Annotated in this window: 55 protein-coding genes (1 of these 55 running past the window's edge); 24 read left to right on the top strand and 31 right to left on the bottom strand. The window is 38.9% G+C overall.

Annotated elements, in window-relative coordinates; genetic code table 11:
* From ACFE6N_RS19605 to ACFE6N_RS19595, 3 genes are all read right to left on the bottom strand, one after another.
* On the bottom strand, window positions 1-196 hold the beginning of the coding sequence (locus ACFE6N_RS19605; RefSeq protein WP_378939266.1) for a helix-turn-helix domain-containing protein. It extends 629 nt beyond the left edge of the window; the window shows 196 of its 825 coding nt (coding positions 1-196); it begins with the start codon at window positions 194-196; its stop codon lies off the left edge, out of view.
* Between the two features lie 35 nt (window positions 197-231).
* Window positions 232-2091: a M1 family metallopeptidase gene (locus ACFE6N_RS19600; RefSeq protein ID WP_378939263.1), complete on the bottom strand. Its 1860-nt coding sequence runs from the start codon at window positions 2089-2091 to the stop codon at window positions 232-234.
* An 87-nt stretch (window positions 2092-2178) separates the two neighbouring features.
* Window positions 2179-3132: an exonuclease domain-containing protein gene (locus tag ACFE6N_RS19595; protein WP_090987285.1), complete on the bottom strand. Its 954-nt coding sequence runs from the start codon at window positions 3130-3132 to the stop codon at window positions 2179-2181.
* Window positions 3133-3316: 184 nt separating this feature from the next.
* On the opposite strand from ACFE6N_RS19595, the gene ACFE6N_RS19590 reads away from it, so the two are divergent.
* Together ACFE6N_RS19590 and ACFE6N_RS19585 are read left to right on the top strand one after the other, a co-directional pair.
* A complete protein-coding gene (locus ACFE6N_RS19590; protein ID WP_378939261.1) occupies window positions 3317-5290 on the top strand; it encodes a transglutaminase domain-containing protein in 1974 nt (657 codons plus the stop codon).
* Between the two features lies 1 nt (window position 5291).
* A complete protein-coding gene (locus ACFE6N_RS19585; RefSeq protein ID WP_378939259.1) occupies window positions 5292-7199 on the top strand; it encodes a DUF3857 domain-containing protein in 1908 nt (635 codons plus the stop codon).
* On the opposite strand, the gene ACFE6N_RS19580 is transcribed toward ACFE6N_RS19585, so the two are convergent.
* On the bottom strand, window positions 7183-7305 hold the full coding sequence (locus ACFE6N_RS19580; RefSeq protein WP_262987391.1) for a hypothetical protein: 123 nt from the start codon (window positions 7303-7305) through the stop codon (window positions 7183-7185). The two genes, ACFE6N_RS19585 and ACFE6N_RS19580, sit on opposite strands and share 17 nt — an antisense overlap.
* A gap of 243 nt (window positions 7306-7548) precedes the next feature.
* Here ACFE6N_RS19580 and ACFE6N_RS19575 point away from each other — a divergent pair, with 243 nt between their 5' ends.
* Window positions 7549-8334, top strand: coding sequence for a murein L,D-transpeptidase catalytic domain family protein (locus ACFE6N_RS19575; RefSeq protein ID WP_378939257.1), 786 nt, complete (start codon window positions 7549-7551; stop codon window positions 8332-8334).
* On the opposite strand, the gene ACFE6N_RS19570 is transcribed toward ACFE6N_RS19575, so the two are convergent.
* Entirely contained in the window at window positions 8331-8783 is a 453-nt protein-coding gene (locus ACFE6N_RS19570) for a hypothetical protein (protein ID WP_378939255.1), read from the bottom strand. The genes ACFE6N_RS19575 and ACFE6N_RS19570 overlap by 4 nt on opposite strands.
* Window positions 8784-8985: 202 nt before the next feature.
* Between ACFE6N_RS19570 and ACFE6N_RS19565 the strand changes: the two genes are divergently transcribed.
* On the top strand, window positions 8986-10839 hold the full coding sequence (locus ACFE6N_RS19565) for a DNA topoisomerase 3 (protein ID WP_378939253.1): 1854 nt from the start codon (window positions 8986-8988) through the stop codon (window positions 10837-10839).
* Between the two features lies 1 nt (window position 10840).
* Here ACFE6N_RS19565 and ACFE6N_RS19560 read toward each other — a convergent pair whose 3' ends face one another.
* From ACFE6N_RS19560 to ACFE6N_RS19545, 4 genes are all read right to left on the bottom strand, one after another.
* Window positions 10841-12748 carry an AAA domain-containing protein gene (locus ACFE6N_RS19560; protein ID WP_378939250.1) on the bottom strand — a complete coding sequence of 636 codons (1908 nt, stop codon included), beginning with the start codon at window positions 12746-12748 and terminating at the stop codon, window positions 10841-10843.
* A gap of 86 nt (window positions 12749-12834) precedes the next feature.
* Window positions 12835-13218 (bottom strand): DUF3037 domain-containing protein, encoded by a 384-nt coding sequence (locus tag ACFE6N_RS19555; protein WP_378939248.1) that lies wholly within the window; start codon window positions 13216-13218, stop codon window positions 12835-12837.
* Window positions 13196-13987: a HipA family kinase gene (locus ACFE6N_RS19550; protein WP_378939246.1), complete on the bottom strand. Its 792-nt coding sequence runs from the start codon at window positions 13985-13987 to the stop codon at window positions 13196-13198. The genes ACFE6N_RS19555 and ACFE6N_RS19550 overlap by 23 nt, the downstream gene beginning before the upstream one ends.
* A 373-nt stretch (window positions 13988-14360) precedes the next feature.
* On the bottom strand, window positions 14361-14549 hold the full coding sequence (locus ACFE6N_RS19545) for a hypothetical protein (protein WP_090987306.1): 189 nt from the start codon (window positions 14547-14549) through the stop codon (window positions 14361-14363).
* Window positions 14550-14661: 112 nt separating this feature from the next.
* Here ACFE6N_RS19545 and ACFE6N_RS19540 point away from each other — a divergent pair, with 112 nt between their 5' ends.
* Genes ACFE6N_RS19540 through ACFE6N_RS19530 form a run of 3 tightly spaced genes read left to right on the top strand, consistent with a single transcriptional unit; the run spans window position 14662 to window position 16029 of the window.
* Window positions 14662-15042, top strand: a complete 381-nt coding sequence (locus ACFE6N_RS19540; protein ID WP_090987308.1) for a hypothetical protein — start codon at window positions 14662-14664, stop codon at window positions 15040-15042.
* 44 nt (window positions 15043-15086) lie between these two features.
* On the top strand, window positions 15087-15290 hold the full coding sequence (locus ACFE6N_RS19535; protein WP_378939243.1) for a KTSC domain-containing protein: 204 nt from the start codon (window positions 15087-15089) through the stop codon (window positions 15288-15290).
* Between the two features lies 1 nt (window position 15291).
* Complete coding sequence (locus ACFE6N_RS19530; RefSeq protein ID WP_378939241.1) at window positions 15292-16029, top strand: DNA-formamidopyrimidine glycosylase family protein; 738 nt, start codon at window positions 15292-15294, stop codon at window positions 16027-16029.
* Between the two features lie 205 nt (window positions 16030-16234).
* On the opposite strand, the gene idi is transcribed toward ACFE6N_RS19530, so the two are convergent.
* From idi to ACFE6N_RS19515, 3 genes are read right to left on the bottom strand one after another with little or no spacing between them, the layout of a single operon-like run.
* The gene (gene idi / locus ACFE6N_RS19525) at window positions 16235-16777 is read right to left on the bottom strand and encodes an isopentenyl-diphosphate Delta-isomerase (RefSeq protein WP_378939239.1); all 543 of its coding nucleotides are present in this window, start codon (window positions 16775-16777) and stop codon (window positions 16235-16237) included.
* A complete protein-coding gene (locus ACFE6N_RS19520; protein WP_378939236.1) occupies window positions 16778-17614 on the bottom strand; it encodes a phytoene/squalene synthase family protein in 837 nt (278 codons plus the stop codon).
* Window positions 17611-18504, bottom strand: a complete 894-nt coding sequence (locus ACFE6N_RS19515; protein ID WP_378939234.1) for a MerR family transcriptional regulator — start codon at window positions 18502-18504, stop codon at window positions 17611-17613. Before ACFE6N_RS19515 ends, ACFE6N_RS19520 begins: the two co-directional genes overlap by 4 nt.
* 423 nt (window positions 18505-18927) lie before the next feature.
* On the opposite strand from ACFE6N_RS19515, the gene ACFE6N_RS19510 reads away from it, so the two are divergent.
* From ACFE6N_RS19510 to ACFE6N_RS19490, 5 genes are all read left to right on the top strand, one after another.
* Window positions 18928-19686: a LytR/AlgR family response regulator transcription factor gene (locus tag ACFE6N_RS19510; protein ID WP_378939232.1), complete on the top strand. Its 759-nt coding sequence runs from the start codon at window positions 18928-18930 to the stop codon at window positions 19684-19686.
* A gap of 124 nt (window positions 19687-19810) precedes the next feature.
* A complete protein-coding gene (locus ACFE6N_RS19505; protein ID WP_244278888.1) occupies window positions 19811-20164 on the top strand; it encodes a PleD family two-component system response regulator in 354 nt (117 codons plus the stop codon).
* Window positions 20165-20174: 10 nt separating this feature from the next.
* On the top strand, window positions 20175-20804 hold the full coding sequence (locus ACFE6N_RS19500) for a hypothetical protein (protein WP_378939230.1): 630 nt from the start codon (window positions 20175-20177) through the stop codon (window positions 20802-20804).
* Window positions 20805-20929: 125 nt separating this feature from the next.
* Window positions 20930-22303, top strand: coding sequence for an exonuclease domain-containing protein (locus ACFE6N_RS19495; protein WP_378939228.1), 1374 nt, complete (start codon window positions 20930-20932; stop codon window positions 22301-22303).
* Between the two features lie 603 nt (window positions 22304-22906).
* Window positions 22907-23323, top strand: coding sequence for a VOC family protein (locus tag ACFE6N_RS19490; RefSeq protein WP_378939225.1), 417 nt, complete (start codon window positions 22907-22909; stop codon window positions 23321-23323).
* A gap of 78 nt (window positions 23324-23401) precedes the next feature.
* Here the strand turns inward: ACFE6N_RS19490 and bioA are convergent, their stop codons facing one another.
* The 3 genes from bioA to ACFE6N_RS19475 are packed head-to-tail and all read right to left on the bottom strand — an operon-like array spanning window position 23402 to window position 26129.
* Window positions 23402-24703, bottom strand: a complete 1302-nt coding sequence (gene bioA / locus ACFE6N_RS19485) for an adenosylmethionine--8-amino-7-oxononanoate transaminase (RefSeq protein ID WP_378939222.1) — start codon at window positions 24701-24703, stop codon at window positions 23402-23404.
* 6 nt (window positions 24704-24709) lie between these two features.
* Window positions 24710-25156, bottom strand: coding sequence for an NUDIX domain-containing protein (locus ACFE6N_RS19480; protein ID WP_378939220.1), 447 nt, complete (start codon window positions 25154-25156; stop codon window positions 24710-24712).
* Window positions 25143-26129, bottom strand: coding sequence for a cation diffusion facilitator family transporter (locus tag ACFE6N_RS19475; protein WP_378939292.1), 987 nt, complete (start codon window positions 26127-26129; stop codon window positions 25143-25145). The genes ACFE6N_RS19480 and ACFE6N_RS19475 overlap by 14 nt, the downstream gene beginning before the upstream one ends.
* A gap of 114 nt (window positions 26130-26243) precedes the next feature.
* Here ACFE6N_RS19475 and ACFE6N_RS19470 point away from each other — a divergent pair, with 114 nt between their 5' ends.
* From ACFE6N_RS19470 to ACFE6N_RS19440, 7 genes are all read left to right on the top strand, one after another.
* Window positions 26244-27440 (top strand): pyridoxal phosphate-dependent aminotransferase, encoded by a 1197-nt coding sequence (locus ACFE6N_RS19470; protein WP_186462382.1) that lies wholly within the window; start codon window positions 26244-26246, stop codon window positions 27438-27440.
* Between the two features lie 291 nt (window positions 27441-27731).
* Entirely contained in the window at window positions 27732-28445 is a 714-nt protein-coding gene (locus ACFE6N_RS19465) for a 3'-5' exonuclease (protein ID WP_378939217.1), read from the top strand.
* The gene (locus ACFE6N_RS19460) at window positions 28445-28705 is read left to right on the top strand and encodes a hypothetical protein (protein WP_378939215.1); all 261 of its coding nucleotides are present in this window, start codon (window positions 28445-28447) and stop codon (window positions 28703-28705) included. The genes ACFE6N_RS19465 and ACFE6N_RS19460 overlap by 1 nt, the downstream gene beginning before the upstream one ends.
* Window positions 28705-30411 carry an ABC transporter ATP-binding protein gene (locus ACFE6N_RS19455; RefSeq protein ID WP_378939213.1) on the top strand — a complete coding sequence of 569 codons (1707 nt, stop codon included), beginning with the start codon at window positions 28705-28707 and terminating at the stop codon, window positions 30409-30411. The genes ACFE6N_RS19460 and ACFE6N_RS19455 overlap by 1 nt, the downstream gene beginning before the upstream one ends.
* A gap of 3 nt (window positions 30412-30414) precedes the next feature.
* Window positions 30415-31449, top strand: coding sequence for an exo-alpha-sialidase (locus tag ACFE6N_RS19450; RefSeq protein WP_378939211.1), 1035 nt, complete (start codon window positions 30415-30417; stop codon window positions 31447-31449).
* A gap of 167 nt (window positions 31450-31616) precedes the next feature.
* A complete protein-coding gene (rnr, locus tag ACFE6N_RS19445) occupies window positions 31617-33749 on the top strand; it encodes a ribonuclease R (RefSeq protein ID WP_378939209.1) in 2133 nt (710 codons plus the stop codon).
* 29 nt (window positions 33750-33778) lie between these two features.
* Complete coding sequence (locus tag ACFE6N_RS19440; RefSeq protein WP_378939207.1) at window positions 33779-34768, top strand: polyprenyl synthetase family protein; 990 nt, start codon at window positions 33779-33781, stop codon at window positions 34766-34768.
* 200 nt (window positions 34769-34968) lie between these two features.
* Here the strand turns inward: ACFE6N_RS19440 and ACFE6N_RS19435 are convergent, their stop codons facing one another.
* From ACFE6N_RS19435 to rplU, 3 genes are all read right to left on the bottom strand, one after another.
* Window positions 34969-35817, bottom strand: a complete 849-nt coding sequence (locus tag ACFE6N_RS19435) for a hypothetical protein (RefSeq protein ID WP_378939205.1) — start codon at window positions 35815-35817, stop codon at window positions 34969-34971.
* A gap of 322 nt (window positions 35818-36139) precedes the next feature.
* Entirely contained in the window at window positions 36140-36550 is a 411-nt protein-coding gene (gene rpmA / locus ACFE6N_RS19430; protein ID WP_378939203.1) for a 50S ribosomal protein L27, read from the bottom strand.
* A 50-nt stretch (window positions 36551-36600) separates the two neighbouring features.
* A complete protein-coding gene (gene rplU, locus ACFE6N_RS19425; protein ID WP_039476071.1) occupies window positions 36601-36912 on the bottom strand; it encodes a 50S ribosomal protein L21 in 312 nt (103 codons plus the stop codon).
* 669 nt (window positions 36913-37581) lie between these two features.
* On the opposite strand from rplU, the gene ACFE6N_RS19420 reads away from it, so the two are divergent.
* Complete coding sequence (locus tag ACFE6N_RS19420) at window positions 37582-38538, top strand: GLPGLI family protein (RefSeq protein ID WP_378939200.1); 957 nt, start codon at window positions 37582-37584, stop codon at window positions 38536-38538.
* Window positions 38535-41195, top strand: a complete 2661-nt coding sequence (locus ACFE6N_RS19415) for a carboxypeptidase regulatory-like domain-containing protein (RefSeq protein ID WP_378939198.1) — start codon at window positions 38535-38537, stop codon at window positions 41193-41195. The genes ACFE6N_RS19420 and ACFE6N_RS19415 overlap by 4 nt, the downstream gene beginning before the upstream one ends.
* A gap of 54 nt (window positions 41196-41249) precedes the next feature.
* Here the strand turns inward: ACFE6N_RS19415 and ACFE6N_RS19410 are convergent, their stop codons facing one another.
* From ACFE6N_RS19410 to ACFE6N_RS19390, 5 genes are all read right to left on the bottom strand, one after another.
* Window positions 41250-41465 (bottom strand): hypothetical protein, encoded by a 216-nt coding sequence (locus tag ACFE6N_RS19410; RefSeq protein ID WP_378939196.1) that lies wholly within the window; start codon window positions 41463-41465, stop codon window positions 41250-41252.
* A gap of 1060 nt (window positions 41466-42525) precedes the next feature.
* Window positions 42526-44019 (bottom strand): M56 family metallopeptidase, encoded by a 1494-nt coding sequence (locus tag ACFE6N_RS19405; protein WP_378939194.1) that lies wholly within the window; start codon window positions 44017-44019, stop codon window positions 42526-42528.
* 5 nt (window positions 44020-44024) lie between these two features.
* On the bottom strand, window positions 44025-44387 hold the full coding sequence (locus tag ACFE6N_RS19400) for a BlaI/MecI/CopY family transcriptional regulator (protein WP_090987357.1): 363 nt from the start codon (window positions 44385-44387) through the stop codon (window positions 44025-44027).
* A gap of 151 nt (window positions 44388-44538) precedes the next feature.
* Window positions 44539-45039 (bottom strand): hypothetical protein, encoded by a 501-nt coding sequence (locus ACFE6N_RS19395; protein ID WP_378939192.1) that lies wholly within the window; start codon window positions 45037-45039, stop codon window positions 44539-44541.
* A 90-nt stretch (window positions 45040-45129) separates the two neighbouring features.
* A complete protein-coding gene (locus tag ACFE6N_RS19390) occupies window positions 45130-46503 on the bottom strand; it encodes a dicarboxylate/amino acid:cation symporter (protein WP_378939190.1) in 1374 nt (457 codons plus the stop codon).
* Between the two features lie 157 nt (window positions 46504-46660).
* Here ACFE6N_RS19390 and ACFE6N_RS19385 point away from each other — a divergent pair, with 157 nt between their 5' ends.
* From ACFE6N_RS19385 to ACFE6N_RS19375, 3 genes are all read left to right on the top strand, one after another.
* The gene (locus ACFE6N_RS19385; RefSeq protein ID WP_378939188.1) at window positions 46661-47158 is read left to right on the top strand and encodes an RNA polymerase sigma factor; all 498 of its coding nucleotides are present in this window, start codon (window positions 46661-46663) and stop codon (window positions 47156-47158) included.
* Entirely contained in the window at window positions 47145-47744 is a 600-nt protein-coding gene (locus ACFE6N_RS19380; protein WP_145861431.1) for a hypothetical protein, read from the top strand. The genes ACFE6N_RS19385 and ACFE6N_RS19380 overlap by 14 nt, the downstream gene beginning before the upstream one ends.
* A 105-nt stretch (window positions 47745-47849) precedes the next feature.
* On the top strand, window positions 47850-48422 hold the full coding sequence (locus ACFE6N_RS19375; RefSeq protein ID WP_378939185.1) for a DUF922 domain-containing protein: 573 nt from the start codon (window positions 47850-47852) through the stop codon (window positions 48420-48422).
* Here the strand turns inward: ACFE6N_RS19375 and ACFE6N_RS19370 are convergent.
* From ACFE6N_RS19370 to ACFE6N_RS19335, 8 genes are all read right to left on the bottom strand, one after another.
* The gene (locus tag ACFE6N_RS19370) at window positions 48405-48785 is read right to left on the bottom strand and encodes a diacylglycerol kinase family protein (RefSeq protein WP_378939182.1); all 381 of its coding nucleotides are present in this window, start codon (window positions 48783-48785) and stop codon (window positions 48405-48407) included. The two genes, ACFE6N_RS19375 and ACFE6N_RS19370, sit on opposite strands and share 18 nt — an antisense overlap.
* Window positions 48786-49011: 226 nt before the next feature.
* Window positions 49012-49605 carry a hypothetical protein gene (locus ACFE6N_RS19365; RefSeq protein WP_378939180.1) on the bottom strand — a complete coding sequence of 198 codons (594 nt, stop codon included), beginning with the start codon at window positions 49603-49605 and terminating at the stop codon, window positions 49012-49014.
* Between the two features lie 63 nt (window positions 49606-49668).
* Window positions 49669-51579, bottom strand: a complete 1911-nt coding sequence (locus ACFE6N_RS19360) for a beta-N-acetylhexosaminidase (protein ID WP_378939176.1) — start codon at window positions 51577-51579, stop codon at window positions 49669-49671.
* Window positions 51580-52203: 624 nt separating this feature from the next.
* Entirely contained in the window at window positions 52204-53160 is a 957-nt protein-coding gene (gene trxB / locus ACFE6N_RS19355) for a thioredoxin-disulfide reductase (RefSeq protein ID WP_378939174.1), read from the bottom strand.
* A 247-nt stretch (window positions 53161-53407) separates the two neighbouring features.
* Window positions 53408-55036 (bottom strand): acyl-CoA carboxylase subunit beta, encoded by a 1629-nt coding sequence (locus ACFE6N_RS19350; RefSeq protein WP_378939172.1) that lies wholly within the window; start codon window positions 55034-55036, stop codon window positions 53408-53410.
* 500 nt (window positions 55037-55536) lie between these two features.
* On the bottom strand, window positions 55537-56076 hold the full coding sequence (locus ACFE6N_RS19345; protein WP_378939170.1) for a hypothetical protein: 540 nt from the start codon (window positions 56074-56076) through the stop codon (window positions 55537-55539).
* 59 nt (window positions 56077-56135) lie between these two features.
* Window positions 56136-56597, bottom strand: a complete 462-nt coding sequence (locus ACFE6N_RS19340; RefSeq protein WP_090987382.1) for a MaoC family dehydratase — start codon at window positions 56595-56597, stop codon at window positions 56136-56138.
* Window positions 56598-56686: 89 nt separating this feature from the next.
* On the bottom strand, window positions 56687-57280 hold the full coding sequence (locus ACFE6N_RS19335) for a TIGR00730 family Rossman fold protein (RefSeq protein WP_378939167.1): 594 nt from the start codon (window positions 57278-57280) through the stop codon (window positions 56687-56689).
* Window positions 57281-57671: the final 391 nt, after the last annotated feature.

Below are 57671 nucleotides of genomic sequence, written 5' to 3'. Positions count from 1 at the left end.
CATCAAACTGTACAATAGAATGGTCTTGTTCGTATTTAAAACGATGACTCTTATAAAGCGAAATGGTATTGTTATAATGAGGATAGCAAATATACTCGTTTTTCTCACTTTGCTCATCGGAAACGTGTAGATAATAATAGCTTACATATTTTCTTATCAGCTTATTTTCTGGCTTAAAGGTTTCAAATATGTGCATTAAAAAACTTATTAAATATAATTCACTCCATCAAACTAATGTACCGAAAAACTATTGTCACTTTTAACCTTATCTGGTGTGTGTGGATTTCCCATCACTACTTTCGATAATTTTTTGTTAGTCTTCACTTCAATTTTTACCAGTCGGTCGCCTTTTTCCCATACGCCAATCGTGCTGTGATTTTTTTCGGTAGTACCATCTTCAAAGGTCAGCGCTAAATCGACAGGCAATGGTTTAACACTTTTATTTTCGACAGTTACAGTATATCCGGCTGAAGTTTTATCTACCGCTTTAATGGCCATATCGGTTACACCATCTTCAAAAAACCAGGCCTTCCAAAACCAGTTTAAATTTTTCCCACTGCCTGTATTTATGCTGTTAAAGAAATCGTAGGGCATTGGGTGTTTGCCGTTCCAGTTTTGAATGTAAGTGTGCAAAGCTTTGGTAAACAGTTCATCACCCAGATAATCTTTGATATATAAATAAGCTAAACCCGGCTTTGGATACGAATTGGTGAAAGATCCCGATCCTTTTAGGTCGGGTGTTAAAGTCATAATTGGTGTATCATCTTTACCACCAGAAGATGAAGCGGTAGGCTGTACGCCATATTCATCCACAATGGTAGAATCAATCATTGGTGATATTAACCATTCACCAATAGTTGCCCAGCCCTCATCCATCCAACCATACTTGGTTTCGTTTATGCCCATATAAAAGGGAAACATGGTATGGAAGATTTCATGATCAGTTAAAGTAATGGCATCAACCCTGTTATCTACCGGATTGTCATTTACCATCATCGGATATTCCATCTGGTCCAAACCATCAAATATCGTTTCATGGTTGTAGGGAAAAGGCCATTTAGGAAAAGTATAACTCATGGCCTCTACCGTCTTACGCGCAAAATCTATCACCTCATAATAATCCTTATGTCTGGGGTTAAAAACCGCATCTACCCGTGTTCTCCTTTTTGTTTTAGGATCAACCACCAAACTGCACGATTTCCATAAGTAATGGTCGCTCAAAGCAAATACAAAATCAGTTACATGTTTAGCTTCAAACTTAAAGGTATTAAATGCGTTGGGTTTGGTCACTCTTTTATCTGCCAGATCCTTATCGGTAATCACATCAATTACAGCATCATTTTTTTCTGCAGTTAACATCCTCGAAACGATATCTTTCTGAAAAACTTCTGAAGGATTTTTCAGATCGCCGGTTGCCCATACACCATAAGTTCCCGGAACAGTAATAGAAGCATTAAACTGATCAAAGTCGTTATAAAATTCCTCAGCACCGATATACGGGAATTTATTCCAGCCATCAATATCATCGTAAACTGCAATACGAGGGAAAAAATAGGCAATAAAATACGAACCATCATCTACCTGACCTGTACGAACATGTGATCCTTTATTTAGGAAATAACTATAATCAATTGCGAAACTAACGGTTTTGCCTGGTATAACAGCAGGAACATTAACGGTCATATTTGTTCCATCAATCGTAAAATCAGTAACGGTTTTTCCGTTTGCTACCATTTTTTCTATTGCTACACCCTCGCCAAGATCAGAGGCTGCCAGTTTAGATTTTCTTGGCGTTCCCTTTTTATATAAATTTGGATATAATTTAAACCAGATCTCTTTCAGCGTATCCGGACTATTGTTGGTATACGTTACCTGAACCTTTCCTTTCAACAACCTGCTGGCTGGATTAAAATTTATATTTAAATCGTATCTGGCGGTATTTTGCCAGTAATTTTTGCCAGGTTTGCCAATTACATTTCGGGTTTCTTTCTGATAGGCCTTTTGAAAAACGGGCGCTATCGGTAAGGTAGTCTGCGCACTGACATAGATTGCAGTACAGAATAAAAGGCCAAATATTTTTATAGATTTCATCTTTTGAGCTTAGGGCTGAGCGCAGTGCGCATAGCGTTTAACTTCAATTAACCATTTTATACAATTAACCGATTCACGAGCTAATTATTACTTGCCGAACTTCATTTTTAACTGCTCCAGCATATCCGAATTAATTGGTTGAGCAGGTTTTTCGGGCTTTGGTTGAGGTTTCTGTTGATATTGCGGTTTATTTGCGGGTGCATTATGCTGGGGTTTCGCCGGCCTGTTCTCATTTTTCTTTGCATTGAATTTTGCCCACTCCTCGTCTAATTTCTTCTTTGTATATAAAGGGAAATCGCCATTTTTCATCCAGGCATAATAACTAGGTTCTACTGAAAATACCTGCGCAGTGGTTTTACCCTTGTGTTTACCAAAGTTAAAACAAACCTCATCCTTATCATTGTAAACCAAACGACCGGCAAAATCTACAGGTTTATTAATATTGGTAAAAATATGTAGTGCATCTACGTCGTTTACCACCGGAATACATTTTACACCTTGTTTATTCTCAAACTCAGTTTCTTTGTACATTTCAAGCTGGCCGAGCAGAACTTTGTAGGTGGCAATCACATCAGCTTCAGCCGCATGTGCATTAATTAAATCTTCCTGGCAATAAAATTTATAGGCTGCTTTTAAGGTACGTTGCTCCATCTGGTGGAAAATATTCTGTACATCAACAAATTTGCGGTTGCTCATGTCGAAATCTATTTCCGCCCTTAAAAATTCCTCCAAAAGCATGGGGATATCAAATTTATTTGAATTGTATCCGGCCAGGTCACTATCACCAATAAATGCTGCAATTTCTGCTGCCAGGGTTTTAAAGGTAGGTTTGTCTGCAACGTCTTCATCATAAATACCATGTATTAATGAAGTTTGCAAAGGAATGGGCATTTCTGGATTGACGCGCCAGGTTTTAACAATTTCAGAACCATCTGGCATGGCTTTTAAAACCGCTATTTCAACGATTCTGTCAGCTCCAACATTAACTCCAGTAGCTTCTAAATCAAAAAATGCTAAAGGGCGCTTTAAATTTAATTTCATTTCTTAAGATGTGAGATTAGCGACATTAGATTAGGATCGGAATGTCAAAATTCTTTTTTTCAAAAGTGCTAAAAAGGTTTCATTAGTTCTGTAAAACACCTTTATTAATTTATAAATTTAATTGTCAAATTATTTTAGAATATTCGTTACTAACATTAACTTGCGGCAATTTACACACGCTCAAATGAATAAAATCTTCGCCCTGTTACCCCTTTTTTTTCTATCACTAACTACTCAGGCACAAAACTTTACCTTCGGTTCTATTACTTACGACGATTACGAATTCGACAAAAAGAAATTAGACAGTAATGCCAATGCCATCGTTTTAAAAGAATTCGGCACCGCCTCAATCCAGCAAGATGATGCTACAGGAAGTTTAGAACTGGTTTTTGAACACCATGTTAAAATCAAAATCTTTAACAAGGACGGCTTTAAAGAGGCCAATATTGTTATTCCGACCTATAAAGATGAATCCCGCGAGGAAACGATCAGTGAAATAAAGGCATCTACTTTTAATCATATCGGTAATGATTATACCGAAACAATTATGGATAAAAAAGCCATTTTCGTTGAGAACAGGTCTAAATATACCAGACTGACCAAGTTTACACTTCCAAACCTTAAAGAAGGATCGGTTATTGAATACAGTTATAAATTAAAATCGCCCAACTTATTTAATTTCAGAACATGGGAATTTCAGAGCAATATTCCGAAGGTCATAAGTGAATATCTGGTTTATATTCCCGGCATTTATAATTACAACGTATCGTTACGTGGTTTCCAGAAGCTGACGGATCAAAAAGCTGAACTCAGCAGAGAATGTTTAAGGCTATCGGGCGTACCTATTGATTGTTCTAAAATCAATTACACGATGAAGAATATTCCGGCTTTTATCGAAGAAGATAATATGACCGCGCCCAGTAACTTCAAATCGGCGATTTATTTTGAACTTTCTGATGTTCAGAATTTAAACGGCAGTAAAACATCCTATACCAAAACCTGGAAAGATATTGATTTTGAGCTGTCATCTTATAAAACACTGGGCAGCCAGATGAAAAGAAAAGATGTTTTTAAAGATCTTATCCCGGAAATCACAAAAGGAAGTTCATCAGATTTAGATAAAGCGAAGTCCGTTTATAATTATATCAAAAAGCAGATCAAGTGGAATAATTACTACGGAAAGTACTCAGAAGATAACATCAAAAAAGCACTGGATAGCAGATCGGGAAATGTAGCAGATGTTAACCTGAGCTTAATTGCAGCGCTTTCTGCTGCCGGTTTGGATGCTGAAGCCGTAATTCTATCAACCCGTGATAATGGAACGGTAAACAAGCTTTACCCTGTAATGAGTGATTTTAACTATTTGATTGCCAAGGTAAATATTGCCGATAAAAGTTATTTACTGGATGCTACAGAACCACTACTACCTTTCGGTTTACTACCGCTACGCTGCATAAATGACCAGGGACGTGTAATCAACTTAAAAAAACCGTCTTATTGGATCGATTTAATTGCGAGTCAAAAATCGACAACCAGTTACATCATGACCGGAAAGATGACCGTTGATGGAAAAATTATTGGTACTTTAACCACCTATACAACGGGTTATGCGGCATACGGAAAGCGGAAAGAAATCCTTCAACACAGTTCTCCAGATGAATATGTAGAGAAGCTTGATGAGCGATTAACCAGAATAAAAATATTGGATCATCAAATTTCAAATCTGGATAGTGTTGAGAATTCTCTGGAAGAGAAATATGAGGTAGAACTCACCATAAACGATGGCACAAATAAAGATCAGTTTTATTTTAGCCCTTTTTTTATCCATACCATCTCGAAAAATCCATTTAATTTGAACGAGCGTACCTACCCTGTTGATTTAGGTGCAGCGTCTGATGAGCGCATTACCATTAACGTGCTTTTACCCGAAAAATACGTGTTACTGGAAAAACCAAAAGATATGGCCATCGCTTTACCTAATGCGGGCGGAAAGTATTTGTTGCAAACCGCTCTGGATGATAATACCATTTCAATGAACCAGATTTTGCAGTTCAACAATGCTATTTATCAGCCCGAAGAATATCTTTTCCTAAAAGAATTTTACAGCAAAATTATTCAAAACCAAAAAACAGAGTGTTTATTAAAAAAGACAAATTAAAATGAGGTTACTATTTACCATTCTTGCCTTATTTTTAGTTTCTGTTGCAAGTTTTGCACAAGATAACTACGATGTTGATTTAATTCCATCAAATCTCCGTAACCGAGCCAACGCCTGTATCCGTAATGAGGAAACAACTGTCGACATGCGTTCGCCTGATAACGTTTTACTAAATGTGAAAAAGGCCATTACGGTTTTTAACCAAAATGGTGAAGCGCAGGCACGTTTAGTAATCTTCTACGATAAAAATATTTCGATAAAAGGCATCAAGGGAGAAGTTTACAACAGTGTTGGCAAACTGACGCATAAATTCTCTCAAAATGATTTTGCTGACATGAGCGCCGCAGATGGGTTTTCGCTTTTTGTTGATAGCCGTGTTAAACACTATCTGCCATCGGTAACTGAGTATCCTTATACGCTTGTATATAATTATGAGATAAGAAATAAGCAAAATCTAATTATCCCTGATTGGACACCTAAACCCGCAGATGACGTTTCGGTAGAAAAAAGCACTTACACCTTTATCTGCAAGCCAACGGACGACGTTAGAATAAAAACGCAAAATTATACCGGAAAACCAGAAATTATAACAGATGAAAAACAGCGAAAATCTGTTTGGAAAGTGAATAACATTTTAGCTGTTAAACCCGAACCCTACAGTCCGGCACGGGATACCTATTTTACCAACATACAGATTGCCCCAAAAGCGTTTTATTATTACAATCATAAAGGCATTTATACCGATTGGAAAGAGCTGGGCAAATGGATTTATGACGATTTACTGGTAGCCCGTAAAGCTTTGCCCGTATCTACCATTGAGATGATCAAAGACCTGGTAAAAAACGAAAAAACAGACAAAGATAAAGCGCGTAAAATTTATCAGTATTTACAGGATAAAACCAGGTATATCAGCGTCCAGATTGGTATTGGTGGTTTTCAGCCCGTTGCAGCAAGCGAGGTAGACCGACTGGGTTATGGCGACTGTAAAGCGCTGGTCAATTACATGCAAAGTTTACTCCAGGCTGTAAATATAACATCTTATTACTGTGTGGTATCAGCTGGTTCTGAAAAGAAGAGCATGGACCCATCATATGCCAGTATGGATCAGGGCAATCATATTATTCTCTGCATGCCGTTAGATGGTGATACCACCTGGCTGGAATGCACCAGCCAAAAAATTCCATTTGGTTATTTAAGTGATTTTACTGATGACAGAATGGTATTGGCCTGCACAGCAGATGGCGGAAAACTATTGCGTACCCCAAAACTGACTACAGATGAAAACCTGCAGGTACGCAAGGCTGAGTTAACACTACAAGCAGACGGAAGCATAGCCGGCAAAATGCATACCGCTTACACTGGCTCACAATATGAAAACCAGGAACGCCTGATCGATAAACCGATAACAGAACAGCATAAATTATTAAAAGAGACTTATAATATTGATAATATCGATTTTGAAACGGTTTCATTCGTTCAAAAAAAGGACATCAAGCCTAAACTGGTGGAAGATATAACCGTCAGTATCCGAAATTATGCACCTGTAAACGGGAATAAGATGTTTTTACAGCTTAATGCCTTTAACGTAAAACGATCAGTCCCCGAAGTAAAAAACAGGACATTACCTGTTTATATCAACCGTGGTTATACCGATGAGGACACTATTGTTTATACGCTGCCTGATAATGTAGATTCAGAATTAATAACCGGGCAAAATAAAACCTTTAAAAATGCATTTGGCGAGTACATCTGCAAAGCGAATGTAGAAGGAAATAAGTTAACCTATTACCGAAAATTTATTTTAAACGATGGGACATTCCCAGCTGAACGGTATGCTGAATTTTCGAAATTTATAAACGACGTAAATGCTGCCGATTATCTAAAATTAGCCATTAGCTTAAAAAAATAATCCCGAGTCCAATACCGATGATCATGATCAGGTACATCAAAATCTCTGTCGTGGCAAATTTCTTGTACTTCGTCCAGAAAGAATAATCATTTTCGTTGTTTGGCATGCTTATTTATTTTGTGCGGTAAAAATAGGCAAATAGATTTAGAACAAAAGATATATTTTAGTTTCTCGCTATCTCAAAAGCTCCTTTTAAAACCATAAAAAATTCAAAATATTCAAAAAAGCTATCGGGATATGGCCAGTATTGTTTAAAACATCATGTATATTAGCATTACAAACTAAATGCAGGCAATATTTATATAATATCATCGTATAAATAATGCTGAATTAAACTAAACCAAACTGAATGAAGAAGTATGTCATGCGCTTTGCTACGGCTTTTTTAATGGTCATGAGCATTATCGGAACAAGCTGGAAAGCAATAGATCGTCAACAAACACAACACGATGTAATTAAAAATATAGCGGCAGATAGTCTGTACAGCCAACTCGTTTCCAGTATATACCATGAAATTCATTTAGATGCTGTGGGATTGACACAGCAGGTTTTTGAAAAAGCATTAACCGGTTTTTACAACATGAAATATTCCGGCCTGGTAAATGCCAAATCCATTTTAACCATTGCCGATTTTGATCAGGAAAGTACCAGAAAGCGCCTATATATTATTGATTTAGCTGATAGAAAGTTGATTCTAAATACCTGGGTTGCACACGGGCAAAACAGCGGTGGCGATAAACCTTCATCATTCTCAAATAAGATAAATTCAAATCAAAGCAGCCTGGGTTTCTATTTAACAGGTGAGATATATTATGGCAAACATGGCCGTTCGCTTAAATTAGACGGTATGGATCAAGATTTTAACAACAATGCAAGGGAAAGATCGATTGTGGTGCACGGTGCCAGTTATGTGAGTCAGAAAAGCATAGACGAATTGGGAAGACTGGGTAGAAGTCAGGGCTGCCCTGCTGTTCCGGCTAAACTGGCAGATGACATCATTAATACCATTTCAGACCATACAGTGCTTTATATCCATAACTCAAACCAATTATATTATTCTTCTTTTTTAAACGAAACGCTTGCGGCAAGTGTGGCTTTAAACCAACCACAGGTTTTTGCTTCAAAGACAGATTAATGAGGTTTAATGTTTTTGGCGTTTAGCTTTTTAGGAAAAATTTTGATAAAAAGTGATTGGCTGCCTGCAAGCAAATCCCAAACCCAACGGTTCCCATCAACACCTTTTTCGCCGCAATCTACAACCTCAGCGCGTTTGAGTAATTTTTTAACAATCGCCTGGATCCATTTTATCCCTACAATCCGGTTAAAGTGCAATCCCAAATAGTCGCAATATACATGTACAAGAATCTCTACGATAAGCGAGGCATTTGATATTGCGAGTTTCTTTCCAAAATGTTGTTCATAATCATCCTTAATGGTATTGACCAGAACTTCAAACCGTTCAAGCCTGACCACTGCTGTTCCTTCAAGATAAGACCAGAGTTGTGCATTACTGTACACCCGGATTAGTTTTGGCTCAAGTCCCACTTTAATTTGTTTTTCTTTCAGTTGGTAAATTTTATCCATTCATTAAAATAATTGTGAAGGTTAGATATACATATTACCGAATTGTTAATCAATCCGATATAAAAACCGCCGACCCAACTGATGGACAAAGTTATCTGGTAATTGTTTACAAAAAGGTTTATTAAAAGGCATTGTGAGTAATTTTTTTAAGCTATTGCCAATATTTTAATCATCTTTGGGGTTTGAAAAGATAAGCCCATTCATGAAGATTGTAATTGCAGAAAAGCCTTCTGTTGGTCGTGAACTTGCTAAAGTTTTCGGAGCAACCACCAGAAAAGATGGATACATTGAAGGTAAAGGATATTCTTTTACCTGGGCATTCGGGCATTTATTGCAATTGGCTCCTCCTCAGGATTATGGTTTTATTGGCTGGCGGAAGCAACATTTGCCCATGCTTCCGCAGAAGTTTAAACTCGCTGTCAGAAAGATTAAAACAAAAGATGGTTTTGTGGAAGATCCTGCGGTACGCAAACAATTGGACACGATCAAAAAACTTTTTGATGAAGCAAGTGAAATTATCGTAGCAACGGATGCGGGGCGCGAGGGTGAATTGATTTTCAGGTACATTTATTATTACCTAAAATGCAAAAAACCATTTAAACGCCTCTGGATCTCTTCACAAACCGATGAAGCCATAAAAGATGGATTCAGGAATTTAAAACCCGGAACCGATTACGATACCTTATTTAATTCGGCCCATTGCCGTTCGGAGTCTGACTGGCTGGTGGGCATGAATGCCACGCAGGCACTCAGCATATCTGCAGGCAACAGAACAGTTCTTTCCTTAGGAAGAGTACAAACACCTACCCTGGCGATGATCTGTGCGCGTTTTTTAGAGATTAAAAATTTCGTTCCTCAAACCTATTATCAGATCAGTATTTTGCTGGCCAAAGATGAACAGGTTTTTAAAGCCATATCAACCGCTAACTACAAGGAAAAGGAAGAGGCTGAAAAATTATTTGCCTTGGTAGAAGATGTGGCTTCCGGCTTTCCAACTGGTGGAAATATTACGGCTGTAGAAGCGAAACCAAGGAAAGAACCTCCTCCGCTACTGCATGACTTAAGCAGTTTGCAGCAAGAAGCCAATAAGAAAAAAGGATATACCGCCGACCAGACCCTTAGTATTTTACAGAACCTGTATGAGAGTAAACTGGTTTCTTACCCCCGTACCGGCTCGCGCTATATCGGTGATGATATTTTTGCCGGCGTTCCGGATTTGATTGCAAAATTTACCAGTCATCCTGATTTTGGAAAACAAGCGCAGTTTTTACAAACGGTAACCCTGAATAAGCGCAGTGTGAACGCCAAAAAAGTAACCGATCACCATGCAATTCTGCCGACCGGCGAACAGGCCTACGGATTGAGTTCGGATAAACAGGCGATATACGATATGGTTGTTGGCCGTATGATTGAGTCATTTCATCAGGAATGCATGAAGGAATTAACCAAGATAACCATTCAATCAGGCGTTACTTTTGTGGCTAATGGAACGGTAATCCGTTCTGCAGGCTGGCGTGCCGTTTTTAACGACCCTGAAGATGATAAAAAGGATGAAGACAATGCAGCATTGCCAAAGGTGGCGGTTGGCGAACAATTGCCTATCACTGAAAAATCTTTTTTGGAAAAACAAACCAAACCTAAGCCCATGTATAATGAAGCTTCATTATTAAAGGCGCTGGAAACGTGCGGCAAAGAAATTGAAGATGAAGAATTGCGTTATGCCATGAAAGATAGTGGTTTAGGTACACCGGCAACACGTGCATCTATCATAGAAACTTTAATTACCAGAGAATACATTACCAGGGAAAAAAGGAATCTTGTACCCACCAATAAAGGCCTGGCGGTTTACGAAGTAGTAAAAGATAAACAAATTGCACAGGCAGAACTTACAGGACAATGGGAAAAGAGACTGGAAGAAATCCGTTCAGGTTCATCAGTAAAAGATTTTAAATCTGAAATTACTGAATACACCAAAACCATTACACATGAACTTTTAATTGCAGGCGCCAGCATATCAGGCAAGCTCGAGGAAGAAAAGAAGATGGAAAAAGTTTAGCTTATAAGTCCATAAACTCCCACGCACTATGATAAGCATCTAGTTGTTCCGCATACCGGATAAAATCAGCATAAAAAGCAGATTTCGATAAGGTAGCGCTATCGCCAATTACAACCAGTTTTTTCCTCGCCCTGGTCATGGCCACATTCATTCTACGGGTATCCGATAAGAAGCCGATGTTTCCATCGCTGTTACTTCTGGTCAGGCTGATATAAACTACGTCCCGCTCCTGCCCCTGAAAACTGTCAATGGTATTTACCGCAATTTTGTCGCGATAGGGAATCAATGTTTCAGTTTCCTCAATCAGCGCATTCAATAGCTGAACCTGTTGTTTATAAGGCGATACAATGGCAATAGAAGGAAAGCTTTCATTTTTGCTACCTAAATCAGCAACAAGATGTATGAGATGTTTAACCAAAAAACCAGCTTCATCAGGATTGGTCGTGCTGGTTCCGTCTGATTTTTCATCGTAGCTACAACCTGCCGTATCAATAAACTGGATCGGTTCATCGCCCGAAAATAATAAGCGGTCTGCAACAGACTGATGAGCCTTTAGCGCATTTTTGTAAAACACCTGCGATGAATAACCCATGATAGCAGTATTCATTCTGTATTGTGTATTCAATAATACAACGGCTTCTGGATGAAGATTTACTACCTTTTCCAATAAAGTATTGCTTAAGCCGTTTCTGGCAGCTTCATTTGATTTAATCGTTGGCGAAAGCTGAAAATGATCTCCGGCCAAAATAATTTTTTGCGCCTTTAAAATCGGTATCCAGCAAGCCGGTTCCAAAGCCTGCCCGGCCTCATCAATTACGATGGTATTATACTTTAAATTCCGGACGGTATAATGGTTAGCACCTACTAAAGTAGCGGTAATAATCTGTGCTTTGCTAAACAGATTATCCATCATGTATTGCTCCGTTTTTTCTACTTCTCTTCCGATTTTATGTGCTTCATCAAACAAGGCTTTGCGTTGATCGCGTTCTGCTTTACCAAAACTCCGCTTATATTTGTGCGCCATATTTTTGTACTCACTCGCCTGTTTTTTTAAGGCTTTAATGGTTTTCATCTCCGGATGATCGGCCATCTGATGATCAAGTGTAGTTGCCATTAATTTCTCTGACACCCTTGCAGGATTTCCGACCCGGATTACTTTTAGTCCTTCGGCAGCCAACTTCTCTGTAAGTAAATCAACAGCGGTATTACTTGGTGCTACCACGAGCATTTTTTGATCGTGATGTTTCATCAATGATTTTATAGCATGCACCAGCGTAGTTGTTTTTCCCGTACCTGGGGGGCCATGAACTATAGCCAGATGATCCGCAGCAATGATTTTATTCACCGCTAATTGTTGTGAATCGTTTAGTGTATTTGGAATAACAAACTTCTCTTCTCCCTGAAAGGACGGTTTCTCTCCTGCTGTTAAAATACGGATCAGTTTATTTTCTGCATCATTTTCGGCTGAGTTTGAAGCTTGCTTAAGTGCACGCTGCATCTCATCATAGCTGTTGTTATCAAAAAGCAGATCCACACCCAATTTGCCATCTCTCGTCCAATCGGGCAGTTCATCAACACGGAAGCTGATTTTCATCCTGCTGCCACTTTGATGATTGATAATCCCTTCCAGCCGATTTTCTTTGGCATCATGATTTGAAAATAATACCACAGCAGCACCAAAACGGAACTGATGAGAAAAATCCTGATGGGTAGTTCTTTCCAGCTCAACCGTTAAATAATCACCACGGCCTACTTCCGTATTTCTGATGGCAATCGGGTACCAGGTTAAGCCCAAAGCCCTCCTGTCGGCAGGCGAAGTGTTTTCGGTAAGTTTTAAATACGATTGTAAATCTTCTTTACGTTCGGTATCAAGCAGATCCTGAAGATTTTTAAAATATTCTTTCGGCAAGGAGAAGGGGTTAATTGGTTAACTGTTTAAATCGGTTAATTGTTAGATCGCCTGATAACTGAAAACTGCAGATTTTAAACTGCTTATTATAGAACCAGCTCCTGGTGTAACCTTAACAACGTCTCTTCGGGATCATCGCAAAAACCAGGGTGCACTTTTGAGCACTGCACTACTGTACTTCTGGTTGCCGTAAGCCATCTAAAACGGGAAGCCTGATCATATTGACCAATCGGACCAGAACCCTCCGCGCCCAAACTTATTCTTGCGAATGCACACAAGTTTTCGCTAAGTTCGTTTAAATCTGTTTCTGCAGAAAAAGCCTTTATTTTTTTCTCATCCAGAGAAAAAATACTTTTCAGAAACTTTTGCCTGGCACAAAACAAAATAATACCCACATTGATAAATTCCTCACGTTCTACCCTTGGCATTACGCGAATCACAGCGTACTCAAATAAGAATTTCTCTTGCATGCTGTGCTTCTTTTAAAAATATGTCAGAATGTGCCAATCTGTTTGTAAGGAAATTTTTATAGGCTTCGCGATGAGCTGTTTTGCTGTCAAAGCTGGTTTCACCTTCCAGCCAGTCATCAGGGATCAGGTTAATCACTGATGCTATCTTTTCGGGATCAAGTAATTCGCTGAATTCTTTATTTACACTTTCCAGTTCAGATGCCCATGGCAACAATACATGATCTTTTACCAAAAAGAAAGGCTTGATTGCCTGTTCTTCCCAATTTTGCCATGAATGATGAAAATATAAAGCGGCACCATGGTCTATTAACCACAGTTCTTTGTGCCAAAGTAACATATTGGTATTTCGGCAGGTGCGGTCCATATTGGTTAAAAAACAATCGAGCCACACAATTTGCGAGGCAAGTTTGGCATCTACCCTAGTTACGGTTGGATCGAATGTTATCGCTCCAGATAAATAATGCAACGCCAGATTTAACCCTACACTGGCCTTAAGCAGATCCTGAATTTCCTCGTCGGGCTCAGTTCTCCCAAAAGCTTCGTCTAAATTGGCAAAAACCAACTCAGGTACGCGCAATCCTAAGTAGCGGGCTATTTCGCCACCAATCAATTCGGCAATTAAAGCCCGGGGTCCCTGTCCTGCCCCTCTAAATTTCAGTACATATAAAAAATGATCATCAGCCTCTGCAATGGCAGGCAGGGAGCCACCTTCTCGCAATGGCGTAACGTATCTGGTTACATTTACCGTTCTAAGTTGTAAATCGTTCATATCTTCAGCTAGAAAAGCCGTTATGATTTTTTGCGGCACAATCTAAACTTACCGCAAAACTACTAGAATTTCAACAATTAATCGTTTAAAGTTTAATAGGCAAAATCTTCGTAGCAAGTCTGCAGATCAATTGTTAAAATAAAAAGGTTTTGTTGAATGGCAATGCTATTGATCAACGTTGAGAACATTGGGCAATAGAAGCAATTACAATAAGAATGTTATCAAAATAAGATTAAACGGATTCCAGACCACTTTAAGTATATAATAACAAAAGGCTTAAAGACTTTATCTCTTTTATATGGTCAAGAATTTAGCTTAAAACGCCTTCGGCTATAATCAGACTGACAAACGATTTTCGGTATTAAATAGCGCATCAATCATGCCCTAAATAAGCGATGCCTGCAGGCGTTATAGCAGATGACCATTGTACCGATTCGCGATTAATCTTAATTAGCCCCATACTTTCCAATTCTTCATATTCTTCTTCCATCCCACCCAAAACCGAAGAACTAACCTGCTGATTGATTACCTCAAGTAGAGATATGATTTCTGATCTTTCCATAACATTGTCAATTAGTAATATTTCAATTAACATATGGGCAATTAAAATGTTTACTGCTTAATTAAACATTTTCGGGGGATTAAGGTTGTATCTATATCTCGATTTAATTACTATGGAAACACACCTGTATTATCTTTTTTTTATGGCTTTGCCCGTAGCCTGCATCGCCTGGACAGTTACAAAGGAAGAGATTTTCAGAGAAGCCCGTGAATTTTGTGTAGACCGTTCTAAAAACTGCAATAAACTTTTAAAAAGGAAGTTTTTTTATGTATTTACGTGTGAATACTGTTTTAGCCACTATGTAACTTTGATCTTGCTTTTCATTACCAGGTTTACCTTAATTTATCCGGACTGGCGTGGTTATATCATTGCGTTTTTCTCCATCGTATGGATAGCAAATGTTTACATGAGCTTGTATAACATTATCCGCATCGATCTGAAGAAAGAAAAAATAAAAGTTCAGAAAGAGGAATCAACACTAAAAAATGACTGAAACCAATTCTAATTACTGATGTTTTGAAATCATAACCTATTGTTATGCCATCATCAGTAATTAAGTATTTCAGTTATGATGAAGTTACAAAAACCTTAAAAATCATTTTTGTGACCGACATGGTTTATCTATACAAAAATGTTCCTGAAAATATTTACAAGATGTTAAAGGCGTCAGGATCAAAAGGGCAATATTTTAATAGCAATATTAAAGATAAATTTAAATTTCAAAAAATAGAAGAAACGTAATATGCCCGAAGGTCCATCAATCGTAATTTTAAAAGATTTAATACAAGAGTTACATTTGGGCAAGCCCGAGGTGCTTGAAGTAACGGGTAATGCAAACAATTTTGATAAGGATAAATTACTCCATCAAAAGGTTGAGGATTTTAAAAGCTGGGGAAAACACTTTTTGATCTGTTTCAAGGATTTTACCATCCGGATCCATTTCATGCTGTTTGGCAGCTATCTTATTAATGCCCGAAAAAAAACACCTTTAAAACTCGGCATTGTTTTTAAAAAAGATGAATTAAACTTTTATACCTGCAAAGTTGACCTTTTGGAAGGAAACGTCAAAGAACATTACTCCTTGGAAAACGACGTAATGGCTGATGAATGGAATAACAAGGCAGCGATTAAAAAACTGAAAGACAAACCTCAGGCAATGGTTTGCGACGTATTGCTCGACCAGCAAATTTTCAGCGGAGTGGGCAACATCATCAAAAATGAAGTTTTATACCGTACCCGCATACATCCACTAAATAAAGTTGAAGACTTGTCGCCTGTAAAATTACAGGCATTGGTTAACGAGGCCAGGAACTATAGTTTTGATTTTTTAAAATGGAAAAAGGAAAATACGTTAAGTAAACATTGGGAGGTATATAACCAGAAAGTGTGTCCTCTTAAACATAAAATCGATAAAAAAGAATTGGGCAAAACACACCGCCAGACTTACTTTTGCAAAAAATGTCAAAAAATTTATAGTTAGTACAATGAACTATAAATATTCTGTTTTTACGCATCAAAAATTAAAATACTAAATATCAGCGAATTAAATTCAGCTGGCGCCCACTCATAACAATAATTATAATCTTAAAGTAAAAGAAATGTTTTATTTAAAATAATTTTTGGAGTTTTCCAAACTAGCCGTATATTTGTCCTCGAGAGCGTTAATTTAGATACGGGTATATGGCTTAGGCTGTATGCCCGTTTTTTATTTGTGCCGTTGATGCGTGTGCGATTACTTCGTTCAAACAGATCCTCAGCCAGGGGGTGTAAGCGCCGGGATTAAGCGCGATATCCTGCGCTAAGGTATCCAGGTCAACATACTTAAAGGCTTCTACTTCCTCACGATTGATCACCGGTAATTTGTCGCTCATACCAAAAAACACATGATCGATCTCATGTTCAGTTAAGCCGTTTTCGAATGTTGCTCTATAGGCAAATTTAAACAGGTAATTTAATTCGCAATCCATCCCCATTTCTTCCATTAACCTCCTTTTAGCGGCCTGCATATTACTTTCGCCAATTCTCGGATGGCTGCAACAGGTATTCGTCCACAAGCCCCTCGAATGATATTTATTCATAGCTCTTTGTTGCAGTAACAACTCGAGTTTGGAATTAAAAATGAAAACGGAAAAGGCACGGTGCAATAAACCTTTTTCGTGGGCTTCCATTTTATCCATCTGCCCTTTCGGCACATCCTCCTCATCTACGAGAATAACTTGTTCTTCCATTTAAATTACATTTAGCTTATTGCGGATCAGCGAATCAAACATCAACCCAACCTTACGGGTATTCGAAATCCTGATCCGTTCGGTCATAATCTTCTCTGCACTTAAGCGCTTTATCTTCGCGAATAACTTTTTATAGTAGATATAAGATAAATAGACCCCGTTTCTGGAAGAGGCAGGCAGCAGTTTGATACCTGTTAGTGCAATGGCAAATTCCTTTTCAATATCTTCTTCAATTTCCTGTTTTTGTTGATCGCAGAATAAAGCTAAGTTCACATTAGGAAAATAATTCCGGCTAAGTGTTTGATGATCAGCCTTAACATCCCTCAAAAAATTAACTTTTTGAAATGCAGAACCCAGCTTCATGGCATACGGTTTAAGATATTCGTAATCTACATCACTGCCATGCGTAAAAACTTTTAAGCACATCAACCCAACTACCTCTGCCGAACCTAAAATGTAATCGTTGTAAAGTTCGGGTGTATATTTTTGTGTGGACAGGTCCATTTCCATACTTCTGAGGAAAAGAATGATCAGCTCCTCATCTATCTGATACTGATTGACAACCTTTTGAAATGAATTCAGGATAGGATTTAAGCTAATGCCCAGGTTAATGGCTTCAAAAGTATCATCCTTAAATTTTTCCAGTAAAAATTTCTTGTCATATTGATGAAAGCTGTCTACAATTTCATCTGCCAAACGTACGAAGCCGTAGATAGCATGTATGGGTTGGCGAATTTCTTTGCCGAGAAAATAAATACCATAAGAAAAGCTTGTGCTATATAACTTAGTGGTAAGCCGGCTGCAATTGCCAGATAATTGATCGAAGATTTCTTTCATGTATGTGAGGGTAATTCTATTGTTTTTTCAAATTCATCAAGCGTTTTAATCCAATTGATGTGATCGATACGGTCAAGCTTACCAATCACCTCACTATTCCCGGCGAGATGGATTTTTGTGTCCGAGCATATTTCAGACAATTGATCGATGTATTGTTGTGCCGCTGGCGCTAACCTCGATTTGATCATAAAAAGCATAACGTGACCTACATTTAACGTAGAAAATATGCGCTTAATCGAATCCAGCGGAACTCTGCAACCTAAAAAAATTACGTGATGATGTTGCATCCTCAGCATGTAGCTGGCAAAAAGCAGTCCGATATCGTGGTCCTCATCTTCAGGTAAAAAAAGCAGCCAGCTTTGCCCGGAATTTTCCATTAACGGAAGATTGTTAATATGAGTAAATATTTTTTGGCGGATAATATTGGATAAAAAGTGTTCATGTGCAGGGCAGATATCATCTTTTCGCCACATCAACCCTAAGCGTAACAATAAAGGATAGATTATTTTCCGGTAGCAGTTAGAAAGTCCAAATTGATTAATGCTTTGGTCCATTAGCTCATTAAAAGCGTGTTCATCAAAAGCCAGTCCATATTTAATCAATTGAGCAACATAATAATCGTCTTGTTTATCGCCAAGAGAATAATTGAACTGTTCATCAAGCAATTTATCCATTTCGCTATCCGAAAGGCTGCATATTTTTGAAATTTTTAAACCGCTTTTATTTAAACTTACAATATTTAACAGTTTCCGAAGCTGCTGATCATCGTATAAACGCGTATTGCCTTGAGATCTCAACGGACTCAGTGCATGGTAACGTTGCTCCCAGATCCTGATGGTATGAGAATGGATGCCGGACAGCTGTTCAAGATCTGCTATAGAGTAGGTCATTTTTGTTTAAATATATGCAATAAAAACTTAAACAAAAAGCAGGTAAAAAAGTTTTTGATTAAATGTACAGTAAATTAGCCTTAAACTTAAGGTCCCGCAGATGACCTATTTAAAAAATTACATTTGCAGCATCCTGAATTCTGGAATTTCATACGTTAATAAGTAAGCTTATTATCTGTTGTATACCTGGCGGTACCATTTGTAACCTGAAGAAATCACAGCGAGAAGATCGAATTAAAAAGTTGATGAAATTCAAAAGTAAATATGAATGCTAGATAATGGCAAGTCATGAGTCCCTATAACAGGTATATACGATTTAAAAGAATATCAACTTTTCAAATACATAAAAAAATACTTCCGCAACGTGTTTTTCTTTTGTTTTATTTAATGAAATTGTAATTTGCACCAACTAACCTATAAAAAATGTCGATAAGTTGCATTGCGATTGATGATGACCCTCATTCCTTGGAGAGCTTGGTGACATATATGGAAAAACTTCCTGACTTAAAGCTCATCAAAACTTTTACCGAACCGCTTCAAGCCCTTTCAGAAATAACGGCGTCCAACCCGGTCGATATTATTTTTATGGACGTTGAAATGCCTTCGCTTTCCGGAATCGAACTGGCCGGCTTATTAAGGCAAAAAACAAATTATCTGGTTTTTACCACAGCACATACCAGGTATGCACTCGACGCCTTTAAGGTACAGGCAGATGCTTATTTGCTTAAGCCCTACTCTATTATACATCTGGCCAAAACGATAAACAACCTTTATCCCACCGGGACAAGAACCAGACATCCTTTTTCCATTTTAGATGAACATTTTTTCTATATACCCCTAAAGGGAGAAAATGGCGACCTGGTAAGGATAGATTTGAATGAGCTAATTGCTATTGAAGAAATAGGTGAAGACATTCAATTTAAAACCACAAAAAATACTTTCCTGAGTTCGAAATATAACTTCACGAAAACGCTTAAGATGCTGAAGGAGAATCCTGCTTTTATTCAGATCACCCCAACGGTAGTGATTGCAAAGCAATACATTAAAAGTGTTCTTGACGACAAAATACTCCTTTCGGGTGAGACATCTTTTACTGTTTCACAAACTTATATAGAACTTTTTTCGAAATTTATCGAACAGAATTCTTTACAGACAGGTGCTCATCCAAACACCCTGATGTAGCATTTAACCGTCTGCTATCAACACCTGCAACACATTTTGATGCAGGATTGAAACATTACGTTCAAAACTTTGTATTAGGATAAACTATTTTATTATTTAATTGATTTTATCTGTTTTGAAAAGAGTGTTGGTTGTGGATGATGATCCAGATGTATTAGAAGTTTTCCAGGAGGTATTAGAGACTGAACATTATAAGGTTTACCCATTACTTTCTCCAAGATATATTTTTAAAACCATTAAAGATTTCAGACCCGATCTGATTATTCTGGACATCATGTTGAATGGAATGGATGGCCGAGCTGTGTTTAAAGAATTAAGGTTAAACCCTGAAACAGCTGGCATACCTATTATTATGGCATCGGCCAGGTATGATGAAAATTATATCGCATCACAAAAATACCATCCCGATGATTATTTGGAAAAACCCTTCAACATCACAGATTTACTTCGAAAAGTAGGTGCATTAATGGAAAACTAAAAAGACAGATATGAGATTAAAACTTTTAACATTTTTTCTAGGGTTGTTTGGGATGGCTTCGATCAAAGCGCAGGCACAAACGAGACCAGACAAACTCTACTCAATGAGTGGAATCGGATTTGCATTACCCGTGGGCGAGACCTCAGATTATTTTAAACCAAAATTCTCAACATCGTTAGGCCTGAATTTAGGTTTGGGTAATCATGGTTTGTTCCTTTATCCAAAAGTAAGCTTACATGCTTTCACTTTTAATCAGATTACGCCAGATGAAGGTTACAATTATACCTTACAGAAAGGAAGAGCAACTACCTATCTATTAAACGTAGCCTTGGGTTACCGTAAAATCGTTAACAAATGGGCATTTTATGGTTTTGCCGGTGCAGGTGGCGGGTTTATCCTGACTCCTCAGGCAACAGTTAATTCATCAAGTTTACAGGTGATACAAAATAATAAATCTAATGGTTTAGGAATTGCTGAAGGTGGTGCAGGCATAGAGTACAATATTGGAGGTGCCAACTTGTTTGTTGAAGCTGGTTACATGTATGGTTTTAGTAAAATACAGAACAGGGCCTTTAATACTGTACCCATCTCTGTGGGTATTAAACCTAATTTAAGCAAATTGCTTAATAAACTTAAATAAAAGTTATATACAACTACGGAAGCGGTTACGTTAAATAGGTAACCGCTTTTTCTGTGCTAAAGAAATAATCAAAATATTTTTTATACTAATTATTTTAGTATAAATTTGTAATTCAAATTATTTTAATGTTATACGCAATAGTAGATATTGAAACCACTGGTGGTCATGCCTCGGCAAATGGCATTACCGAAGTTGCCATTAACATTCATGATGGTAACGAGATCGTTGAATCTTATACTACGCTGATTAATCCCATGCAGCCAATACCTGCGCACATTACGGCACTTACCGGAATTGATGATGACATGTTGATGAATGCTCCAACATTTGACGAAGTTGCACTACAGATTTATCAACTCTTAAGTAATAAGGTTTTTGTGGCGCACAATGTAAATTTCGACTATTCCTTTTTAAAGCATCACCTGGCAGCTTCAGGATATGATTTACAATGCAAAAAGCTGTGTACCGTAAGATTAAGCAGAAAATTAATTCCGGGTAAATCGTCTTATAGCCTTGGAAAGCTTTGTACAGCCTTACAGATCCCCATTCAAAACCGGCATCGCGCTGCAGGAGATGCAAATGCAACCAGTATCCTGTTCAATCTGTTGCTGGAGTACGACCAGGAGGGCGTCATCGCAGAAATGCTTAAAAAAACATCGAAAGAGCAGGTTTTACCTCCTCATTTAGATAAAGCGTCTATCCTGAAACTGCCCCACCAGCCTGGCGTTTATTATTTCAAGGATAATAAAGGCAAAATTATTTATGTTGGAAAGGCAAAAAATCTTAAGAAACGTGTAACCAGTCACTTTACCGGTAATACCCCCAATCGGCAGCGTCAGGAATTTTTACGTAACATCCATCATGTAGATTATGTAACGTGTGGAACGGAACTGATGGCCCTGATTTTAGAAGCCAATGAAATTAAACGTCTCTGGCCTGAAAACAACCGGGCAATGAAACGTTATGAACATAAATATGACTTATACGTTTTCGAAGACCAAAACGGCTATTTGCGCTTAGCGATAGATAAACACAAAAAGAACAACAATGCCCTGCAAAGTTTTAACAGTTTACTGGAAGGTTATAACTTTTTAAATCATTTGATTGATAAATACCAGCTTTGTGCCAAACTGTGCTATCTGCAGAAAACAGCAACAAAATGTTACGCGCATGAGAATGGACAATGTTTTGGTGCATGCAGTGGAATAGAAACGGTAAGTGTTTACAACAAAAAACTAAATGCGGCCTTAATGGATGTTCAAAACCAGCAACCGAGCTTTGCATTGGTAGATGACGGAAGAAAGGAAGATGAATTCAGTTGTTTGGTAGTAGAAAACGGGAAATTTTATGGCATGGGTTACTTTACGGATAAAAATTATTTATCAGATGGATTATCGCCAATTAGAAATGATTTAGCAACCTATCAATCCAATAGTTACATTTTAAATTTAATTCTAAATTATGCAGAGCAAAACCCGCAGAAATTGTATAAATTGTAAAACTTAATTCCAGTGCTACTCAAGGTTATTTCAATTTTACTATTATCACTAATCTCATCGTGGTGTTTGGGTCAGAGTAACAATAGCCCAAATATTGATTTGAATCAACAAAATATCGGGAAAAGTCTCTTTAAAAAATTTAAAGGAGGCGATTTAAAGTCGACTTATCTTGGAAAAATATCAGATACAAGTGGTAAGGTTAGATTTTATGTTGTTACAGAGTTTATGAGATTCAGGGCTGCTATTGTATACCACAGAAAGAGCAAGCTGATATTTTACAATTCAAGTAAAAAAGTTAACGTGCAATATTACTTTGATATGCCTGAAGAGCTTCCATTTAGATTAGAGTCGAACACGCTCTATTTTCGTGATAGTAACGAAAAATTATCATTATTAACATTACAAATAGGCGAACAGTTGCCGAAGCGCATTTTCAATAGCTATTAAATTTCGTCGTAAATCATTACTTATAATTTAATTACCATTGATGAATAAAAACAGGGAAACACTAATTGTCTCAAACAACCCTATAAATTTTCGTTTTTAGCAAGCTTGTCCTATCTAATGCTTACCTATCTTTACCTTAAACAAAATATAAACGTTATGACAAAATCACTATGGATCAACCTTCCGGTAAAGGACATCAATAAATCTAAGGCGTTTTTTACAGCTTTAGGCTTCAGCCTTAACCTGCAATATGGCGCCCGAGCGGATTCGGCCTGCCTTTTAATAGGAGAAAGCAACTTCGCAATCATGCTTTTCGAAGAAAATCTGTATGAGAGTTTTATAGGTATAAACATTGCCGATAGACGTAATGGAGGCGAAGTGTTATTTTCTTTCGATGCAGAAAGTCCGGAAGAGGTAGATAGCCTTGCTCAAAAAGTGGTGGATGCCGGTGGCACACTCTATGGAGAACCTGGTTACAAAGATGGCTGGATGTACGGTTGTGGTTTTGTTGATCTGGATGGTCAAAGATGGAATATTCTTTACATGGACATGAGCAAAATGCCTTTGGGTTAGTTTTCTTTTCGTAGAAAACTGATAAGTGATCATAGCCTCTGATCACTGGTCGTAGCGTCTCGCTACGACCCAAGATATTTACACTTCTTCTAAGGCTGTTTTTATATTTGTATAGATATAATCAAGATCTTCATCACTAATGATATAAGGGGCAAGGATATAAATGATATTCCCTAATGGCCTCAATATAATTCCTCTGTCTAAAAAATAATTATACAACAGGTTACGAAGATTACTTAAATAAGAAGTTTCATTTCCAGTTTGCCATTCAATGGCAATAATGGTTCCCGTTTGCCTCACCGCTTTAACTTTAGGATGCGCCTTTATATCTTGTAAGAACAGGGCATGTTTGGCCTCTACCCTTTTGATGTTAGCCATTGTTTCATCTTGCAGTAGAATATCTAAACTTGCTAAAGAAGCAACACAAGCAATCGGGTTTGCCGTAAAAGAGTGCCCGTGGTAAAGCGTTTTTAATTTATCATCACTTAAAAAAGCTTCATATATTTCATTGGTACAGGTTGTGATTCCCAATGGCATAGTTCCACCGGTTAAACCTTTACTTAAACAAACAATATCGGGTTTATTGCTTAGTTTATCACAGGCAAAGTAACTGCCCGTTCGGCCGAAACCAGTCATTACCTCGTCAGCAATGATCAAAATACCTGCTTGCTTACAGGCAGCAATTAGTTCATCAAGATATTTTGCTTCATACATCAGCATACCGCCAGAACCTAAAATCAAGGGCTCAAAAATGAAACATGCTGTATCGGTAAGATGTGAGATGTAAGAGGTTAGATATGAGATATTATCTTCACCAGGCAGATCGATGAAATCTACATCAAACAACAAACTATTAAAAGCATCGGTAAAAATACTGCGTCCACTTACAGACATGGCGCCGAAAGTATCTCCGTGATAGGCATTTTTAAAAGCCAGAATCCGGGTTTTAGGCTTTCCCTTATTGTCCCAGTACTGCAAACACATTTTCAAAGCTACCTCAACCGCTGTTGAACCGTTATCAGTATAAAAAACTTTTTCCTGTTTACCTGGTAATATGGGCAATAGCCTTTCCGCGAGCAATACGGCAGGTTCGTGCGTAAAGCCTGCAAAAATTACATGCTCAAGTACCGTAAGCTGTTCGGCTACCTTTTTTGCAATATGAGGGTGTGCATGGCCATGGATATTAACCCACCATGATGAAACCGCATCAATATACCTTTTCCCATTTTCATCAAAAACATAAACGCCCTCTCCACGCACAATCGGAATATGAGGCAAGGCATTTTTCATCTGGGTATAAGGGTGCCAGATCACCTTTTTATCGCGCTCAGTTAAATTAAGTTCGGAGTTTGGAGTTTGGGGTTTGGAGATATCGGACATCAGAATTTATGATTTATATTGATTTTTTAGAAGCTGAGCTACAGTTTTATCTGTTTTAAAGGTGATGTCATCGAGATTTAAATCATCAATTTTTACCCATCTGAAAGCCTGAAGGATCTCCCCCTCTCCATCGAAATCGTAAATGGTTTGTTTAAATGCTAACTGCAGGGGTGCTTTTTCCTTAACCAGATAGTATACACTGATCACCTGGCTATCGTTAAACGATGATTTTTCGTAAAAATCTGTCGTGTAAAAATGTGATAATACCTCTATTTCAGCCTGGCACTCTTCCATAAATTCGCGCTTCAATCCCTCAATCAAACCTTCACCCAATTCTAAACCGCCACCTGGGAATTTACTGAAACGGATTCCATATTCCTCTTCGTCACTTACCAAAACCTCGTTATGGTGGTTAATCAAGAGCCCGTAAACACGGACATTAAAGTAGCTCATTATCGAAATGTTTTTTGTTTTTAATTACGATTTCAGGTGTCCAAACAATTTCTTTTTTGAAAGCCTCTGCCCTCACCGGGCATTCGCTCATGTGGCAGTAGTGGCAACACTCAGGCAAACAAGGGTCGGCATGGATAAACAGTTCAGCTTTACGTACGCCGTTAGAATTAATCAGTTCATCGATCTGAGAAATTTCACGGTGAACCTGGTTTAAATCGAAATAATAAGGCAATGTTACGTGGCAATCGATATGGAATTCAGGTCCATATTGCTGTGTGCGCAGGTTGTGCACATCAATCCATGGATTATGCCTGTTTTTTTGCAGCACTTCCACTACTTCTTCAACCAGTTTAAAATCACTTTCATCCATTAAGCCTCCTACCGAACCTCGGGTAAGCGTATAACCCGAATAAATGATATAAAATCCGACCAAAACAGAAAGGAAGCTATCCAGCCAAATTATATTTGTCAGCTGAATTAAAATCAAGCCCAGTACAATCCCTACACTGGTATAAGTATCAGTTAATAAATGTCGCCCATCAGCCTGCAAAGTAATTGAATGCTGATCTTTACCTACATTGATCAGATATAGGCCTACAATCATATTAATTACCCCGGTAATTCCAATTATCAACGTTCCGGTTAACAGTTCACCCACTACATGAGGATAAATAAGATTGTACGATGATTTAAAAATAATTACTACTCCCGCAATCAGAATGAGGATTCCTTCAACAAAAGCAGAAAAAAACTCCACTTTTCCATGTCCGTAAGGATGGTTTTCGTCGCGCGGCCGCGTACTTAGGTAAATGCTATAAAAGGCGAAACTACCGGCAATTACATTTACAATACTCTCTGCAGCATCGGTTAAAATCGCATTTGAACCTGTGATAAAATACGCAACAAACTTAGCCAACATTAGCACCACGCTCACAACAAGGGAGATTATTATTGCTTTCTTTTTTACCGACACACGAATATTTTTTTTCAAAAATACGCTTATCGGATAAATTAAATGAGAAAAACTGCGTCTTTTTTAGTGCAGAATAATATTTGGTTTATATATTTGCGGTCAAAGTAATTAACCATGAGCACCTTATCTAAAAGAATCAACAGCCTGTCAGAATCTGCAACCCTTAAAATGACCAAACTTGGTCGCGAACTAGCGTCAAAGGGCATTAATATAATCAGTTTAAGTGTTGGTGAACCCGATTTTAACACGCCAGAGCACGTAAAAAATGCTGCTAAACAAGCATTGGATGAAAATTATACCCGTTATTCTCCAGTACCAGGTTATCCGGAACTACGCCAGGCGATTGTTAACAAGCTGAAAACAGAAAACAACCTGGATTATGATATTTCGCAGATCGTTGTTTCAACGGGTGCAAAACAATCTTTATCAAATGTTATTCTCACCTTGATCGATCCAGACGATGAAGTCATTATCCCAACGCCTTACTGGGTTTCTTATTCGGAAATGGTTACCCTGGCAGAAGGAAAATCTGTTTTCATAGATACAGATATAGAGAGTGATTTTAAAATTACGCCTGCACAACTGGAAGCAGCTATTACACCGAAATCGAAATTATTTATGTTTTCTTCGCCATGTAATCCAACAGGATCGGTTTACAGCAAAGAAGAATTAGCGGCATTGGTAGCTGTTTTCGAAAAACATCCCAACATCTACATCCTATCTGATGAGATTTACGAGCATATCAACTTTGTAGATAAACACGAGTCTATTGCGCAGTTCGATAGCATTAAAGACCGCGTAATTATCGTTAATGGTTTCTCTAAAGCTTTTGCCATGACGGGGTGGAGGTTAGGTTATATTGCAGCAAATAAGGAGATTGCTGCTGCGAATGATAAATTACAGGGACAAACTACTTCGGGAACGTGTTCCATTGCGCAAAGGGCCGGGATTGTAGCTTACGAGCAAGGCTTAGCGAGTGTTCTGGAAATGAAAGAAGCATTTTTGCGCCGCAGAGAATTGGTTTACAACCTGTTAAATGATATACCGGGTGTAAAAACTAATCTTCCCGATGGGGCGTTTTACTTTTTTCCTGAAATCAGTTCTTTTTTTGGTAAAAAAGATGCTGACGGAAATGTCATCAAAGATTCTTCAGACTTAGCTTTATATTTATTAAACGTTGGTCACGTGGCAACCGTAGGCGGCGATTCTTTTGGCAACAATAATTACATCCGTTTATCTTATGCCGCTTCAGATGAAAGTCTGGTTGAAGCTTTGAGGAGAATTAAGGAAGCTTTAGGTAAATTAGCCTAATTCACGATAGATTTTAGTTAACTAAAACGTAAAGGCCGTACGATAAAAACTTATTGTAAGGCCTTTATTTATAAACGTATTATTCGATTTTTGGCCATCAAGTGAGTTTGAAATTATTCGAATAATGTGCCATCTCCTTTTTAACAGCCCACTATTTTTTATCGTAGCATCGTAATATCCGTTAAAAATTGTTGGATTTTGTTATTCAACCTATCGAAATCTGATAAAATATTTTCCACCTGCTTTAATTATAAACAGAAAACTGTAAATTGTTAACTGAAAACTGTTTATATGTTAAAAACGCTAGATCTGAGCCAGGTAATGGTGCTTGATATTGAAACCGTTCCGCAATATGCTTCTTTTCAGGAAGTACCACCTCATTTTCAAGAACTTTGGGAACAAAAAACGCATTATCAACGCAATGGCGAGCAAAGTGCTGAAGACTTTTACGACCGTGCAGGTATCATGGCTGAATTTGGTAAAATTATCTGCATCAGCCTGGGCATTTTCTACCTTGAGGAAAACACGCACAAACTGCGCATCAAATCCTTTTCTGGGCATGATGAACATCTAATACTTTCTGAATTTGCAGCGCTGCTTTATAAGCAAACACCTAACCTGATGTTCTGCGCCCATAACGGAAAGGAATTTGATTTTCCATACCTGTGCCGCAGGCTTTTAATCAACCAGATAGAAATTCCTGCACAGCTGGAATTATCGGGCAGAAAACCATGGGAAGTTAATCATATTGATACCATGGAACTCTGGAAATTTGGCGACTACAAACATTTCACCTCGCTTAACCTGCTTGCTGCCATTCTCGATATCCCAACGCCAAAAGATGACATTAACGGCAGTCAGGTGAAACAGGTATATTATGAGGAAAAAAACCTGCCCCGGATTGTGACCTATTGCCAGAAAGATGTAATTACTACCGCACAAGTACTGTTAAAATTTAAAGGGATGGATATAATTCCGGAAGAAAATATTACCATTGTAACCTGATGGCAGAATTAAAAATAAACATTCCCGAATACGCTCAAGAAAAGGGTGCTGTTTCGATCTGGGAAGATGGATTTATAATTAAAAGCGAAGTTCTGAATGATCAGATTATGATTTCAGCCAACCATGTCGGCTTAATTTCTTTAGCAAAACAGCTGCTTTCTCTGGCACATGCCGAAACTTCCTCTGGTTGCCATTATCATTTAGATGAACACAATAGTTTAGAGTCAGGTTCAAAAGAAATTGTAATCAGTAAAATTTAATGCTAAACGTTAAAAATTTAAATATCAATTTCTACAACCAGGAAGATAAAAGCTGGTTCAATGCCGTTAAAACCGTAAGTTTTAATGTTAGAAAAGGTACCGTTTTGGGTATAGTAGGCGAATCGGGCTCCGGAAAATCGGTTACGTCATTTTCCATTATGCGTTTACATGATGAGGGCCTGGCAAAAATCACGGGTGATATCGAATTTGAAGACCTCAGCCTGCTCAACTTAAATGCTAACGAGATCAGGCAAATCAGGGGGAATCAGATTTCGATGATTTTTCAGGAACCCATGACCTCCCTTAATCCTGTTTTTACTTGCGGCGATCAGGTGGCCGAAGCCATTATCCTGCACCAAATGGTAGATAAGGTCGAAGCAAAAAAACAGACCATTGCCCTGTTTAACGAAGTGCAGCTTCCGCGGCCGGAAAAAATATTTGACAGTTATCCGCACCAGATCTCAGGCGGACAGAAGCAGCGGGTGATGATTGCCATGGCCCTGAGCTGCAACCCGAAACTCCTCATTGCCGATGAGCCTACTACTGCCTTGGATGTAACCGTTCAGAAAACGATTTTACAATTGCTCCTTAAGCTCAAAACAGAGCGCAACATGGCCATGATCTTTATTTCGCACGATCTAGGTGTAGTAAATGAAATTGCCGACGAAGTGGCCGTGATGTATAAAGGCCAAATTGTGGAGCAGGGACCAGCAAAATCGGTGTTCGAAAATCCGCAACACCCTTATACCAAAGGTTTATTAGCCTGCAGGCCCTCGCCGAACTTACAATTAAAAAAATTACCGGTCGTAGCTGATTTTTTTAACAGCGAAACCAGAGACATACCTGCGTATCTGCTGGCTTCAAACCAGTTAACAGCAACAGAAATTGCAATAAGAAGGCAAACCTTGTACCAGCAAAAACCATTGCTGCAAATTAAGAATCTCTACACCTGGTATCCTGTCAGCAATGGATTATTCGGTAAAATTAACGATTATGTTAAAGCGGTAGATGGTGTGAATTTTGATGTCTTTCCGGGAGAAACCTTGGGCCTTGTAGGCGAATCGGGTTGCGGGAAAACTACGCTGGGGCGCACTATCCTCAGGTTAATCCAGCCAACTTCGGGTTCCGTTATATTTAACGGAGAAGACATAACACACCTGGGCAAAAATGAATTGCGAAAACTCAGAAAGGATATCCAGATTATTTTTCAGGATCCCTACGCGTCGTTAAACCCTAAATTAAGCGTCGGACAATCTATAATGGAACCCTTGCAGGTACACCGGCTTTATCAAAATGATACCGGACGCAAACAGAAAGTAATAGAACTTTTAGACAAAGTTGGTTTAAAAGCCGGGCATTTTAACCGCTACCCACACGAGTTTAGCGGAGGCCAGCGGCAACGCGTGGTTATTGCCAGGGCTTTGGCATTACAGCCTAAATTTATCATTTGCGATGAATCTGTATCAGCGCTTGATGTATCAGTTCAGGCGCAGGTACTCAACCTCATCAGGTCCTTACAGGAAGAGTTTGGGCTCACTTACATTTTCATTTCACATGACCTGGCGGTAATCAAGCATATTTCTGACCGGATTTTAGTGATGAATAAAGGTAAAATTGAAGAAGAAGGCTTCCCTGAAGAATTGTTTAATGGCCCTAAGGCCGAATATACCCGGAAACTTATCGCCGCTATTCCCGGCCAGCCATAAATTATGCAAAGATTTTTTTCTATTACTGTTATACTGCTGCTTTACATAGCAACCTACGCGCAAAAAGTAGAAATAATACAATCAGGCCCTATTTTTAAGCAGGCGCCTTTTGAAGCCTGTCATGCTTCAACACTGGTTGATCTCGGAAACGGAAAAATTATGGCTGCCTGGTTTGGAGGCAAACATGAAGGAAGCAAAGACGTGGTTATTTGGTCGGCAGTAAAAGACGGCACCGAATGGAGCCAGCCTATTGAAATTGCCAACGGGATACAAAACGATACCAGCCGTTTAGCCTGCTGGAATCCGGTTCTTTTTAAAGCAAAAAACGGCATCTTATTTTTACATTACAAAGTAGGCTTAAATCCCCGTACCTGGTGGGCCGAATATAAAACATCTGCCAACAATGGTAAAAGCTGGTCTGAAGCTAAAAAATTACCGGAAAATTTCCTGGGACCTATCAAAAACAAACCCATCCAACTGGCAAACGGAACCATCCTCTATCCGTCAAGCACCGAAAGTCAGAATGAAAAAACGTGGCATATCCATATCGAAAAATCGGATGCAAATGGCAAAAACTGGAAAAAAATTCAGATCAACTGCGATACCTTTGGCGTTATCCAGCCCTCCATTCTTACATACCCCAATGGAAAACTACAATTACTTTGCAGGAGTCGCCAAAATGTGATTGTAGAAAGCTGGTCTGCAGATCATGGGGAAACCTGGTCAAAATTAAAACCTACCCAACTGCCTAACCCAAATTCGGGCAGCGATGCGGTAACTTTGAAAGACGGCCATCAATTGCTGGTTTATAATCCGTTAACCGCGGGTAAAAACTGGTGGGAAGGCCGCTCAGTATTAAAGCTGGCCATATCAACCGATGGTAAAAACTGGAAAGATATTTACACCCTCGAAAACCATTTGAAAGGCGAATATAGCTACCCAGCCATTATTCAGGATAAAAATGGAAACATCCATATCAGTTATACAGCTGAGCGTAAAAACGTTACCTATGTTGAACTTAAATTAACAACATCATAGTTGGAATCTTCATCTCATATCTCCAATCTCACGTCTCAAATCTCAAATCTCACATCGTCAATCTCACATCTCCAGTCTCACTTCTCAAACCCCTTACCTACATTTTACACGGCAAATCCTGCCACTTACCTATCTTTTCTGTATCTTCGATAAATTCAGTTTAGCGTATGGCAAAGAAAAAATCGGCAAATATAAAATTGGTTCTGAATCAATTGGTTAGTGATATTTTTGAAAAAAACAATAATCAGTTGCTCAATTATAAACAGGTTTCGGCCAAATTGAACCTAAATGATCAGGAATCAAGAGAAACGATTTTAGAGATATTAAAAGAGGGAAAAAACGACGGCATTTTCCTGGAACCACAAAAAGGTAAATTTAAACTTAAAGAACTGCAGAACTTTATTATTGGCACCGTAGATATGACGGCTGATGGTTCAGCTTATATCGTTCCTGAAGACGAGTTTGAAAAAGATATTTTTGTCGCTCCCCGCAAGCTTAAAAATGCGCTGCATGGCGATACGGTAAAAGCTTATGTTTTTGCCAAAAAGCGTGGCCGGAAAAATGATGGCGAGGTTGTCGAAATCATTAAAAGAGCAAAATCAGATTTTACAGGTGTGATTAAAATATCAGATCACTTTGCCTTCGTCATTGCCGATGATAAAAAAATGATGCATGATATTTTTGTGCCACTGGCTGATACGCATGGCGCAAAAAGCGGCCAACGGGTATTGGTAACATTATCCGACTGGCCAGAAAGCGCTAAAAACCCGGTAGGTATTGTAAAACATGTGCTGGGCAACCAAGGTGAAAACAACACCGAAATGAACGCCATTCTGGCTCAATATGGCTTTCCGCTCGAGTTTCCTGCACAGGTAGAAAAAGAAGCCAATGCCATTCCGGAAGAAATTTCTGCTGCTGAGATTGCTAAACGCAAAGATTTTAGAAAGGTGTTAACCTTCACTATTGACCCGGCTGACGCAAAGGATTTTGATGATGCCATTTCTTACCAGAAACTACCAAATGGAAACCATGAAATCGGGATCCATATTGCCGATGTTTCACATTATGTGCTCCAGGGAACTGAACTTGATAAAGAAGCTTACAGCCGAGCGACTTCGGTTTACCTGGTTGATCGTGTAATCCCAATGCTGCCTGAGCGTTTAAGTAACGGCGTATGCTCGCTTCGTCCGCATGAAGATAAATTGTGCTTTGCTGCAGTTTTTGAACTCGATGAGCAGGCAAACATCCAAAACGAGTGGTATGGCCGCACCGTAATCCACTCCGATCGCAGATTTACCTACGAGGAAGCACAGGAAGTAATTGAAAATAAAACCGGCGATTACGCAACCGAAATACAAAAACTGAACGAGCTGGCTTACATCCTGCGCGACCGCAAGTTTAAAAATGGCGCCATCAGCTTTGAAAGCACTGAAGTTAAATTCAAACTCGACGAAGCGGGTAAACCTATAGGCGTTTACGTTAAAGAACGCAAAGATGCCCACAAATTGATCGAAGATTACATGCTTTTGGCCAACCGCAAAGTAGCTGAATTTATTGCCAAAAAAAGTAAGGGTAAGCAAAAATTAACTTTTGTTTACCGGGTACACGATTCGCCAAATATGGAAACCCTTGAAACTTTTGCCAACTTTGCTTCCCGTTTTGGTTACAGAATCAACACCAAATCTGATAAGGAAATTGCCAAATCACTAAACCATTTAATGGCCGATGTTGAAGGCAAAAAAGAGCAGAATATTTTAACCTCACTGGCCATTCGTTCTATGGCCAAAGCCATTTATACCACAAAAAAAACAAGTCATTATGGTTTGGCTTTTGATTATTATACACATTTTACCTCGCCAATCCGCCGTTATCCTGACGTAATGGCCCACCGTTTACTGCAAACCTATTTAGATGGGGGCAAATCGGCCGATATGGAATTTTATGAAGTTGCTTCTGTCCATTCTTCGGCAATGGAAAAACGGGCGGCTGAAGCTGAAAGAGCATCAATTAAGTACAAGCAGGCCGAATTTTTAGAAAACAATATTGGTACCGAATACAAGGGTGTTATTTCTGGCGTTACCGAATGGGGCATGTATGTAGAAATTGAAGAGAATAAATGCGAAGGTATGATCCGTTTACGCGATATATCTGATGATTTTTATGTGCTAGACGAAAAAAACTATTGTATTGTTGGCCAAAGAAAAAAGAAAAAATATCAACTGGGAGATGAAGTAATGATCCGTGTAAAAAAAGTTGACCTTTCTAAACGTCAGATCGATTTCACCCTAATTCCTGATTAAAAAATTAAGACATTTGTGCCCGAAACACAATGTTGAAACAGAACATGCATACGACAGAACAATTACAGCAGATTTTAGATACCGCAATACAAAATTTAAATTTACCAGGTTACCCGAAACAACTTTACGATCCAATCAGTTACATTATTAACCTCGGCGGCAAACGCGTAAGGCCCCTGTTGGTACTTATGGCTACTGAATTGTTTGGTACAGATGCCAATGAATCTGTACATGCTGCCATGGCTATCGAAATTTTCCATAATTTCACCCTGGTACATGATGATATCATGGATAATGCACCATTACGCAGAGGACAGGCAACCGTACACGAAAAGTGGAGCACCAATGTGGCTATCTTAAGCGGTGACGTGATGATGGTAGAAGCCAATAAAAACCTGGCGAAAGTAAATCCAGTTTTTTTGAAAGATTCGCTTGATACTTTTAATAGTACTGCACAAGGCGTTTGCGAGGGACAACAGCTGGATATGGAATTTGAAGGACGTGATGATGTAAGTATTGCGGAGTATATCAACATGATCAGACTTAAAACAGCCGTACTGCTGGGAGGCGCACTTAAATTAGGAGCAATAATTGCCGGTGCACCGGCAAAAGATGCCGACCTCATTGAACAATTTGGTGAAAACATAGGCATTGCCTTTCAACTGCAGGATGATATTTTAGATGTTTATGCCGATCCTGAAAAGTTTGGCAAACAGGTTGGTGGCGATATTATTGCCAATAAAAAAACTTTCTTATTGCTAAAAGCTCTTGAACTTGCGGAAGGCGACCACAAAGCTACATTGAATACCTGGACCACTGCTAAAGCATTTAATGCACAAGAAAAGGTAGAAACCGTTAGGGCAGTTTACGATACCCTGGATATACAGCAAATTGCCAGAGAACACATGAACCATTACCGGGATAAAGCCCTGGCCTTATTTGCACAGATCAAGGTGAGCGATGAAAGAAAAGCCAGCCTGTTAACACTTACCCACCAGTTAATGGCCAGGGAATATTAAAAAAGCGGGCTTAATTGGTTTGAAAAAGCGTCATATAGACTGAAGCACGTTACTGTCTTAAGATCGGGAAAGATCTTTCCCGTTCATACTCCCGGCTTCGTTGCCCCGGATCGCATCGAAGCCGATACTGAAAGATCCAAATATAAAGCCTTCTTAAAACGGCAGCCATCACTAGCTTTCGCATTAAGATGGCTTTGTGCCTAAGCTTTAACCAACTTATACTTAATCCAAAAATCAGACTGTTTAGTGGCAATTCTACCGCTTTCCTGCGGCCCTTGTCCACGGCTACGGCTCATCCCCCCTCCAGATCTTCCTCCACCCATACCACCGCGGCCACCGCTCATTCCACCCATGCCTTTTCCACCCGAAAAACCGCCTGCTCTGCCCCCTTTTTCCTGCCTGCCTGATTGATGCATAGCAGTTCTATCGGGCTGATTAATTTTAATGTGATAAACCAATGGCTTTTTTGCCTCTACATTTACGCCCAGTTGTGCCAGCGGAATACGGAGTTCGTAAATCAGGTCTTTATTGGGGTGTATACTCATACCAGTTTCAATCCCACTCTGGTTCTCTGCAGATAAATCACCATCGACAATGTTTTTGAACCCAGAAACACGGATGCTTTTATTCATTGTTGAAGGGTCGTGCGACATTCCCATATCTATGTTAGGTTGCGCTATATGATTTGGGGATATATTTACATCTTTAACCTCATGTGGTCTTTCCATCAGCGGAAAGGTCAATTGAATCCCATCCTTCTTTTTGCCTGCTGTATTAATGTTTAAGGTAATGCCTCCGCTCAATACACTGAACGTAGTTTGCGGATCCAGAGATTCGATAATAATGTAAAGATTCTGGTCATCATTAGCGAGCGCAAAAGCCAGCCGTGTAGCATCGTTATACTGGCTAAGTGGTTCATTCCATTCGTTCGATATACCGTCGGCCTTAAAAGGCTTTACCATGCGCATATTTTCTTCTACATCTTGCGCATACAGGAAACTGCTTGAAATAAGTAATGGAATTAATAAGGATATCTGCTTCAGATTCATGGGTTTGGTTTTAAATCACTACCCAAATCTAAAAGTCTGAAATGTTAATTTTTGTTATTTAACAGGGTTTAACAATTCAGCGGAGTCGCCAGTCCGAAGTTCGATGTCAGTTAAACGAAGGATAAATCAGCAAAAGAAAATCGGGTCATTGCAAGGAGGAACGACAAAGCAATCTTAATCTTGTGATTTTAGGATAAGGTTAATCAATCAGCTGGAAGTTGCTGTGCTGACTGAGAAAGCCAGTTCGCAACTGTAGTTTCAGCTATAACAAAAAAAGGTCCTGATTTGCACCAGAACCCTTTTTATATTCGTTTCGTACTAATTATTCTGCAGCTGCAGCTTCTTCAGTAGTTTCGTCTTTTTTAACTGCTTTTTTTGCAGGTGCTTTTTTTGCAGGTGCAGCTTCAGCTACAACTTCATTTTCTGCAGTTGCTTTTTTAGCAGCTGGCTTAGCAATTGCTGCTTCGATCTGCGCATCAGTGATAGGAAGAATAGAAACATATGATTTGTTATCTTGTTTCTTTTTGAAAACAACAGTACCATCAACTAAAGCAAATAAAGTATGGTCTTTACCAATACCCACTCCTTTATCAGGATGGTGTTTTGTGCCGCGTTGACGTACCAAAATGTTTCCTGCAACAGCTAACTGACCACCGAAAACTTTAATACCTAAACGCTTACTGTGCGATTCACGTCCGTTTTTCGAACTACCGGCTCCTTTTTTGTGTGCCATGATTTTATATTTTGTAACCCGCTAAAGCGGATTATTGGGTTAACAATTAATTATAACGTGATGTCAGAAATCTGAATCTTAGTGAAAAACTGGCGGTGACCATTTTTCTTTTTGTAACCTTTTCTACGTTTTTTGTGGAAAACGATTACTTTATCACCTTTTAAATGAGATACGATCTTAGCTGAAACTTTAGCACCTTTAACTGCAGGAGCACCTACAGTAATTGCACCACCGTTATCAACCAACAATACATTATCAAATTCAATACTAGCGCCTTCATCTCCTTGTAATCTGTGTACAAAAAGGTGCTGGTCTTTAGCAACTTTAAATTGCTGCCCTGCTATATTTACTATTGCGTACATTGTTTAAATATTAGTTTTTTAATTTTTATTTAACGAGGTGCAAATATAGAATAAATTCAATTAACACACAAACAGATATCGAAAATATTTTTCGTCAAAACGTTCCCCTCGTTTCAACCAAAACTTCCTGATCCGTTTAACCATCCGGTTATGTTTTTCTAAAGCGCCAATATACGTATTTTAGTTCCTTTCTTGCATCCTGCACACACGCTGTCTACAACACAATAGCAATGAAAGGCCTCCGCTTTTTCAGCGATGCTTATCATCTATAATGGAAATACTCTCGTTTGTAGAGTTCCAGGGCGCACAAGCTTTGTTTCTAAACCCGATAGAGCGGAATAGCCCGGAGCGCAGCGAGGACTATAAGCGAAAGCGGGGCCGCAAGCCGCCAAGAAACACCGAATGCTCATTTCCAAATATTATTTCTGTCGGTTCCAACTACACTCAAATGACATATCAAAAATCTAGGTGTCTATGCATCTTTGTAAATAAACACGTCCTCTCTCCTTCTCAATTTTCCATTTTCCATCTTCCTTTTTTACATCTTCCATTTCCATCATCTGTCTTCCATTTTACCCATCCTCCCGTTAAAAAATGTTAAAAAACTTTTCTAATTACGAAAACTTCGTAGATTTACGAAAATTAAATAGATAACTAAATAACCATATCATGAAACAAATTTTTACTACTTGCCTGGCTACAGCCATTTTACTCTCAGCAAAGGCCCAGGAACCAGACAAAGCTTTGGCCAGGGTGCGCTACACTTTTACACACGTAACCGATACGACACAGAAAGATAAACCCAAAGTAGAAAATATGCTGCTTGTAACCGGTAAAAATGCATCTGTATTTACCAGTTACGATAAAATGAACCAGGCAAAGAACATGCAAATGCAGATCATGGAGCAAATGAAAAACCAGGCAGGTAATGGAAACGTGAAAATTGAAGTAAAAAGTGAAACGAAAGCACCACTTACCCAGGAAGACTATTTCTTTTTTGCAAATGAACATAAAATGATTACCAAAGAGCGCGTATTTAACAATTACCTAATTGAAGAACCTGCTCCAACCATTAGCTGGAAGATATTAAAAGATACGATGAGCTTTTCGGGAATTGCCTGTCAGAAAGCAACTACACATTTTAAAGGCCGTAACTGGATAGCCTGGTTTGCAACCGATATTCCGTTTCAAAGCGGTCCATGGAAATTAAATGGTTTACCTGGTTTAATTATAGAAGCTTACGATGATAAAAAAGAAGTGAAATTTGAATTTGCCGGACTTGAAAATGTAAAGGAAACAAATGCTACAGACAATCCCGATGGAGAGGTTAAAATTGCAGCCCCAAGTGGCGGAGTGAGTTCGGTAAAGATTATGGGCATGGATATTAGCACCAGTTACCTTGGATCTGAAATTAAATTACCAACAAATGCAATAAAAACCACAAGAAAAGAACTCGATAAACTTAAAACAGCACGCGATAAAGATCCGCAAGGTTTTATGCAGGCCCAAATGGCTGCAAATGGAATGCAAGGTTCATTCAAAACCAATCAGGCGCCACGTCCTGTAAGCAAGACCGCAAATAAAGCTGAAATCAATAATCCGATAGAAATTGCAGATAAAAAATGAGAAAGTTCATTTTCAGCTGCTGGCTCTTGCTGGCAGCGCTTTCTGTTGCTGCACAAAGGCCACTTAAAGGATTGGTAAAAGACACCAGTGGCAAAGGTGTTGAATCCGTTAACGTTACCTTAAAAGATGCCGGCGGTAACATCATCAATTTTACCAGAACGAATAAAAATGGCGCCTTTACCATCGAACTCAAAAACGAAGCCATTGCAGGTTACCACCTTGAAGCTTCGAGCATTGGTTTTAAAAAGATGGTGACCACCGTAACCGACGTTGCTAAAAATTATGAGGTGATTTTACAACCCAGCGAAACCACACTGGAAACGGTAACTGTTAAAAACAGACCATCATTGACATCCAGGGGCGATACTTTAAATTACCGCACGGCTGACTTTGCCGATAAGCAAGACAGAAGTATTGGCGATGTATTAAAAAAAATGCCCGGTGTTGAGGTGGCCGAGGATGGCAAGATCACCTACAATGGAAAATCAATATCTAACCTATATGTGGATGGGGATAATCTATTAGATGACAAGTACAATATAGGCACCAAAAGCATTCCGCATGGGGCAGTTGATAAGGTCCAGGTTATTCAGAACGATCAACCTATTAAAATGATGCGCAAAAATAATATGAGTGATGATGTTGCCTTAAACCTGGTGATCAAAGATGAACCTAAGCTTAAAATGATGGGAGATGCCACTGTTGGTGCCGGGGTCCCCAATCGATTTGATGAAAACCTAACCGCCATGTTGTTTAATAAAAAGCTAAAATTTATCAACAACATAAAAGGAAACAATATCGGCATTGATCCGGGCAGCGATCTTATTGCACATAATTTTTCCGATTATGCAAAAAAACTGGATAACGATAAACCAAACGGACTGCTATCCACCGGTGCTGCCGGGGTACCATCCCTGCCACAAAGCAGATATCTGTTTAACAAAGCTGGCCTGATTAACCTTAACAATTTATACAAGTTTAATCCAGACCTCCAGTTAAGGGCCAATATCTCCTATCTATACGACCAGAGACATCAGGAATACAATAAATTTTCGGAGACTTACCTTCCCGGTCAAACCATACGTTATGCAGAAACACAAAACAATGCCATTAATCCACAAAAAATCAGGGCGCAGTTTAACCTGAATGGCAATGCGGAACGATACTATCTGAATAACAATCTGGTATTGGAATATACCCCTTTCAAAACCACATCGGATTTAATAATTAATAACGTAGCAGCCAACCAGATCCTTAAACAGAAAACTTTCGATTTATCGAACGAATTTAATTACCGAAAAAAGTTAAAATCAGAGGATGTAATCAATCTCTACTCCTATTTAAACCATACTGCTCAACCCGAAACCCTAAATATTACACCCGGGCTAAACCCTGATATTTTAAATAATGGAAACAGTTATCTTGATTTAACACAACAGATCAAACTACCAACCTGGTACACCAATAACTATGTGTCATTCGCTTTTGTAAAAAACAATTTCGTACAAACCTACAAAGCAGGCTTTAATGTGCAGCAACAGCAGCTTAATTCAGTGCTATACCGCACGCAAAATAATCAGCAAACGGAACCCGTTACAGGAAATACGGTAAATGAACTTGACTGGTTTAAAACCAAACTTTACACTGAAGCCACTTACGAGTATACCAATGATAAATTAAAGGCTGGTTTAAGCTTACCGTTAAGCTACAACCACATTGACTACAGCGATACCGCTAACCAATTGCATAATAGCCTGAATAAGCTATTCATAAACCCTTCGTTTAACCTAAAATACGAAACCAGTACCGAAAATTATGTAACGGCAAACTATAGCTTCAGAAACGACCTGGGAAATATTAGCGACGTATACCGGGGTACGATTTTAAAGAACTACCGTTCATTATTTTCAAACGATGCACCAATTACCGAATCCCAAACACATAACATAGGCGCCGGTTTCAACTTTAGAAAGGCCATGCAAATGTTGTTCGCGAATTTAACGGCCAATTATAGCGACACTGAGTTGAACACCATTTCGGCCTTCAACCTGAGCAACAACATTCAGCAGAAAATTGTACTGCCGTTAAATAATCATATCCGTAACTTCTACCTTGCAGCAAACGCCAGCAAATACCTGTTTACCCTAAAAAGCACCGTAAATGCCGGCGTCAGTTATTCGCAAAGCAGATACAGTCAGCTACAGAACAATGCACTTTTACCGTTTAACACGCAAACCATAGCTTACAAAGTTGGGATTGAAGCCAAGCTGAGCGACTTCATTAACTGGTCTTACGTAGCCAATTATGCCATTACCGATAATAAAGCGATACTAGCTAACGGGATAAAAACGAATTTTAAACAATTGAGGCAACAGTCTGCTTTAGCGATTACCACAATTAAAAATCTGTACGTAAACCTATCTGCTGAACACCTTTTCACCAGGCAATCATCACAACCTGATTTGAAATATATTTTTGCGGATGCAAACCTGCGCTACAAATGGTTAAAAATGAAGACGGATATTGAATTTGGGATCACTAACCTCACCAATATTAAAAGGTTTGATGCCATTTACCTTTCGGCCAACTCCTTAACTACGGGGACTTATATTATCCCCGGGCGGGTAGCCATGCTCAAGGCGACGTTTAATTTTTAAGATTTAGTTAGCGGGAAGTACTATAGCGCATGATCTCCCGCTGATTTTAGATGATTAACGCAGATTGTTTGAATAACTTTTCTGATCTGCAAACTCCCTTTGATCTGCGGGAAAATAAGCGTTACGAATGCTTTTTTGCTGCTGCGCTTGATCTCCCGCTGATTTGAGATGATTAACACAGACTGTTGTTGTAAGAACTTTCCTGATCTGCAAAATCCGTTTGATCTGCGGGAAAATAACTGTTACGAATGTTTTTTTGCTGTAGCGCATGGTCTCCCGCTGATTTGAGATGATTAACACAGACTGTTGTGGTAAGAACTTCCTGATCTGTAAACTCCATTTGATCTGCGGGAAAATAACCGTTACGAATGCTTTTTTGCTGCTGCGCATGATCTCCCGCTGATTTGAGATGATTAACACAGAATGTTGTTGTAATAACTTTCCTGATCTGCAAAATCGGTTTGATCTGCGGGAAAATAACTGTTACGAATGCTTTTTTGCTGCTGCGCATGACCTCCCGCTGATTTGAGATGGTTAACACAGAATGTTGTTGTAATAACTTTCCTGATCTGCAAAATCGGTTTGATCTGCGGGAAAATAACTGTTACGAATGCTTTTTTGCTGCAGCACATGATCTCCCGCTGATTTGAGATGATTAACACAGAATGTTGTTGTAAGAACTTTCCTGATCTGCAAAATCCGTTTGATCTGCGGGAAAATAACCGTTACGAATGCTTTTTTGCTGCTCCGCATGATCTCCCGCTGATTTGAGATGATTAACACAGAATGTTGTTGTAAGAACTTTCCTGATCTGCAAAATCCGTTTGATCTGCGGGAAAATAACTGTTACGAATGTTTTTTTGCTGTAGCGCATGGTCTCCCGCTGATTTAAGATGACTAACACAGACTGTTGTTGTAAGAACTTTCCTGATCTGCAAAATCCGTTTGATCTGCGGGAAAATAACTGTTACGAATGTTTTTTTTGCTGTAGCGCATGGTCTCCCGCTGATTTAAGATGACTAACACAGACTGTTGTTGTAAGAACTTTCCTGATCTACAAAATCGGTTTGATCTGCGAGAAAAATACCTGTTACGAATGCTTTTTTGCTGCAGCGCATGATCTCCCGCTGATTTGAGATGGTTAACACAGAATGTTGTTGTAAGAACTTTACTGATCTGCAAATTCCCTTTGATCTGCTAAAAACAACTGTTACGAAGGCTTTTTTGCTACAGCGCATGATCTCCCGCTGGTTAAGATGATTAATGCGGATCGTTGTTTACGAACTGTCTTTATCCGTACAATCCCTTTGATCTGCGAAAAAAAACTCGACTAATACTTCGTATTGATCTGGATAAACTGCCCTTTCTGATCCATTTTCATATCCATAATCATATCGGGATTTAATTGATCAATCGCTTCTTTGCCCACTTTATTTCCGTTCAGGTAATAACCCATACTGGTGACCGAAGATTCTTTTGCACCAGGTTTATCTTTTAATGCTTCGCTGTTCTCTTTGGTATTGACAGTAGATTTCATGATAAAAATGGCTGTAACTTTTTTCCCTTTTGTACCTGCTACATTTCCAAAGCCACTTTTTGCCTGTTCAGCGAGCATAATCTGTTCAATTCTTTCATTAACTGGAACTGAATCTGTAAAGTTGAACTTTTTGACCAAAATCCGTTTGTTTGAGCTACCGTCTGTTTTAAAATGGAATTTAAAATTGTCAACCTTTTTTTGAATCGCGGCCACTACATCTTGCTGTGCGGAATCCAAACCATTACTATTCTGTTTCAGAACAAAGGTAAATCTGTCAGCGGTATCTGTTTTAAGCACCACCCGCGACATAACCTGCCTTTTTTTATTAATTTTTGATTTTATTCCGGCTTCCACAACAGCTTCAGGCTGGTGATGCGGCATCACATTAACTACTGCTTTGGTTAAAGGGGATAAACTTTTCTCTACCGCTTTTTTATCAATGGTAAAGGCAAGTGAAATGCACAGCAAAACCGGCAAAGCAAGCATATAGCGTGTTAAATTTAATTTTGATGACCGTTTGGCGTTCATCATCATGATCCTCTTTTTAAGATCAGACAAGCTGAAATTATTCACAATGGCAACTGAAGCCTGTAAGTTACCTACATCCAGCAAACTATACTGATAAGCTTTTTTATCTATTCCTTTTTTTAGAATGCGGGCATCGGTAATAAACTCAAGATTTTCGCGCACGGCCTTTTTCATCAGCCAAACGCCGGGATTGAACCAGTAAAAAACCACGCAAATTTCGGCCAGAATAATATCAACTGTATGCCATTGCTCCACATGGACTTTCTCGTGGGCCAATATATTGGGAAGATCTTCCTGCTTATGAAGTCCCGGATTGATATAAATGGTTTGCCAGAAACTAAAAGGACTTACCTCATCCGCTAAAATCCTTACCTGATACTGATTTAACTTATCGGGCGAAGAATTTTGATGCATGCGGTACAGCGAAATAAACTGCACCAGTAACCGCAATGCCATAAGCAACAGGCCAACATAAAAGCATATCGTAAGCACCTGCCACAATAGGGGAACGGCATCCTGTTTTACCAGCTGGCTTACCTGTTGGTTCAGCCCCGGAACAAAGGCAGGCACAGATTGATGTCCGGCCAAAAAATCAGTCAGGTTAATAAAAGGATAAGCAGAAGAAAAAATAATCCCAAACAAAAGAAACGTCCTGTTGAGAGAATAGAATGTTAACCTCCGCAACACCAGGTAATAAGTGGCCGAAAACAAAATCAGCACGAGGTTAATTTTAAACAAAATGAGAAAGAAATGTGGCATAGCCTCTACTTTTCAGGGTGTTCAATTAAATTGATGATCTCTTTAAGTTCTTCGGCACTGATCTTTTTATCCTTAGCAAAAAAAGCAACCAGTTCTTTGTACGAACTTTGAAAATAATTATTAACAAAACCGCTCATAAAACGCTTTTTATACTCTATTTCTTTAACCTTTGCACTGTAGCGGTTCGCATTTGCAAACCGTTCGCTTACCAGATATCCTTTACGTTCAAGATTTTTGATAGTCGATGCCAAAGTGGTATATGGTGGTTTAGGTTCGGGCAGCACATCCATAAAATCTTTAATAAAGCCTTTTCCAACCTGCCAAACAGCCAGCATCGCTTCTTCTTCCTGCAATGTTAATTTTTCCATACTTACGAATATATCGTAAATATACGAAAACATCTTAAATAATAAAGACCTTAATCTGCTTAGATCAAGGTCTTTATTTATGATAACGAGTGAATATTGCCTTCTTGGATTTTCGACTCCCGACTCAGGACTTCTGAATCCCGACTAAAGATTACTTAGCGCTTCTTTTTTCGGCCTGTAACAATGTTTGATCTATAACTTTCCGCATTTGTACGGCAGCATCCAACAATTTGGGATTACCATCAAAATCGCCGTAAATCACTACATGTTTTGTTTTTTCCTTGTATTTAAACAAAATATCGTAACGTGGCACTGCCATGGATTTTTCACTTTTCCTACCTATGGTATCCGGAAAATTCCAAAGTCCGATTTCATTAGCTTTACTGTGCATGTAAAGAATATCGTCGTTTTTTAAAAAGATTTTTTTCCTAACTACCGAATCGGCCCCGGTTACATACTGATACTCGCCATTGGCTGAGTTATAGTGATTTTCTAAGGTATCTTTAATGCCCCATTTGTATTCCATTGATACAAAATCCTTTTTCCGGAAGGGTGCATTCTGGATAATCGGTTTATAATAAATGTAACAGTAAATGATCATCGGAACGATAATCGTAATGGCTAAGAATATTTTTTTTCCTCTACTTGACACTTTTTATTGAATTTTGAATGATTGAATTTTGAATTAGCGCATTATTAAATAATTGAAAGCTTAAGAAGACTCTGGACTCCAGACTACCTACTACTCCTTCAACTCCCCTTCCCATTTACTTACTACAGCCGTTGCAATACTGTTCCCCACCACATTGGTTGCCGAACGGCCCATATCCAATAGCGGATCAATACCGATTAACAATGCCAAACCTGCTTCAGGAATATTAAAACTGGCAATGGTACCAGCGATTACAACCAAAGATGCTCTTGGTACGCCTGCAATTCCTTTACTCGTTAACATCAAAATCAACAGCATCGAAATTTGTTGTTCAAAACTTAAATGAATGCCATAAGCCTGGGCTATAAATAACGAAGCAAAGGTCATATACATCATTGATCCATCTAAATTGAATGAATAACCCAAAGGCAGCACGAAGCTTACAATTTTATCCTTGCAGCCGAAACGCTCCAAAAGCATCATTGTTTTGGGATAGGCTGCTTCGCTGCTAGCCGTGCTAAAAGCTAAAAGGGCAGGTTCTTTCATATCGTTTACCAAACGGAAAATCCGTTTTTTCAATATCAGGAAACCCAGAAAAATCAATACTCCCCACAAAATGATTAAACCAAAGTAAAATTCCCCAATAAAAATGGCATAAGTATTCAGCACGCTTAAACCCTGTTTGGCAATAATAGCCGTCATGGCTCCAAATACGGCAAGTGGGGCAAAGTTCATTACATACCCTGTCATCTTCAGGATCACGTGCGCAATGGCATCAAACGCTTTGATTACAATCTGTCCCATATCACCAATAGCTGCTGTAGCCACCCCAAAAAACAAAGAGAATACTACAATTTGTAAAATCTCATTGGTAGCCATTGATTCGGCAATACTTTTCGGAAATACATGCGCTATAAAATCCTTAACACTCATGGCCGCCTTCTGGATCCCGGTATCAACAAGATGATCGGGCAATGATAACTTCATGTGCTTACCAGGTTCAAACAAATTTACCAGGATCATCCCTAACACAAGCGACATTAACGACATGGTTAAAAACCAACCCAATGTTTTACCTCCTATACGGCCAACAGCTTTGATATCGCCCACTTTTGCTACTCCGACAACCAGTGTAGTAAATACTAACGGGGCAACAATCATTTTAATCAGGCGCAGAAAAATATCACTTAACAGGGTAAAAAACTCCAGTTTTTTCTCCCTGATGGTCTCGTTTTCTTTTTTGATCTTAGAGGCAGCCTTTTTATCTGCTTTAAGCTGGGTATAAACCGCGCTCGTGGTATCAGTTGATTTTGCAATATTAACTTCTATGCTTTTAACCCTGGCGTCAGCATTCAGAATGTTCTGGTTGTAAACATTAATAGCATTTACGTTTAAAAAATACCCCAATGCAATTCCTGCAATCAGCGCTATAAAAATAAAAAGCGTGAGTCTGTTTTTCTTCATGAATAAAAAAGTTTGTGGCAACTTAATTCGGTAAAACTACGATATTTACGGCTTGTAACCAATTTTGATATCTGGAGGCTTCAAAAATATATTATTTTGGAATTCCTGTGTAACAAAAAATGTGTATCAACATCTAAAACGCAACGACAGCCCCTAAATGGAACAAAAAGACAAGTTATTCAAGCAGATCTTCGATTCGAATTCCAAAAAAATATTCCATTTATGTTATGGTTATACCGGCGATACCGACGCCGCAAATGATCTTATACAGGAAACTTTTTTAAAGGTCTGGCAAAATCTCGATAAATTCCGCAATAAATCTTTGATTTCAACGTGGATTTATCGTATCGCGGTAAATACCTGTTTAACCTACCTGAGATCGGAAAAGAGACAGGCAAAAGATGAATTAACGGATAACATTATCGAAAATAAAGTAGAAGAATTTTCGGAGAAAAACGAACAGGTAGCTTTGCTTTATAAATGTATTTCTAAACTTGAGGAGAATGACCGTTTAATTATTACCATGGTACTGGATGAACTGCCATATCACGAAATTGCCGATATTTCAGGTATTAGTGAAGGTAATTTAAGGGTAAAAATTCATCGTATTAAACAAAAATTAACAGAATTATATAGCCAGTATGCAAGCGTTTGATCAAATACAGGAGTTGTGGCAAAAACACGAGGTAGAAGTTAAGGTTTCTGCTGACGAAATGTTGCAACAAGCGAAGAAAGAAGTAAATGGATTAAAGCTGAAATCGGCCTTAAATATTGGGGGTATGCTGCTGTCTTTCATCGCCATTGCTGCCCTATGGATATTTTTCCATTTCGAATCGTGGACCACGCACGTAGGTATCAGCATTACCATTATTGCTATTGGTGTGTATACCTTAATCCTTTACCGGGATTATCGTTTAATTGCCAAAAATGATTTCACCGCCCATCCGAATGAATTTTTAAACACCTTAAAAACCTATCAGTTAAACCGTTACAAACTATACAACTCACTTTACTGGTTTTATGCTATAGCCCTTTCTTTGGGTTTAATATTTTATTTTGTAGAAATACTGGCATACTTTAGCACCATACAGAAAGTGGTTGCCATTGGTTTAACAGCATTGTGGATTATTTTCTGCTCAACCATTTTACGCAAAGCTGTAATAAAAAGAGAAAAAGAGCGGATTGCCTTGCTAATCGAAAAATTCGAGCGTATTAGCGGCCAGATTTCTACTCCCGAATAATTTTAGGCACGGTTTTTTCGCAGTAAAATTTGACACACAAATCCTGATGATTTGATTGGCCTGAATGGCAATGAAAAATCAGGCTGTGATACCGTTGAAAAAATTATGGCATTTAAAAAACTGATCATTCCGATATTATTATTGTTATTGCTGCCTTTCTCTTTTGCTTTTAAACAGGATTTTACCCAGCCCGTACAACTGAACTGGGAAACTTATTTTAAAGGCAAAGCTGATGAACGCTCGCCATTTATCGCCTTAACGGCAATGACCTGGGAATATAGTTACAACAGTACTCTATATCGAAACCGTGTAGTGATTAAGCTTAAAAATGAAGTACGGATTGATAAAAACCGTTCATGGGTAAAGTGGGATAAGATTAAAGATCCTGAAGTAAGGGCGAGCTTATTGCACCACGAACAGGGACATGTAAATATTCAATACATTTTGCTTTCTGAAGCTGAAAGGGTGCTAAAAAACCGGAATTATTCCGTTAGCAACTATAAAGCCCAGATAGCCGAACTGGCCAACCAGATCAGCAGTTATTTCGACACCATGCAACGTAATTACGATGAGGAAACCGAACATGGCAGCAACCACAAAATGCAGGCCCGCTGGGACCGGATTATTGAGGATAAAATGGAGGAATCGAGAACGGCTACATTAGCGCTGCAGAAATAATAATTTCGGGATAAATATAATGGCCCCAACGGCTAAAGCTAAACCTGCAGCAACCAAAACCGCAGCAGCGGCCAGGTCTTTTACGATTTTAATTTTAGGATGAAAACCCGGCGAAACCACATCAGCAAGCTTTTCAATGGCAGCATTTAAAATTTCGGCAACAATAACGGCCGAGATAACCCCCAAAACGGAGATCCATTCTAAAGCAGAAAGTTTAAGGTAAAAAGAAAGGCCAATAGCAATAACTGCTGCAAAAAGATGAATTCTCCCATTATGATCATTAACAAAAAAGAGTTTTAAGCCCTGAAAAGCATATTTAAAACTTTTAATGCGATCAATAATGGAAAATTTTTCGTTGTTCATTTTCATATATGGTCAATAATGAAACATCCTTCTACACGCTACCACTGACAGATTCCAATAGACTTGTCGTCCTTCTCGACCGCAGCAACGCGAAGTGGAGAGATCTAACCAGCGAACCTTAAACAAAACCATCGTCCCGACAAGCGTAATTTGAAGAAATCCTATCTTAGAAAAGACTTCTCGACTACGTTGCACTTCGCTCGAAATGACGGATACATCGATACCCTTACTTCACCTCGCTCGTCGAAAAACTGTTCCCGCTTAACCTGTACTGGTAAGTTTTGCTGATGGTTTTAGTACTATCTCCGCTATCCCTTACAGGAAACGAACGAAAAAGGTCGCCATTTTTGATGAAAAATTTATCATCACCTCTATAACCTTTCTTTTGACCGACGTTTAAAGAAGGAAAACTGATTTTATTAAAATCGCCGCCCGCATATTCAAATACATTGAGATCGGAAACTGTTTTTTTACTCAACAGCTGTATATATAATTCCGGATTTCCATCATTATCCAAATCCATATTCCAGGCGTCGGTAATAATACCTTTGCGATCAACAGCTGCCGACCGGTAATGATTATGGATCGAATCAGACATTAAAATCTGGTAACCGCCAATAGAATCGACACCTTTACCCCAACTTAAAATTTCAAAATTTAATCCGGGTTTTACTTCAATATCCTTATAAAAACGAAAAGGATTTTGCACTTTTACGGTTTCAGTTCTGATTTCTTTTGGCTTCTCTTCGCTGCATGCTAAACAAAACAGCATCCCCGTAATGCACAGGAGATGCTGTAATGTATATTTCTGTAATTTCATTTTAGTTTGGGATATTTTGGTTGTCCCAAATTAAGGATTTTAGCCTATCAAAGCAATTTATTTTTATTTCTTCGCCTCTGCTTTAACTTCAGGGGCACCGTTATTTAAAACTGTTTCGGTAGTTACACTTCTTCTACCGTTTGGGGCAATAACAATGGTTTTTAAAACCCTCTTCTCTCCTTTCGGAACCGTGATTTTTACAGGACCGTTGTATAAAAAAGCGTTTTCCGAAGGGCGCGACAGATCAATTGAATAATAAATTTTGCTTCCTAAAACCGGTGGTTTTAAATCAATGGTAAATTCACCTCCCGTTAAAGGTTGATCACTTAGGCCAATTGGAGTTGGTACCCAAAAGTTGATCCCCATTTTATCCAGGCGGGCCAAATGCACCGGTAAACGCTCTTCGCTAAAGTTTTTTAAATCTTTGCGCTCAACCGGCGACCACGCAATTTCTGATAAAGCCAATAGGCGTGGGAAAGCATGATTTTCGGCTTTTGCAGTAGTTTTAATATACTCTGTCCACATATTGGCCTGTACGCCTTTAATATATTTTCGCTGATCGGCAGTAAGCACTTTTGGAATCGGATCATAAGCATATATTTTTTGGTACGGCGCAAAACCACCAATGGTAACCGGCTCATCGGGAGAATTAGATTGTTTGTGATCGATATACAAGCCCATTGAACCCGGTGTCATGATTACATCATGATTTTGTTGTGCCGCAGCAATACCGCCATCTTCACCCCTCCAGCTCATTACTGTAGCATTTGGTGCCAAACCACCTTCTAAAATCTCATCCCAGCCAATAATAGAACGGCCTCTGCCATTTACATGTTTCTCTATCGTCTGAATAAAATAGCTTTGTAATTCATGCTCGTCCTTCAAGCCTTTTTCTTTCATCAAAGCCTGGCAAAACGGCGATTCTTTCCAATAGGTTTTTGGCGCTTCATCGCCACCGATATGGATATATTTTGAAGGAAAAATATCGATTACTTCATCAAGGATATTATTCAGCATGGTAAAAGTATTGGCCGATGGGACGAAAATATCATCAAAAACACCCCAGGTTTGCTGTACCTGTTTGCCTTTTCGACTACCTGCCCAAGGCGTTTTATCGCTGATAAAAGTATCGCGATCAGGGAAACAGCTCAATTCCGGGTATGAAGCAATAGCGGCAGATGCGTGACCGGGCAATTCAATTTCTGGGATTACGGTGATGTATTTAGCAGCAGCGTATTTAACAATTTCTTTGGCTTCTTCCTGTGTGTAGAAACCTTTCACCGGCGTCAGGTAATTTCCATTACCCGGATAATTGCCTATTATGGTACCATTACGCGATGAACCGATTTCGGTGAGTTTAGGGTATTTTTTTATTTCCAATCTCCAGCCCTGATCATCAGTTAAATGCCAGTGAAAAGTATTGATTTTATAATAAGCCAGCTGATCAATATATTTTTTGATAAAAGAAACCGGAAAAAAATGACGACTTACGTCGAGCATTGTTCCACGATAGGCAAAACGTGGATAGTCATTGATACTAACCGCAGGAATGGTAATTTTATCGGCAGCTTTATCTGGCATCATCTGCATAGCCGATTGAACGGCATAAAACAACCCTGCACCTTTTCCGGTTAAAACAATCTGTTTCGGGGTAACTTTAATGGTATACCCTTCAGTTGGCAATTGATCCGCACCTAAAGAAGTTAAAATAATGGCCTTTTGGTTAGGTTGGGTAATTTTAGTTTCGCGCAGGGCGAAGCCTGCCTTGTTCACCACAAAAGCATTTAATAAATCAGCCATCTTTGCGCCATCAATGCTTTGATTGACTAAAACCGTGGTTTTATCCAATTCAAAACTTCCGCTTGCCCTCGTAATGGCTACCGGTGCAGGTATGATGCCCATATTAGGATCACGCTGCGCAAATGCACCAGTACTGATTAATACTCCAATAAAAACCGATAATGCTTTGTTCATTTTTTGTATTGATTTATAGCTTAAACTAATTATTTGAACCAAGATAGAGATTATGGAGAAATTACAAATCCCACATTCTTGTTACAATGCTGATCAACCGTTTGACTGCACTGCAAAAGAACATAAATTCTTAGCATGAAGAAGTTGTGATATGGATTTCAAGAGAGCCGGGAACCTGGGTTGCTTAGCAAAGCTAAATTTCTGTGGTGATGTTGCCAAGGGACAGATCTCTTCATTTCAATGAATTTTCGTAGATAATGACTACTTTTTTATCAAACGTAGGAGAACTAATTAAAAATCTCGCTATTAAACATGAATAGCAGCAGGAACCTTAGTACTTAAACCTGATCCGATCGCTATCGGATGTAATGGAAAGCACGCAAACGAGCTACGAGTGCGGACTTGTAATGAAAAGCAGGACGAACTTTAAAAAGCACTACGGAAATTGCTTTCCAAAAAAGATAACTCTACCGATAGATCTCTCCATTTCACTGCGTTTCAGTCTAGATGACGATTCTATCTTAGATTTAGGTAATATGGCTAGCTGAACTATTTTGAGGCAGCCATTATAAAAAAGAGAAACCATTGCTGATTTCTCTTTATTAAAATATTTTGAAATTACGCTTAAGCTTCTACGGGATGCTCTTTAGCAGCCAAATACCTTTCGGCATCAAGTGCAGCCATACAACCAGAACCTGCAGCGGTTACTGCTTGTCTGTAATACATGTCCTGCACATCACCACAAGCAAAAACACCTTCGATATTGGTTAAAGTAGAGCCCGGTTTAGTGGTTAAATAACCCGTCTCATCCATATCAAGTTGTCCTTTAAAAATATCTGTGTTCGGTTTATGGCCAATAGCCACAAAGAAACCTTCAACAGCAATATCAGATTCAACACCTGTTTTGTTATTGATTACTTTTACTGCTGTTACATTTTTACCGTTACCCAAAATTTCCTGCGTTTCGGTATTGTAGTGTACAATAATGTTAGGAATAGCTAACACGCGGCTAACCATTGCTTTTGATGCCCTGAATTCATCGCGGCGAACCAGCAAATGCACTGTTTTACAAAGTTTGGCTAAGTAAGTTGCTTCTTCTGCAGCGGTATCACCGGCACCTACAATGGCTACATCCTGACCTTTAAAGAAGAAACCATCGCAAACGGCACAGGCAGAAACACCAAAACCGTTGTATTGTTGCTCGCTCGGTAAACCCAACCATTTTGCGGTAGCACCTGTTGCAATAATTACAGTATCAGCAGTAATGGTTTTAATTTCGTCAACTACCACTTTATGAGGGGTTGAAGAGAAATCTACCGAGCTTACATAACCGAAACGGATATCGGTTCCAAAACGTTCAGCTTGCTTACGGAAATCTTCCATCATTTCAGGCCCCATAATTCCTTGCGGGTAGCCAGGGAAATTTTCTACATCTGTAGTTTGCGTAAGCTGTCCGCCAGCTTGCATACCAGTATACATAATTGGTTTTAAATCAGCTCTGGCAGCATAAATTGCAGCAGTATAACCTGCAGGACCTGAACCTATAATTAAACACTGAACGTGTTCGTTTTCTTGTGACATTATATAATATGTTTGAAATTCATTAATCGTAGCGCAAATTTAATGCTTTAAATAATTGTTAACAAGCGCACATTGTCAACATAGTTTACTTATTAACAAGCTAAAGCGGTAAGCGCTTAGCGTTTGGCGAAAAGCGATTAGCATTTTCTTCGGTGTAAGAAGATTTTGCCTGGAACTCTGGCTACTTAATCTGCCAGGTGGTAACACCCGGCAGCACCTATATCATCTTCAAAGAAGTTATCGCATTTTAAGTCTGAATTACCCCGACACTAAATTTTTTGATAATTGGTGATTGATTGGCTGCCTCAATGCCCATCGAAATGACCTTTCTGGTTTCAAGTGGATCGATAATGCCGTCAACCCAAAGTCGCGAAGCAGCATAGTAAGGCGTAGTCTGGCTATCATATTTATCGGTTATCTCTTTCAACAGCTCAGCTTGTTTTTCTGGCGTAATCAATTCGCCTTTAGCTTTTAAAGATGCTTCCTGAATTTGCAAAAGGGTTTTAGCGGCCTGTGAGCCTCCCATTACGGCAATTTTTGCGGTAGGCCATGCGTAAATTAAGCGCGGATCATAGGCTTTACCGCACATGGCATAGTTACCGGCACCATAAGAATTGCCCAACACGATTGTAAATTTAGGCACTACCGAATTGGCAACGGCATTAACCATTTTGGCCCCGTCTTTAATAATACCGCCATGTTCAGAGCGACTGCCTACCATAAAACCAGTCACATCCTGCAGAAAAACCAAAGGGATTTTTTTCTGGTTACAATTCATGATAAAACGGCTTGCCTTGTCGGCACTATCCGAATAGATTACCCCGCCGAACTGCATCTCCCCTTTTTTCGATTTAACCACTTTACGCTGATTGGCCACAATACCTACGGCCCAGCCTTCAATACGGCCTAAACCACAAACAATACTTTGTCCGTAGCCTTTTTTATATTCTTCGAATTCGGATCCATCAACCAAGCGGTTAATAATATCCATCATTTCGTAAGGTTTATCTCGGTTTTCGGGGAAAATGCCGTACAATTCCTCTTCTTTTTCTTTTGGTTTAACTGGGGTAATACGATCGAAACCAGCAATTTGAGGAGTACCCAGCATACTCATGATGTTTTTAATGCTATCTAAACAGGCCTGATCATTAGGATGTTTATAATCGGTAACACCTGAAATTTCGCAGTGTGTAGTTGCGCCGCCTAACGTTTCATTATCTACTTCCTCGCCTATGGCCGATTTAACGAGATAAGATCCCGCTAAAAATACCGAGCCAGTTTTATCTACAATCATGGCTTCATCGCTCATAATGGGTAAATAGGCACCTCCTGCAACACAAGCTCCCATAATGGCCGAAATCTGTACAATACCTTCTGAAGACATGATGGCATTGTTGCGGAACATCCTGCCGAAATGCTCTTTATCGGGAAAAATTTCATCTTGCATGGGCAGGTAAACACCAGCACTGTCAACCAAATAAATTACCGGCAAGCGGTTTTCCATCGCAATTTCTTGTGCACGAAGGTTCTTCTTGGCTGTCATCGGGAACCAGGCACCTGCTTTTACGGTCGCATCATTAGCCACAATCATACATTGCCGGCCACTCACATAACCAATGCCACAAACCACGCCAGCCGAAGGGCATCCCCCCTGCTCGGCGTACATGCCATCAGCAGTAAAGGCTCCGACTTCTAAAAAATCAGAATCTTTATCAATCAAATAGGCAATCCGCTCACGCGCCAGCAGCTTACCCTTTTCTTTTTGTTTTGCAGCATTTTTTTCGCCACCGCCCTGGTATACTTTTTTAAGTCTGGTTTTCAGTTCGTACACCAACTGCTTATTTACATCCTCATTTTTATTGAATTCGATATTCATGGAGGCAATTTAAATTTAATTTTAGAAAAATGGTATTGACCAAAATGGTTTCTGGTCTAGCACCTGGTTTAACTACAAAGGACGCCATTTTTTTAACTGCAAAGAATAAGTGAAGTGTTTTAAACACAGAGATCAAAGAGAAAAAGTACAGAGGAAACAGAGTTGAGTTTAGCATCTTAGTATTTTCTGTGCTTTGATCGCTTTTTAACCGCAAAATACACTAGTGTTTTAACACAGAGATCACAAAGAAAAAGCACAGAGGTCACAAAGTTGAGTTTAGCATCTCCGTGTTTTCCGTACTTCCGTGGCTTTTTTAACCGCAAAGTGCGTTAAGTGTTTTAACACAGAGAGCACAAAGAGCAAAAGGGTATATATGTATATTTTGAAACGCTAAGTTTTAATCACAGAGATTACTGGAAAAGGCCCTAAGAATAAAAAAGCTATTATGGCTCGGACCACTTTGTGTAAAACTCCGTGTGCTCTGTGGTAAATTGTCTTGTTTATTCTTGATAAACCACACCATTAATCTTGATTTTCTGGTATTGTTCGGCCCAGCCTTTACCTTTTATATATTTTACCTGTGTGGGGTGGCCTTTTAAATTCGGATGATAAATCGGATCAAACGAGAAAGTGATTTCTTGATCTGATTTTTGAACTACCGTTACTTCATTATCGTTTTCATCTTTTTCGCCCGTAGTGAAAAATTTGTCGCCTTTCTTTGCAGAAAAATCTGCTCTGGTGTATGTTTTAAACGGACTATCGGGATAGCCCTCGATCAATCTGTTATGCTCATCTATCCTTAAGTAGACGGTGCTGACTGCATCGCCTCCTACCAAAGAATAGAACTTATAAAAAAGCTTATTATTAATCCGAACGCTATCCTGAATTTCGGTATAGGATTGCGCATTCATGTACCATAAATTACCAATCTGCATCGGCAAATAGGAATCAGCTGCCAATTGCTGCTCTTTATTGGTTTGACAGGACAGGATAATCAGGCTAATAAAAATGTAGCCCAGGGATTTATTGCTTTGGATCATAAGCGAATCTGTTTCTTATTTAACCATTAAATATAAACAATACGCTCCGCAATCAATAATTAGCTTATAAAATGATACAAGAAAACGACCTCTCCGCTAAATGCAGGTTTTTTCTGGTCTTCAATTTCCATTTCGATAGCCATATTAACTTTGGTTACACCACGGAGATTGATAATTGAAGCCAGTTTAGCTTTTAATCTTACCTTACTGTTTACGGTTACGGCCTGTGCAAATCTTAAACTTTCTATCCCATAATTGATCTCCATTTTTAAGTTCTGGATATCAACAATTTCTTTCCAGAGATACGGGATTAACGAAAGCGTTAAATAACCGTGCGCTATAGTTGCCTTAAAAGGGCCTTCATTTTGTGCTCGTTCCTCATCAACATGAATCCACTGATGATCTAATGTGGCATCGGCAAATTTGTTAATCTGATCTTGCGTAATGGTATGCCACGAAGAAACTCCTAATTCTTTGCCCAGGTATTGTTCAAATTCTGCGTGCGAGGTGATAATTTGCATTTGGTATGTATGTTTGGCGCCAGGCGTTTTGCGTATGGCGGATTGATAATTTCTTAGTCTTACTTGATACTTTCTACTCGATACTTCTCCTAACTCAAATTTCTTTCTCTGAACCAGACCTCATCTGGAATAGCTGAAAAATCATCCATTTTATTAATTAAAGTTTCGGCGTCGGCTTCATTAAATACTAAATCCCGATTGGCTGGCTTCAGAAATTTACTTTTCACCATCATATCCATTTGGGCAAACAAGGGATCGTAAAAACCATCCACATTCAATACACCGATCGGTTTATGGTGCAGACCGAGCTGTAACCAGGTTAATACTTCAAAAAATTCCTCCAATGTACCAAATCCGCCAGGTAATATTATAAAACCATCGCTAAAATCAGCCATTTTCTGTTTTCGCTGGTGCATATTTTCGGTCACCAGCATTTCTGTCAAACCCTGGTGTCCAACTTCCTTATCCATTAAAAATTGAGGAATTACCCCTGTAACCAGGCCGCCCAATTCCAGTACATCATTGGCTATTAGTCCCATTACACCAACACTTCCTCCTCCATAAACCAATCTGATCTGTTGTTTTACCAGTGTTTCTGCCAACTGCTTTATTGCATCACGCAAAGTTGCATCCCCATTAAAGTTTGAGCCGCAGTACACACAAACGGAATTAAGCTTATTCATTCATTAAAAAATTTACCGAAGTTAAGATTTTATATGCTTTCCATAAATTTTTATTCTGCACAAACTTTTAGCAGCATGTAAAATATTAAGTCGCTATCAGATTTTTTTTGCCTAAAGACCAGCGGTTTTGCTACATAAAGCTGATTGAAGAGAAAACCCACGCGGCGAAAACTTAAAAAAGAAACAAGACCGACTTTAACATGACATACTGCAATCGCGTTTCAAACCACATTGAGCACTTAAATAGTTAAGCAGTTATTTATTCATCGAGTAAGAAGCAGGGAATTAGTTTCCCTGCTGTCTCCTCACACCACCGTACGTACCGTTCGGTATACGGCGGTTTGTTAGAATAACTTCGTTTGGTGCGTCGTTTTCCAATAGTAATAGTTAG

The organism is Pedobacter sp. BG31, assembly GCF_042464845.1.
Lineage (GTDB): Bacteria > Bacteroidota > Bacteroidia > Sphingobacteriales > Sphingobacteriaceae > Pedobacter > Pedobacter suwonensis.
This window is presented reverse-complemented; position numbering and strand designations above follow the sequence as displayed.

Coding starts and splice junctions, on each gene's coding strand:
- ACFE6N_RS19435 (WP_378939205.1), bottom strand. CDS start 35,817: ATGAATCTGAAGCAGATATCCTTATTAATTCCATTACTTATTTCAAGC.
- ACFE6N_RS19530 (WP_378939241.1), top strand. CDS start 15,292: ATGCCCGAAGGTCCATCAATCGTAATTTTAAAAGATTTAATACAAGAG.
- ACFE6N_RS19515 (WP_378939234.1), bottom strand. CDS start 18,504: ATGACCTACTCTATAGCAGATCTTGAACAGCTGTCCGGCATCCATTCT.
- trxB (WP_378939174.1), bottom strand. CDS start 53,160: ATGTCACAAGAAAACGAACACGTTCAGTGTTTAATTATAGGTTCAGGT.
- ACFE6N_RS19555 (WP_378939248.1), bottom strand. CDS start 13,218: ATGCAAGAGAAATTCTTATTTGAGTACGCTGTGATTCGCGTAATGCCA.
- ACFE6N_RS19570 (WP_378939255.1), bottom strand. CDS start 8,783: ATGGATAAAATTTACCAACTGAAAGAAAAACAAATTAAAGTGGGACTT.
- ACFE6N_RS19420 (WP_378939200.1), top strand. CDS start 37,582: ATGAAACAAATTTTTACTACTTGCCTGGCTACAGCCATTTTACTCTCA.
- ACFE6N_RS19340 (WP_090987382.1), bottom strand. CDS start 56,597: ATGCAAATTATCACCTCGCACGCAGAATTTGAACAATACCTGGGCAAA.
- ACFE6N_RS19380 (WP_145861431.1), top strand. CDS start 47,145: ATGCAAGCGTTTGATCAAATACAGGAGTTGTGGCAAAAACACGAGGTA.
- ACFE6N_RS19590 (WP_378939261.1), top strand. CDS start 3,317: ATGAATAAAATCTTCGCCCTGTTACCCCTTTTTTTTCTATCACTAACT.
- ACFE6N_RS19575 (WP_378939257.1), top strand. CDS start 7,549: ATGAAGAAGTATGTCATGCGCTTTGCTACGGCTTTTTTAATGGTCATG.
- ACFE6N_RS19585 (WP_378939259.1), top strand. CDS start 5,292: ATGAGGTTACTATTTACCATTCTTGCCTTATTTTTAGTTTCTGTTGCA.
- ACFE6N_RS19415 (WP_378939198.1), top strand. CDS start 38,535: ATGAGAAAGTTCATTTTCAGCTGCTGGCTCTTGCTGGCAGCGCTTTCT.
- ACFE6N_RS19450 (WP_378939211.1), top strand. CDS start 30,415: ATGCAAAGATTTTTTTCTATTACTGTTATACTGCTGCTTTACATAGCA.
- ACFE6N_RS19465 (WP_378939217.1), top strand. CDS start 27,732: ATGTTAAAAACGCTAGATCTGAGCCAGGTAATGGTGCTTGATATTGAA.
- ACFE6N_RS19470 (WP_186462382.1), top strand. CDS start 26,244: ATGAGCACCTTATCTAAAAGAATCAACAGCCTGTCAGAATCTGCAACC.
- ACFE6N_RS19580 (WP_262987391.1), bottom strand. CDS start 7,305: ATGCCAAACAACGAAAATGATTATTCTTTCTGGACGAAGTACAAGAAA.
- ACFE6N_RS19455 (WP_378939213.1), top strand. CDS start 28,705: ATGCTAAACGTTAAAAATTTAAATATCAATTTCTACAACCAGGAAGAT.
- ACFE6N_RS19365 (WP_378939180.1), bottom strand. CDS start 49,605: ATGAAATTACAGAAATATACATTACAGCATCTCCTGTGCATTACGGGG.
- ACFE6N_RS19500 (WP_378939230.1), top strand. CDS start 20,175: ATGAGATTAAAACTTTTAACATTTTTTCTAGGGTTGTTTGGGATGGCT.
- ACFE6N_RS19595 (WP_090987285.1), bottom strand. CDS start 3,132: ATGAAATTAAATTTAAAGCGCCCTTTAGCATTTTTTGATTTAGAAGCT.
- ACFE6N_RS19600 (WP_378939263.1), bottom strand. CDS start 2,091: ATGAAATCTATAAAAATATTTGGCCTTTTATTCTGTACTGCAATCTAT.
- ACFE6N_RS19545 (WP_090987306.1), bottom strand. CDS start 14,549: ATGGAAAGATCAGAAATCATATCTCTACTTGAGGTAATCAATCAGCAG.
- ACFE6N_RS19540 (WP_090987308.1), top strand. CDS start 14,662: ATGGAAACACACCTGTATTATCTTTTTTTTATGGCTTTGCCCGTAGCC.
- ACFE6N_RS19375 (WP_378939185.1), top strand. CDS start 47,850: ATGGCATTTAAAAAACTGATCATTCCGATATTATTATTGTTATTGCTG.
- ACFE6N_RS19565 (WP_378939253.1), top strand. CDS start 8,986: ATGAAGATTGTAATTGCAGAAAAGCCTTCTGTTGGTCGTGAACTTGCT.
- ACFE6N_RS19440 (WP_378939207.1), top strand. CDS start 33,779: ATGTTGAAACAGAACATGCATACGACAGAACAATTACAGCAGATTTTA.
- ACFE6N_RS19460 (WP_378939215.1), top strand. CDS start 28,445: ATGGCAGAATTAAAAATAAACATTCCCGAATACGCTCAAGAAAAGGGT.
- ACFE6N_RS19410 (WP_378939196.1), bottom strand. CDS start 41,465: ATGCGCTACAGCAAAAAAACATTCGTAACAGTTATTTTCCCGCAGATC.
- ACFE6N_RS19520 (WP_378939236.1), bottom strand. CDS start 17,614: ATGAAAGAAATCTTCGATCAATTATCTGGCAATTGCAGCCGGCTTACC.
- rplU (WP_039476071.1), bottom strand. CDS start 36,912: ATGTACGCAATAGTAAATATAGCAGGGCAGCAATTTAAAGTTGCTAAA.
- ACFE6N_RS19400 (WP_090987357.1), bottom strand. CDS start 44,387: ATGGAAAAATTAACATTGCAGGAAGAAGAAGCGATGCTGGCTGTTTGG.
- ACFE6N_RS19535 (WP_378939243.1), top strand. CDS start 15,087: ATGCCATCATCAGTAATTAAGTATTTCAGTTATGATGAAGTTACAAAA.
- ACFE6N_RS19495 (WP_378939228.1), top strand. CDS start 20,930: ATGTTATACGCAATAGTAGATATTGAAACCACTGGTGGTCATGCCTCG.
- ACFE6N_RS19335 (WP_378939167.1), bottom strand. CDS start 57,280: ATGAATAAGCTTAATTCCGTTTGTGTGTACTGCGGCTCAAACTTTAAT.
- ACFE6N_RS19405 (WP_378939194.1), bottom strand. CDS start 44,019: ATGCCACATTTCTTTCTCATTTTGTTTAAAATTAACCTCGTGCTGATT.
- ACFE6N_RS19360 (WP_378939176.1), bottom strand. CDS start 51,579: ATGAACAAAGCATTATCGGTTTTTATTGGAGTATTAATCAGTACTGGT.
- ACFE6N_RS19370 (WP_378939182.1), bottom strand. CDS start 48,785: ATGAACAACGAAAAATTTTCCATTATTGATCGCATTAAAAGTTTTAAA.
- rnr (WP_378939209.1), top strand. CDS start 31,617: ATGGCAAAGAAAAAATCGGCAAATATAAAATTGGTTCTGAATCAATTG.
- ACFE6N_RS19480 (WP_378939220.1), bottom strand. CDS start 25,156: ATGAGCTACTTTAATGTCCGTGTTTACGGGCTCTTGATTAACCACCAT.
- ACFE6N_RS19390 (WP_378939190.1), bottom strand. CDS start 46,503: ATGAAGAAAAACAGACTCACGCTTTTTATTTTTATAGCGCTGATTGCA.
- ACFE6N_RS19490 (WP_378939225.1), top strand. CDS start 22,907: ATGACAAAATCACTATGGATCAACCTTCCGGTAAAGGACATCAATAAA.
- idi (WP_378939239.1), bottom strand. CDS start 16,777: ATGGAAGAACAAGTTATTCTCGTAGATGAGGAGGATGTGCCGAAAGGG.
- ACFE6N_RS19385 (WP_378939188.1), top strand. CDS start 46,661: ATGGAACAAAAAGACAAGTTATTCAAGCAGATCTTCGATTCGAATTCC.
- ACFE6N_RS19350 (WP_378939172.1), bottom strand. CDS start 55,036: ATGAATATCGAATTCAATAAAAATGAGGATGTAAATAAGCAGTTGGTG.
- bioA (WP_378939222.1), bottom strand. CDS start 24,703: ATGTCCGATATCTCCAAACCCCAAACTCCAAACTCCGAACTTAATTTA.
- ACFE6N_RS19550 (WP_378939246.1), bottom strand. CDS start 13,987: ATGAACGATTTACAACTTAGAACGGTAAATGTAACCAGATACGTTACG.
- ACFE6N_RS19345 (WP_378939170.1), bottom strand. CDS start 56,076: ATGATCCAAAGCAATAAATCCCTGGGCTACATTTTTATTAGCCTGATT.
- rpmA (WP_378939203.1), bottom strand. CDS start 36,550: ATGGCACACAAAAAAGGAGCCGGTAGTTCGAAAAACGGACGTGAATCG.
- ACFE6N_RS19510 (WP_378939232.1), top strand. CDS start 18,928: ATGTCGATAAGTTGCATTGCGATTGATGATGACCCTCATTCCTTGGAG.